At 60.5% G+C, this 47,469-nt stretch carries 44 protein-coding genes and 2 pseudogenes (1 of these 46 only partly in view); 23 read left to right on the top strand and 23 right to left on the bottom strand.

Annotated features, from left to right (window positions below; translation table 11 throughout):
• Nucleotides 1–10: 10 nt before the first annotated feature.
• From trpD to CAER_RS0101395, 4 genes are all read right to left on the bottom strand, one after another.
• Nucleotides 11–994 (bottom strand): anthranilate phosphoribosyltransferase, encoded by a 984-nt coding sequence (gene trpD / locus CAER_RS0101410; protein ID WP_051357635.1) that lies wholly within the window; start codon nt 992–994, stop codon nt 11–13.
• Between the two features lie 193 nt (nt 995–1,187).
• A complete protein-coding gene (locus CAER_RS27175; RefSeq protein WP_036796647.1) occupies nt 1,188–2,153 on the bottom strand; it encodes a glutathione S-transferase family protein in 966 nt (321 codons plus the stop codon).
• Between the two features lie 12 nt (nt 2,154–2,165).
• Nucleotides 2,166–2,987: a 4,5-DOPA-extradiol-dioxygenase gene (gene ygiD, locus CAER_RS0101400; protein WP_027233726.1), complete on the bottom strand. Its 822-nt coding sequence runs from the start codon at nt 2,985–2,987 to the stop codon at nt 2,166–2,168.
• 52 nt (nt 2,988–3,039) lie between these two features.
• On the bottom strand, nt 3,040–3,477 hold the full coding sequence (locus CAER_RS0101395; RefSeq protein WP_027233725.1) for a DoxX family protein: 438 nt from the start codon (nt 3,475–3,477) through the stop codon (nt 3,040–3,042).
• Between the two features lie 665 nt (nt 3,478–4,142).
• Between CAER_RS0101395 and CAER_RS0101390 the strand changes: the two genes are divergently transcribed.
• The gene (locus CAER_RS0101390) at nt 4,143–5,039 is read left to right on the top strand and encodes a LysR family transcriptional regulator (RefSeq protein WP_027233724.1); all 897 of its coding nucleotides are present in this window, start codon (nt 4,143–4,145) and stop codon (nt 5,037–5,039) included.
• Nucleotides 5,040–5,144: 105 nt separating this feature from the next.
• Here the strand turns inward: CAER_RS0101390 and CAER_RS0101385 are convergent, their stop codons facing one another.
• The 7 genes and pseudogenes from CAER_RS0101385 to CAER_RS0101355 all read right to left on the bottom strand — a co-directional run bounded on the left by CAER_RS0101385 (nt 5,145) and on the right by CAER_RS0101355 (nt 11,636).
• Nucleotides 5,145–5,900: an HpcH/HpaI aldolase family protein gene (locus tag CAER_RS0101385; protein WP_027233723.1), complete on the bottom strand. Its 756-nt coding sequence runs from the start codon at nt 5,898–5,900 to the stop codon at nt 5,145–5,147.
• Between the two features lie 45 nt (nt 5,901–5,945).
• The gene (locus CAER_RS0101380; RefSeq protein WP_027233722.1) at nt 5,946–6,866 is read right to left on the bottom strand and encodes a DUF6282 family protein; all 921 of its coding nucleotides are present in this window, start codon (nt 6,864–6,866) and stop codon (nt 5,946–5,948) included.
• A 58-nt stretch (nt 6,867–6,924) separates the two neighbouring features.
• Nucleotides 6,925–7,652 (bottom strand): annotated as a pseudogene (locus CAER_RS30435) (NAD(P)H-dependent oxidoreductase).
• A gap of 110 nt (nt 7,653–7,762) precedes the next feature.
• Nucleotides 7,763–9,034: a TRAP transporter large permease gene (locus CAER_RS0101370; RefSeq protein WP_051357631.1), complete on the bottom strand. Its 1,272-nt coding sequence runs from the start codon at nt 9,032–9,034 to the stop codon at nt 7,763–7,765.
• The gene (locus tag CAER_RS28680) at nt 9,034–9,615 is read right to left on the bottom strand and encodes a TRAP transporter small permease (RefSeq protein WP_051357630.1); all 582 of its coding nucleotides are present in this window, start codon (nt 9,613–9,615) and stop codon (nt 9,034–9,036) included. Before CAER_RS28680 ends, CAER_RS0101370 begins: the two co-directional genes overlap by 1 nt.
• Nucleotides 9,616–9,671: 56 nt before the next feature.
• A complete protein-coding gene (locus CAER_RS0101360) occupies nt 9,672–10,766 on the bottom strand; it encodes a TRAP transporter substrate-binding protein (RefSeq protein WP_084299317.1) in 1,095 nt (364 codons plus the stop codon).
• Nucleotides 10,767–11,636, bottom strand: coding sequence for a cupin domain-containing protein (locus CAER_RS0101355; RefSeq protein WP_245597313.1), 870 nt, complete (start codon nt 11,634–11,636; stop codon nt 10,767–10,769).
• Between the two features lie 276 nt (nt 11,637–11,912).
• Here CAER_RS0101355 and CAER_RS0101350 point away from each other — a divergent pair, with 276 nt between their 5' ends.
• On the top strand, nt 11,913–12,719 hold the full coding sequence (locus CAER_RS0101350) for an IclR family transcriptional regulator (protein ID WP_027233718.1): 807 nt from the start codon (nt 11,913–11,915) through the stop codon (nt 12,717–12,719).
• A gap of 72 nt (nt 12,720–12,791) precedes the next feature.
• Complete coding sequence (locus CAER_RS30585; protein WP_260033388.1) at nt 12,792–12,920, top strand: hypothetical protein; 129 nt, start codon at nt 12,792–12,794, stop codon at nt 12,918–12,920.
• Here CAER_RS30585 and CAER_RS0101340 read toward each other — a convergent pair.
• Together CAER_RS0101340 and CAER_RS29985 are read right to left on the bottom strand one after the other, a co-directional pair.
• Nucleotides 12,917–14,734 (bottom strand): CHASE2 domain-containing protein, encoded by a 1,818-nt coding sequence (locus CAER_RS0101340; RefSeq protein WP_027233717.1) that lies wholly within the window; start codon nt 14,732–14,734, stop codon nt 12,917–12,919. The genes CAER_RS30585 and CAER_RS0101340 overlap by 4 nt on opposite strands.
• Nucleotides 14,731–15,201: a FecR domain-containing protein gene (locus CAER_RS29985; RefSeq protein ID WP_161631048.1), complete on the bottom strand. Its 471-nt coding sequence runs from the start codon at nt 15,199–15,201 to the stop codon at nt 14,731–14,733. Before CAER_RS29985 ends, CAER_RS0101340 begins: the two co-directional genes overlap by 4 nt.
• 186 nt (nt 15,202–15,387) lie before the next feature.
• Between CAER_RS29985 and CAER_RS0101330 the strand changes: the two genes are divergently transcribed.
• Together CAER_RS0101330 and CAER_RS0101325 are read left to right on the top strand one after the other, a co-directional pair.
• Complete coding sequence (locus tag CAER_RS0101330) at nt 15,388–16,080, top strand: Crp/Fnr family transcriptional regulator (RefSeq protein ID WP_027233715.1); 693 nt, start codon at nt 15,388–15,390, stop codon at nt 16,078–16,080.
• A gap of 128 nt (nt 16,081–16,208) precedes the next feature.
• Entirely contained in the window at nt 16,209–17,543 is a 1,335-nt protein-coding gene (locus CAER_RS0101325; RefSeq protein WP_027233714.1) for a LysM peptidoglycan-binding domain-containing protein, read from the top strand.
• Nucleotides 17,544–17,637: 94 nt separating this feature from the next.
• On the opposite strand, the gene CAER_RS0101320 is transcribed toward CAER_RS0101325, so the two are convergent.
• The 3 genes from CAER_RS0101320 to CAER_RS0101310 all read right to left on the bottom strand — a co-directional run bounded on the left by CAER_RS0101320 (nt 17,638) and on the right by CAER_RS0101310 (nt 22,179).
• Nucleotides 17,638–18,210, bottom strand: a complete 573-nt coding sequence (locus CAER_RS0101320; RefSeq protein ID WP_027233713.1) for a hypothetical protein — start codon at nt 18,208–18,210, stop codon at nt 17,638–17,640.
• A gap of 231 nt (nt 18,211–18,441) precedes the next feature.
• Nucleotides 18,442–20,961, bottom strand: a complete 2,520-nt coding sequence (locus CAER_RS0101315) for a cation:proton antiporter (protein ID WP_027233712.1) — start codon at nt 20,959–20,961, stop codon at nt 18,442–18,444.
• 150 nt (nt 20,962–21,111) lie between these two features.
• Nucleotides 21,112–22,179, bottom strand: coding sequence for a hypothetical protein (locus CAER_RS0101310; RefSeq protein WP_027233711.1), 1,068 nt, complete (start codon nt 22,177–22,179; stop codon nt 21,112–21,114).
• A gap of 272 nt (nt 22,180–22,451) precedes the next feature.
• Between CAER_RS0101310 and CAER_RS0101305 the strand changes: the two genes are divergently transcribed.
• Nucleotides 22,452–23,354, top strand: coding sequence for a recombinase family protein (locus CAER_RS0101305; protein ID WP_027233710.1), 903 nt, complete (start codon nt 22,452–22,454; stop codon nt 23,352–23,354).
• A 137-nt stretch (nt 23,355–23,491) separates the two neighbouring features.
• On the opposite strand, the pseudogene CAER_RS29100 reads toward CAER_RS0101305, so the two are convergent.
• Nucleotides 23,492–24,447, bottom strand: a pseudogene (locus tag CAER_RS29100) (IS481 family transposase).
• A 345-nt stretch (nt 24,448–24,792) separates the two neighbouring features.
• Here CAER_RS29100 and tnpA point away from each other — a divergent pair.
• Nucleotides 24,793–25,209 carry an IS200/IS605 family transposase gene (gene tnpA, locus CAER_RS0101290; RefSeq protein ID WP_027233708.1) on the top strand — a complete coding sequence of 139 codons (417 nt, stop codon included), beginning with the start codon at nt 24,793–24,795 and terminating at the stop codon, nt 25,207–25,209.
• A gap of 40 nt (nt 25,210–25,249) precedes the next feature.
• Here tnpA and repC read toward each other — a convergent pair whose 3' ends face one another.
• The 4 genes from repC to CAER_RS0101270 form a co-directional block, all read right to left on the bottom strand.
• Nucleotides 25,250–26,413, bottom strand: coding sequence for a plasmid replication protein RepC (repC, locus tag CAER_RS0101285; RefSeq protein WP_027233707.1), 1,164 nt, complete (start codon nt 26,411–26,413; stop codon nt 25,250–25,252).
• A gap of 248 nt (nt 26,414–26,661) precedes the next feature.
• Nucleotides 26,662–27,669, bottom strand: coding sequence for a plasmid partitioning protein RepB (gene repB / locus CAER_RS0101280; protein WP_027233706.1), 1,008 nt, complete (start codon nt 27,667–27,669; stop codon nt 26,662–26,664).
• Nucleotides 27,669–28,877 carry a plasmid partitioning protein RepA gene (repA, locus tag CAER_RS0101275; RefSeq protein ID WP_245597312.1) on the bottom strand — a complete coding sequence of 403 codons (1,209 nt, stop codon included), beginning with the start codon at nt 28,875–28,877 and terminating at the stop codon, nt 27,669–27,671. Before repA ends, repB begins: the two co-directional genes overlap by 1 nt.
• A 691-nt stretch (nt 28,878–29,568) precedes the next feature.
• On the bottom strand, nt 29,569–30,681 hold the full coding sequence (locus tag CAER_RS0101270) for a Fic family protein (protein ID WP_027233704.1): 1,113 nt from the start codon (nt 30,679–30,681) through the stop codon (nt 29,569–29,571).
• 137 nt (nt 30,682–30,818) lie between these two features.
• On the opposite strand from CAER_RS0101270, the gene CAER_RS0101265 reads away from it, so the two are divergent.
• From CAER_RS0101265 to CAER_RS0101250, 4 genes are all read left to right on the top strand, one after another.
• Entirely contained in the window at nt 30,819–31,529 is a 711-nt protein-coding gene (locus tag CAER_RS0101265) for an IS6 family transposase (RefSeq protein ID WP_027233703.1), read from the top strand.
• A 124-nt stretch (nt 31,530–31,653) separates the two neighbouring features.
• Complete coding sequence (locus CAER_RS0101260) at nt 31,654–31,962, top strand: type II toxin-antitoxin system TacA family antitoxin (protein WP_027233702.1); 309 nt, start codon at nt 31,654–31,656, stop codon at nt 31,960–31,962.
• Nucleotides 31,962–32,507: a hypothetical protein gene (locus CAER_RS0101255; protein ID WP_027233701.1), complete on the top strand. Its 546-nt coding sequence runs from the start codon at nt 31,962–31,964 to the stop codon at nt 32,505–32,507. Before CAER_RS0101260 ends, CAER_RS0101255 begins: the two co-directional genes overlap by 1 nt.
• A gap of 613 nt (nt 32,508–33,120) precedes the next feature.
• Nucleotides 33,121–33,570, top strand: a complete 450-nt coding sequence (locus tag CAER_RS0101250; RefSeq protein ID WP_084299315.1) for a DUF3768 domain-containing protein — start codon at nt 33,121–33,123, stop codon at nt 33,568–33,570.
• Nucleotides 33,571–33,610: 40 nt separating this feature from the next.
• Here CAER_RS0101250 and CAER_RS30580 read toward each other — a convergent pair whose 3' ends face one another.
• Nucleotides 33,611–33,736 carry a hypothetical protein gene (locus CAER_RS30580; protein ID WP_281172255.1) on the bottom strand — a complete coding sequence of 42 codons (126 nt, stop codon included), beginning with the start codon at nt 33,734–33,736 and terminating at the stop codon, nt 33,611–33,613.
• 250 nt (nt 33,737–33,986) lie between these two features.
• Here CAER_RS30580 and CAER_RS0101245 point away from each other — a divergent pair, with 250 nt between their 5' ends.
• The 5 genes from CAER_RS0101245 to CAER_RS27150 all read left to right on the top strand — a co-directional run bounded on the left by CAER_RS0101245 (nt 33,987) and on the right by CAER_RS27150 (nt 39,323).
• Nucleotides 33,987–34,649 (top strand): hypothetical protein, encoded by a 663-nt coding sequence (locus tag CAER_RS0101245; RefSeq protein WP_161631047.1) that lies wholly within the window; start codon nt 33,987–33,989, stop codon nt 34,647–34,649.
• Between the two features lie 498 nt (nt 34,650–35,147).
• Nucleotides 35,148–35,888, top strand: coding sequence for a ParA family protein (locus CAER_RS0101240; RefSeq protein ID WP_027233698.1), 741 nt, complete (start codon nt 35,148–35,150; stop codon nt 35,886–35,888).
• Complete coding sequence (locus tag CAER_RS27155) at nt 35,885–36,946, top strand: ParB/RepB/Spo0J family partition protein (protein ID WP_051357629.1); 1,062 nt, start codon at nt 35,885–35,887, stop codon at nt 36,944–36,946. The genes CAER_RS0101240 and CAER_RS27155 overlap by 4 nt, the downstream gene beginning before the upstream one ends.
• Nucleotides 36,947–37,551: 605 nt before the next feature.
• Nucleotides 37,552–38,115, top strand: coding sequence for a plasmid mobilization relaxosome protein MobC (gene mobC, locus CAER_RS0101230; RefSeq protein ID WP_245597311.1), 564 nt, complete (start codon nt 37,552–37,554; stop codon nt 38,113–38,115).
• A gap of 56 nt (nt 38,116–38,171) precedes the next feature.
• Nucleotides 38,172–39,323, top strand: a complete 1,152-nt coding sequence (locus tag CAER_RS27150) for a relaxase/mobilization nuclease domain-containing protein (protein ID WP_245597310.1) — start codon at nt 38,172–38,174, stop codon at nt 39,321–39,323.
• Nucleotides 39,324–39,494: 171 nt separating this feature from the next.
• Here CAER_RS27150 and CAER_RS29485 read toward each other — a convergent pair whose 3' ends face one another.
• Nucleotides 39,495–39,782 (bottom strand): hypothetical protein, encoded by a 288-nt coding sequence (locus tag CAER_RS29485; protein ID WP_154667613.1) that lies wholly within the window; start codon nt 39,780–39,782, stop codon nt 39,495–39,497.
• A gap of 341 nt (nt 39,783–40,123) precedes the next feature.
• On the opposite strand from CAER_RS29485, the gene CAER_RS0101220 reads away from it, so the two are divergent.
• The 7 genes from CAER_RS0101220 to CAER_RS0101190 all read left to right on the top strand — a co-directional run.
• The gene (locus CAER_RS0101220; protein WP_027233696.1) at nt 40,124–41,173 is read left to right on the top strand and encodes a C4-dicarboxylate TRAP transporter substrate-binding protein; all 1,050 of its coding nucleotides are present in this window, start codon (nt 40,124–40,126) and stop codon (nt 41,171–41,173) included.
• A gap of 78 nt (nt 41,174–41,251) precedes the next feature.
• The gene (locus tag CAER_RS0101215; protein WP_027233695.1) at nt 41,252–41,767 is read left to right on the top strand and encodes a TRAP transporter small permease; all 516 of its coding nucleotides are present in this window, start codon (nt 41,252–41,254) and stop codon (nt 41,765–41,767) included.
• On the top strand, nt 41,767–43,104 hold the full coding sequence (locus tag CAER_RS0101210; RefSeq protein ID WP_027233694.1) for a TRAP transporter large permease: 1,338 nt from the start codon (nt 41,767–41,769) through the stop codon (nt 43,102–43,104). Before CAER_RS0101215 ends, CAER_RS0101210 begins: the two co-directional genes overlap by 1 nt.
• 29 nt (nt 43,105–43,133) lie before the next feature.
• Nucleotides 43,134–43,943 (top strand): IclR family transcriptional regulator, encoded by an 810-nt coding sequence (locus CAER_RS0101205; RefSeq protein WP_027233693.1) that lies wholly within the window; start codon nt 43,134–43,136, stop codon nt 43,941–43,943.
• Between the two features lie 95 nt (nt 43,944–44,038).
• Nucleotides 44,039–46,132 carry a 3-hydroxyacyl-CoA dehydrogenase NAD-binding domain-containing protein gene (locus CAER_RS0101200; protein ID WP_027233692.1) on the top strand — a complete coding sequence of 698 codons (2,094 nt, stop codon included), beginning with the start codon at nt 44,039–44,041 and terminating at the stop codon, nt 46,130–46,132.
• Nucleotides 46,133–46,144: 12 nt separating this feature from the next.
• The gene (locus CAER_RS0101195; protein WP_027233691.1) at nt 46,145–47,320 is read left to right on the top strand and encodes an acetyl-CoA C-acyltransferase; all 1,176 of its coding nucleotides are present in this window, start codon (nt 46,145–46,147) and stop codon (nt 47,318–47,320) included.
• A gap of 13 nt (nt 47,321–47,333) precedes the next feature.
• Nucleotides 47,334–47,469, top strand: the start of a protein-coding gene (locus CAER_RS0101190; RefSeq protein ID WP_027233690.1) for an acyl-CoA dehydrogenase family protein. Its footprint extends 1,061 nt past the window's final position; 136 of the gene's 1,197 nt are visible here — the first part of the coding sequence; the start codon lies at nt 47,334–47,336; its stop codon lies off the right edge, out of view.

Here is a 47,469-nt window from a genome sequence, read left to right as displayed (position 1 = left end):
ATCTGCAGGATCACCGCTTCACATACTCACAGGCACTCTTGAGTACCTCCAGTTTGTTCTTGGCATGCCCAGCGTCAATGCTTTCAGCTGCCAGCGCCACACCGCCCTCCAGATCCTCGACTTTGCCAGAAATTTTCAGAGCAGCGGCGGCGTTCAAAAGCACTGCATCTCGGTAGCCCCCGCGCTCTCCACCAAGCAAGTCGGAAAGTTTTCTCGCATTGTGGATCGGGTTTCCGCCCTGGACCTCAGTAAAATCATGCACCGGAAGCCCGGCATCTTCCGGGTGTACCTCGAACTCAGATATTTCGCCGCCGTCAAAAGCGACGACGTGGCTCAGTCCGGCAATGGAAAGCTCATCCGTCCCGTCGCCTCCATGGACGAGCCAAGCGGCGTCCGAACCCAAATCGCGCAGCACCTCTGCCATTGGCCTAAGCCACTCGCTTGAAAAAGCACCCGTTAATTGCCGCTTGACCCCTGCAGGATTAGTCAGTGGCCCGACGATGTTAAAAATCGTTCGAGCACCGAGTTCCACGCGAACTGGTGACACATGATGCATCGCTGCGTGATGGAGTGGCGCCATCAAGAACGATATCCCGTGTTCTTCAAGCAGACGCTCTGAGACTTCTGCGCTCTGCATGAGGTCAATCCCCAAAGACGAGAGCGCGTCCGCCGCTCCGGATTTCGAGGAGAGCTTGCGATTTCCGTGCTTGGCGACGGGGACACCTGCCCCAGCCACTACGAAGGCCGTCGCTGTGGAAATGTTGAGGGTCCCTTTTCCATCTCCGCCAGTCCCGACAATGTCAATTGCACCGTCTGGTGCCCGAACGCGTTGCATTTTCGCACGCATAACGGATGCAGCGGCGGCAATCTCGGTGACTGTCTCGCCACGCGTTCGCAGGGCGATGAGAAAGCCGGCGATCTGCGCCGGTGAGGCCGCTCCTTCAAACAATGTAAGGAAAGCTTGTTCCGCCTCTCCTTTCGTCAACCCTCGCATAATTGCAGCGTCGATAAGTCCTTTGATTTCCGCCAATACTTGTTCCTTTTCGACAGATGTTTTTCCAGTCAGGAGCCCTGCTCGAGCGCGCGGGCTTCCAAAGCTTGCAGGCGCAGAGACCCGAGGTGAAAAACCACACCAACGTGCTGGCACGTGTTCTATGCTGCGCCGTCAACTCCTTGCCTGTCAGCGTTCATGTCGCCCTTTCGAGTAGCGCACTCATGTGCGCAGGGGCCTTGGGGACTACTCCGAGGGGATTGAGCGCCTTGATCGAGTAATAGCCCTGCAAGATGTGGTCCATATCCACCGTTTGGCGAACGCCTGGGATCTGCAGAATACGCTCTAAATACTCAAATAGACGCGAATAATCCCGAATCTCTCGGCGATTGGTCTTAAAGAGGCCATGATATGCCGCGTCGAAACGGATCAAGGTCACGAAAGCCCGAATGTCCGTCTCCGTCAGTGTGTCTCCGAACAGGAAATCGCCAGTCAGCCGGTCCTCGAGCTCGTCGAGCGTTGCGAAGATCCCGTCCATCGCTTCGTCATAGGCCGCCTGCGACGTCGCAAAACCCGCTTTGTAGACCCCGTTGTTCAACTGGTCGTAGATGCGCGGGTTGAGTTCGTCGATCTCCGCCGCGTGCGCCTCGGGATACAGACGGATATCCGATGGCACGAGATGCTCGAAGGCGGTGTCCAGCATACGCAGGATGTCGGCGCTTTCGTTGTTCACCATCACGCCGCGCTTCATGTCCCAGAGCACCGGTACGGTCGCGCGCCCGGTGAACTGCGGATCGGCACGGGTGTAGAGCTCATGCATGTAGCGCGCGCCGTAGAGCGGGTCCTCGTCCGCTCCGGGGTAGCCGCCGAAACTCCAGCCCTGATCGGTCAGGGTCGGGTTCACCACTGTCACCTCGATCATGTCCTCAAGGCCCTTAAGCTTGCGGGCGATCAGCGTGCGCGACGCCCAGGGACAGATCAGCGCGACATAGAGCCTATAGCGGTCGGGCTCGGCCTCGAAACCGCCCTCGCCCGTCAAGCCTGGCTGGCCGTCGGCCGTGATCCAGTTGCGGAAGCTAGACACTTGGCGCACGAAGCGGCCTCTCTCGTCGGCCTTCTGCACCGGCTGCCAGTTCTCCATCCATTTTCCGTCGATAAGCATGGTGCTTTCTCCTCAGTTCGCGTGAAAGATGAAGGACCGCATCGACACCGACCCGAGATCGATGGCATCGGTCATGAAGGTCAGATCGTCGCCATTGTCTGAGGCCCCGGCGATGGTGAGCGCGGGAAGGTAGTGATCCACCGTCGGATGCGCCATAGGCAGAAGCGCCCCCAGCCCCTTGGCATCGGCCAGCGCGGCGAAGTCGCGCTCCACGAGACGGTCAGCGAAGAGCGCGTCGAATTCCAACGCGAAGTCCTGCGGTCGACCGCCCCACTGCATGGTGCGCAGGTTGTGCACGACGTTGCCCGATCCGAGGATCAGGACACCGCGGTCACGCAGCTCCGACAGGGCCCGGCCGATCTCAAGCTGATGCTCGAGTCCGCGGCTCATGTCGATAGAGACCTGGAACACCGGCACGTCGGCCTCGGGGTAGAGGAATCTCAGCACCGCCCAGGCGCCGTGGTCGAGCCCCCAGCGGTCGTCTTCCTGCGCCCGGTGGCTTTTGAGCAGGGTCACCACCTCGCGGGCAAGCTCCGGCTGTCCGGCGGCAGGGTATTGCTGCTTAAACAGCGCTTTGGGGAAGCCGTAGAAATCATGGATCGTCTTCGGCATCTCCGAGACGTCGACCAAAGTGGTGCCCCGCGTCATCCAATGGGCTGAAACCACGAGAATGGCCCGGGGCCGCGGCAGGCTCTGGCCCAGGCGGGTCCAGGCGCGGCTGAAGGCGGTATCCTCGATCGCGTTCATCGGACTGCCATGGCCAAGAAAGACCACTGGCATCCGGTCGGAGGGGGCGAAGCGGTCGCGAAGGTCCTGAAGGCTGTGCGTTTGCATGAGACGTCTCCCGAGTTGGGCCGAACCGCCTTCTGGCGATCCGGCGTTTAAGTTACGCTCCGGCGAATTTGCCGAGGGTGCGGTCGAGAACCGGCAGGTGCAGCGCGTAGGCTCCGGCGCCGAGCAGCAGGATCACACCCTGTGCGATGGCCCAGAACAGCGGGAATTCCCAGCCGCCGCCTTCGTTCGAAAAAGCCCAGCCGAAGCCCGAGTGGGCCCAGACCGAGCCGAGCAGGATCGCCAGGAGCGGGATCGAGACAGTGCGGACGCCCACGCCCAGAATTAGCGCCATGCCGCCGCCCAGTTCGCCAAGGATGGTCAGGTAGGCGAAGACCTCCGGCAGGCCGAGGCTTTCGAAGAAGGCCACAGTGCCGGGGATGGTGAAGAGGCTCACCTTCATCCAGCCGTGGGCGAGGAAGGCCACGCCACTGGTGACACGAAGGATGAAGGCCGCATAGTCGGCGTTGTTGTTTGCAGAATTGATGGACATGTCAGTCACTCCTTGGACTTTGGTCGCGCCACTTGCCTCCATAAGTGGTGGCTTGTTTCCGATGCCCGCAACCTAAGCCTTGCAGCTAGTCAACAAAATGGAGATGTTAGAGAATGACTATCTTCGTTTTGTTCCGAATTTAGGAACGGGCCTATTCAACCAAATCATGCCGTTCGGTAACGTGGGTGCTCTGGCGTTCAGTTGCATAACACCAAGACACCAGAACCAGAGCGCTGGCCTATAAGTTCCACGGTGAAAATGCTCCCGCCCTCCCTGAAACCAGATAGGGCCGAAACTGGCCGATTTTTACGCCGCCCGCAGGAGGTTCATCCCGCCGCTGCCGTGGCTGACTTTCGCACCGCCGCTTACACTCGAGGCGGCCACTCAAACCTTTGTCAATCATTACAATAACCATCGCGGCTACGAGCACCCCGGCAGCGTCACGCCCGACGACGCCTGTTTTGGCCTGGCGCTCGCCATCCTGAAGCAAAAAAGTAGGATCAAGGTAAATGACCATCCGTCAGCACTGCTTGCTCAACCTGGGCCAGTCAGATGAGGTTGCTCACTTCCGCGTTTGATATAGGAGGCCATTACCGCTTGCAAACATTCCACAAAATAGAGATATCTTGAAGTAACTATCCACAAATTATTCCACACAGTTATCCATGGATATTGTTGACCAACTCAAGGCCTTCGTGGCCACCGCTCAGACCGGCTCGTTCACTGCGGCCGCAGGTCAACTGGGTGTCTCGAACCGGTTGACCTCAAAATACGTTGCCGAGCTGGAGCGCCGCCTCGGCACTCGGCTCCTTCAGAGAACCACCCGCAAGGTGGGTCTTACTCCTGCCGGTGACGAGCTTCTCGCACGGGCGCCTGCCCTGCTCGATGATCTCGATGACCTACTCGGCGAAGTTTCGGAAGGCTCACGCGGCCTCACCGGCGTCATCCGAATTTCGGCACCAGTGACTTTCGGAGAAGTCTATGCAGCAGGAATGCTCGCGCGATTTGCCAAACAAAACTTGGCCCTGACGATCGATCTGAGATTGAACGACCGCCATGTCGACCTGGCGAGCGAGGGCATCGATCTGGCCTTCCGCATGGGGCATTCTGAGATGTTATCTCTCAAGACGCGCAAGCTGGGCACGTTCGGCAGTCTCCTGGTTGCCAGCCCATCCTACATTGAACGGTGCGGATCACCTAAGTCTCCCGAGGATCTTGTAAACCACACCTGTATTGTCGACACCAACCGCCGTACGCCAAACAGGTGGCTGTTCAATCGGGACGGCACCGAAACGGTTGCGCATGTACGCGGACGTTTCCATGTCAATTCAGCGCGCGCCGCGGCCGCCCTTGCAGCTGATGGCGTAGGGATCGCCTATGCCCCGCGCTTTGTGCTGCACGACACGCTCCAAACAGGATCATTGATGCCATTACTTGATGACTACACTGGAGAAACCGGGCCCGTCAGCGCAGTCTACCTTGAAGGACGCTCCCTGCCCAGAAAGGTCCGTGCACTCATAGAGTTCGCAATCGAGGACATCAAATTGACATCAATCCTTTGAGCCGCCGCGTTCCGGACCAGCGACCGCAGCACCATGCCCGCCAAGGAGGCGGGTCACCTTCGGTGCCGAAATAACCGCCGGAATGCAACCGTCCGGCGGCTCAGTTCACGATGATAATCCCGCCGGCATCAACGCGGTGGCGGATTTGCGCAGCATGGATTGGTCCGATCCGCAAACAAACAGAGTAACACCCTTGGCATGCCAGGACGGGATTTGATTTGCGTCACCTACGAACAGGCCAATGGCTTTCCTAGCCCTTTTCCCGGCCTCGACGATGCGCATGATGGCGGCATCCAGCTCAGCCGAGGGCATCCCGGCCCCCATGGACTGGGACAAATCTGCCGGACCTATGAACAGCATGTCGACATCGTCAATCGCGGCAATCGCGTCCAAGTGATCCAACGCGCTTGCGTCCTCGATCTGTACCATGACGACACTGGCGGCATCGCTGGCGGATTGATACTCAGGGATGCTCAGGCCGCCGTAGTTACCTGCACGCGGAGAGGGGGACAAGCCGCGTTTCCTGCGCGAAAACTTCACTGCGTCGCAAACGGCTTCTGCAGCCTCTTGGTCCATGACATGCGGCACCATGACCCCGGACAAGCCCAGATCCAGAAGCGGCGCAATCCAGTCAGTATCCGCACCCCAGCGCCGGGACAAAAGCGGCAGGCCGGCGGCGCGAGAGGCCAGCGCCATCATGTCCATCTGACTGATGTCTATCGGTGCGTGCTCCTGATCAAGCACCGCAAAATCCAGCCCCGCATGCCCAAGGATTTCGACATTGTGCGGTGCAGGGGTTTTGATGAAGGTCCCGATCAATAGTTCGCCGGCCTTAATGCGCGATCTCAGATCCTGTGCCATTCAAGAGTTCCTATTTTGGTCTGTACGTATCGCATTTCGGATCCATTAAGCGGCCAACCCGATAACATCGGCAGCATTGGTGGACACCATGGCGCGGATCTGGGCGTCGGAATAGCCAAGCTCAATGCAGGTGGCGACACCGCGCTGGAACCCTTCCAAGGGGCTGAGTGTGCCGGTCTGTCCAAGATCTGAGCACAGGATCGTGCGTTCCGCACCAACCAGGTCGATGAAGGCTTTCAGATCCTCGTTCTTGCGGGTTCGGAATTTCGACCCTTCCAGGAAGAATGCCAGCGAATGCTCCACATAAGCGCCCATATCCGCGATTTCCCTGGTATCGTCCATAGAGGCGCCGACGATATCTTCAGGGTGGGTAAAGATCAGCCGCTCTACCCCGCGCTTGCGGGCCTCGGCAAAGACAATCTTGGTTTCCGAGACATGGATATGCCCGCTGGCCAGTGCCATGCCGGTGGCCGCCATCACGTCCAGTAGATCCACAACCTCGGGGCGCAGCTTGCCGCCATCGAACAGCGGCACGGCCTTGGCGGCACGGATTTTTTGTGTCGAAGCGGGGTGCGCCCAGCCGGAGCTTTTCTCCCATTTCAGATGGTTTTCCGCCGCCAGCGTAGGCAGCCACACGATCCGCCCGTCCATCGCGGCGGTGTGCTCCACTGCATAGGGGTTGATACCGCCAACCACGTTGTTCAACACGATGCCCGAAAGGACCTGTGTAGATAGGTCCGCATAGTGATCGCGGATCATGCGGGCGCACATCACACCGGAGTAATCGTGGTCCTTGGTCACCATAGCCGCGAAGCCGGCCTTGGAATAGATCTGGGCCAGTTCCAGATGGTCTACCGCCCGGGGTGCAATGGACGGACCACTGTGAACATGCGGGTCAACCGCGCCTTGCAGGATCCCGGCAATCCGTTCTTTTTGTTCGGTTTCGATCGTCTTGACTTCGCTCATGGCTGACCTCCTGGTCGTGGTTAGTTCAATATCTCCGATGCCTTGACTGCTGCGACAGTCACTTCTTGAGGCTCCAGGCACCGTCCGGCACTTCATCCAGCGCGTTGCGCCAGGCGCTGGTCCGCTGGATAGGATGTGCTGCCATTTCCAGAGCCGCCTTAGCGGCCGCGGCCATATATGCCTGGCGCTCGGCGTCGCTGGCGCGCGGAACTCCATAGCTGACGACAGGGCTTTGCACTTCGAAGCCCATGTATTCCAGGGCCAGCCTACGGATCGGCATCAAGAGCGGGCCAATCGGGCCATAGGCGCCGTCGCTGGAAAACCGTTCCGGCATGCCGCCGGTGGTGACACTGAGCATCGCGCGGCGTCCCCTGAATAGCCCGGTGCCGAAGCGCCGCCCATCCACATAGGCAAAGCCATAGCTCATCACCCGGTCGATCCAGCCTTTCATGAGTGCCGGGGCCCACCCCACCACAGGGGGAATTGCAGAATCAGGTTGTCGGCCTCTGCCACCCGCGCCTGTTCCCGCGCGATTTCCCCGGCATAGTTGTGATGGCGTGCGGCATGCGCCTGCTCGGCCTGCAGGTGAAACCGGTCGGGATTTACCGCGCCTTGCATGTCGTGCCGCCCGGCATCCGCCCGGAACCCATCTGCCGCCAGATCCGAGACGGTCACGCAGTGACCTGCCTCTGCCAGCGCGCGTCCCATGGCAGCCGCAAGGGCATGGTTGAAAGACGACGGTTCGGGATGGGCGACGACGATCAGAATGTTGCGCTGTTCAGCCATCGGCCGGAACTCCGCCTTGCTGCCGCTCTTGCAGGAGCAGCAAAGAGGGGGTGATACCCGCAGTCATGGCACAGGTGGTGAGGAATTTGCGATTGGCCATGGAGCGTCCCTCAGAACAATGCGCGCGGTATGAAGAGTGTGAGCTGCGGGATCAGCGCGATCAGCGCCAGGACACCCAGGCAGATCCCGACCAGCGGCAGCGCCTCGCGGATCACCCGCGTGAGCGGCTCGCCAGAAATAGCCGAGGCAATGAAGAGAAGGATGCCCACCGGTGGCGTGGCCATACCAATCACCACGTTCAGAACCACGACAGTTCCGAACTGAACCGGATCCATCCCGATGATCGCCTGGATCTTGAGCAGAATGGGCATGGTCAGGATCAGGATGGAAATCGGTTCGAGGAACATGCCCAAAATCAGCAGGAAAAGATTCAACAGCAGCAGGATCACCCAGGGGTTCTCGGTAATCTCAAGCATCGCATTTGCGATAAGTGTCGGAACCTGCTCCAGAGTGAATACAAAGGACACAATGCTGGCCATCGAAGTGATGAACAGGATCGAGGCGGATACCAATGCGGTGGCGATTAGCGCATTCCATACCCGTTCTGCGGTTAAGTCCCTGTAGATGAACCCGATGACCAGCGCATAGGCAACCGCCACGGCCGCAGCTTCTGTCGGTGTAAAGATCCCGGCCTTGATGCCGACCAGAATGATCAACGGCAGGATCAGCGCCGGAAGCGTGCGTCTGGTGGCAGTCATCCGTTCCCTGAACATCATTTTTTCGGTCACGGGGAACCCCTCGTGACGGGCCCGCCAAGTGGCGTAGGCCAGCAGCCCGGCGGCGATACCGATCCCTGGTGCCACACCGGCCAGGAACAGCTGACCAATCGACGCTCCTGACAAAACACCATAGATGATCATGGTGATCGACGGAGGGATGATCGGCCCCATGACCGAACTCACGGCAATCAGCGCTGCGGCGTAGGCAGCAGGCATTCCCTGCCGTGACATTGTCGGGATCAGGATGGTGCCGAGCGCCGATGCCTCGGCCGTTGCGCTTCCTGAGATGCCGGCAAAAAAACCTGACGACAGAATAGAAACGGAGGACATGCCGCCGCGCCGGTGGCCAACCATGGCACGGGCAAAGCTGACGATCCGGTCTGTTACCCCCCCCACGTTCATCAGAGATCCAGCCAGCAGGAACAGCGGAATGGTCAGCAGCACGAACTGATCGATCCCGGCAATCATCCGCTGCGGCAGCATCAGCGCCATCATCCCGTTTCCGGACAGGTAGAGGTAGATCGTTCCGCCGATTCCCAATGCCAGTGCGATGGGAATGCCGCTGGCCAGAAGCCCTGCGAAGACAAGGAAAAAACTGCCCATCAGACCGAATCTCCTGTTTTTGCCGAATGCATGTCCGGCGTTTCTGTATTGCCGAGGAACTCACACCGGAAACGGGCTGCCAGATCCGCCAGCACATGCAGTGACATAAGAGACAGTCCGACGGTTACCGAGACATAGACCCAGCGAATTGACAGCCCCAAGGGCGCACCAGTTAGGGTTTCCCAAATGAAATCGAGTGCCGGGATAGTCTGACGGTCAAAGCGGGAGGCGAAATCATAGCCATGCCAGGCCATCAGGCCTAGAAAGAACAGGACTGGAATGGCCGTCAGCGCACTAAGTATCCATTTCGCGCGCGGCGGCAGCCTCGCGGGCAAGAAATCCAGCGCGACGAACTCGCCTTGTGTATAGGCAAGACCCAATACCAGGAATGTCTGCCAGATCAACAGGTAGCGGCACAGCTCTTCTGCCCAGATAAGTGAATCACCAACCACATAGCGGGCGATGACCTGCGCAATCATTATGCCAACGATCATCGCCATGAAGACCCCGGCCAAGGTGCGCACCGCCAGAACATATCCTCGCACGATGGCCGGGGGTTTGGTGATGGAAGCGGGTGTCATGAGTTATCTTTCCGGGTTCCCCACCGCGCGGCTTTGATCGCGCGGTGGGGAAAACCTCACTTTGCCTGGCCAGTCTGGACTGCGGCGGCGGCAAGTTCTGCGATCAGCGGGTCTTTGGCGGCCCATTCCGCAGTCACACCCGTCACCTTGGCCCGCATTGCGTCCAGATCCGCCAGTTCCAAAACTTCGACGCCTTTCTGCGTCAAGGTATCGCGGCCCTCGGCATCCTGTGACTTTGCATAGGCCAGCGTCGCTGTAACCGACCGGCGACCGGCCTCTGTGACAGCGGCTTTTTCCTCGTCGCTGAGCGTGTCCCAGTAGCGTTCCGACATGAGAGTCGTCATATGCCAAGGATAGTGGCCGGTCAGCGTGAGATGCTTGCCGACTTCCCAAAGATTTTCGCCCAGCATAGAGGAGATATTGATTTCCACTGCGTCAATCACGCCGGTTTCCAGTCCCCCGTACACTTCGCCATAAGGCATACCCACCGGCGACGTTCCCAGCGTTTCCCAAATCTGTTTGTGCAGCGGCACGGGAACGATCCGCGTCTTCAGCCCTGCCAAATGGTCAAGAGATGTAACCGGGTCTTTGACCGATAGAAAATGCCGCTGGCCGGTATCGGCCGTGGCCAGCCCGATCAGCCCGGCCTCGCGCAGGTCGTTCTGAATCTTTTGTCCCACATCACCTAGCGCCAGTTCGCCAAAGTGATCATAGTCGCGCACAAGGAACGGCAACTGCCAGCCGTTCATCGCCAGCCGGCCAGTGACCAGCGGGATCAGCACGCCAGACACGGCGGTGACATCCATCGTCCCAGCTACCGCGCCTTCCAGAAGCTGCTTGTCGTCGCCCAACTGGCGGTTCGGAAAGATTAGCACGTTGAAGGCGCCCGGCATAAGTTCTTCCAGAGCCTCTGCGAAACTGGTGGCCAGCTTGTGGCCAGGGTGCAGCTCGTTGGCGGCATGGGCAATCTTCATGGGCTTGCCTGAAGCACGTGCAACGTGTGGCATGGCCAGAGTTGCAGTCAAGGCTGCGCCTGTCTGCAAAAGGGTTCGTCTGGTGATCATCGGTTTCTCCTCCCGAAATCCTAGTGGGTATGTGCTGCGCGCCAGCGCGGATACCGCGGTGACTGGCTGTTGCTTTTGTTCTGGCATCTAGACCGGGCCTTCCGCAGGATCTTCCGGCATCGGATAGTCCTCGGCGTTCAGCACCCATCGCGCCTTTTGTGAGAAGTCCTTGCGCGGTGGGCTGAAAACATCGACCAACTGATTTCTTCCTGCCCCGCTCGCCCGTGTTGTGTGGATAACGGGCGGCGGAATGACCAGCATGGAGGGCGAGGCCATCTCTATTGCCTCGTCGTCTCGCCAATCTGCCATGTCAGTGGTCCAGGGCCAGCGCAGGTAGTGGGTGAACTCCCCGCTCAAGGCCAAAGAGCCCTGTTCGAAGTCATCGTGATGATGCGGCGACATTTTCGCGGCATCGCGCGGACCGTCGAAGGGGTCCAGCACATTTATCATCAACGTGGTGCAGCGGAAGATCCGGCCGAATCGCCCGTCTTCCTTCGGCACGTTCAGCGAATAGGACCGGATTTTCCAACCGTCCTTGGGTTCAGGCCAGGGCTGAAAAGCAGGGATGTGAGTGCGTGGTGTATCATAGCTGCGTGCATTGCTGCAGGCTTCGGCCAGATCGGTGCTTTGGGTGGAAAACAGGCGCACCAGTTCGCCGCCGCCGGGCATTTCAACGCGGCTGTCGCCTGGCGGGACAAAGGCGATGGAGTACCCCGGAACCGTCTCGCGGGTTCCCTCCCATTCGATGACCGCTCCGGCTTTTGGCAGCAGCACCGCATATTCATCCACTTGACCGCTGCGTTCGAAGACGGCGCCAGACACGGTCTGGGAAAAACTGATCAGGAAATTTTGCCCCCTCATGAGCCAGGTCTTGCCAGTACCATCTTCAAGCTGGGGAACTGCGGTGTAAAACCGCCCCTCCTGCTGTTCGGTTACCAGTCCGGTTTGCCCCGTCATGTCGTTTGCCCCAGCCGGGGCAAGCGACGCCCGCGGATCCGATTTGTCATACATCCTTGAACCCTTTCCCGCCTGTGTATCCGCCCGCCAAGCATCGGGACGGTTGTGAGATGATAGCTGTCATTTCCGCTCCCTTTCCCTTGATATGTTTCGCCTGACGATACATGATGTTCTTGCAAGCGAAACATAAATACAGACATCCGGCGCTGTCAAGCATTGCGAAACCAGAGCGGTTTGAGCAGGTTTACGCGGCCGAAACAAAAAGGAGCCTGATCCATGGTGGCGGAAAGCGCGGAAAATAAAGACGTGATTCAGAGCGTCGCACTTGCATTGCAAGTCCTTGAAACTCTTGCGAATGCGGATGCGGATATGGGTGTCACCGCCTTGGCCTCGGCGCTTGGCACAACCAAGAGCCGGATCCACCGCCATCTGCGCACTCTGGTTTCGCTTGGATACATTTCCCAATCCGGAACAACCGAAAGGTACCGAATCGGATCCCGGCTGATTGCCCTGGGTCAAGCGGCTTCCGGTACGGTGGATCTGCCCTCAGTGGCAATGCCCCATATGCGAACGCTTCGTGACCGTACCGGGCACGCCGTCAGCTTGGGAAAGATTGAAGAGGATGGCATCCGGATCCTAAACACACTGCATGGCAACATGCAGATCGACGTTGGTGTCCGCCCTGGATCGCTGCTTGGGTTTGCAAATTCGGCCCAAGGCAAAGTTGCCCTAGCGTCGATGCCGGAACATGCGCGCCAAGATGTGATTCCGGAAACGCTTGCCGCAGGCACCAAATTCACTATCACGGACAGAGCAGAGCTTCTTGCCCACATTGACAACATCGCCGGCCAGGGTTGGGCAACCGCGCCAAATGAAACCATGCTGGGCCTGAATGCACTTGCGTGTCCGATCTTCAACTCAGAGCGGGCGCCCATCGCTACGATTGCCATCGTCAGCCTGACCGAATTTATTAAAACCCCGCCAGAGCAGAGCCAGATTGAAGCCGTATCCGTGGCGGCGGCTCGTATTTCAGCCGAGATTGGTTTCGATAAGCAGCAATTGAGTCGGGTACAAGACCAATAATCCCACCGCATTTGTACGGTCACACTTCCCCCACTCATCCGAACGGTTATCAGAAGGATTTACTACATCGGCGTGCTGTTTATCGCCGTTATGATCGGCAGCATCGTGGGCACCTACCCCGGGAAACGGGTGGAGGTCAGCCGTGAGACTTTCCGGCGGCGGGTGATCGCGCTGGAACGCGCCCGCCACGAAAAGGGCTAGGCCGGCATCCACATTACAACTTCGATGTCTCCGCGGCGCCCCCGGATCTTGACCGGCTTCGTCACATCCGGCCGGGGCAGGTCTGCCGCCGTCCGGCCTGCACGCGACAGCAGGCGGGACGACGCGGTGATCGCCGCCCCATGCGCTTTTCCAACCTCCATGAGGCGGCTGGCCACATTCACGCAATCGCCGGAGGCCGAAATCTGCTGCTGCCGTTCATGACCCAGCCGCGACAGGATGATCGGGCCGCAATGCACCCCCACCCGCATTCCCTTCAGGCTTTGGCATTCCGGCGAGCCCGCAATCCAGGACCGGATACGACTTGCCAGGCCGAAGCTTGCCCGCAGCGCCTGCTCCGCATCCTCCGCCCCCGGGTCCGGAATGCCAAAGCCGATCATGGCGCCGTCGCCCATGAAATCAAGCACAACGCCGCCCAGCTGTTCGGCTTCCTCCACGACAAGCTGGTGAAACACCTTCAGCAGGTCGCGGGTCGCGGCCGGCCCGAGGTGCTCGGAGGTGCCGGTAAACCCGCCCAGATCGACGAACAGGATCGCGGCGTCTTGCGCGCGCGGCGATTTGAGAAAAGCCGGATCATCCGCAATCCGGCGGGACAGAGCCGGAGCGTGAAACAGGCCCAAGGCCTGCCGGGCCATAACCTGCAGCTTGGCCTGCCTGCGGTCGAACATCTGGCGCACCAGCATCAGGCACAAAACCGGCGGCACCGCACCTGCCAGCGGTAGCGCCAGGCTGAACCAGTAACCATTGCCGAAGAGGAGCGCGGCCGCAGCAGCCCACCCCGCCAGCAGGCCCAGGAAAACCGTGCTCCCCGCCGCCAGCGGCAGCAGCGATACCGCCAGAACGCCGCAGGCCGCAAGGGCCAGCGTCACCGCCGCATCCAGCCGCCGCACCCGGCCGCCGCGCACCAGCTGAGAGCCGTGCAGCAAATTGGCGATCCCGGTGGCCAGCACCTCGACTCCCGGCATGACCTGGTCAAAGGGAACGCTAAAACGGTCTCCGACCGCCGTTGCCGTCGCCCCCAGCAGCACCAGCTGCCCGTCCAGGCCGGCCTCCGCCCCGTCCAAAAGCGACTGCGCGCTGATTGTCCTGAGGGTGCCGTGCGCCCCGTAGTAGCGCAGCGGCAGGTGCCAGGCGATGTCCATCGGCCGCACCTCGCCCGCCACCCGTGCGCCTCCCGGCACCAGAGGCACGGCATCACCGAGGAACAGCGACACCGCCTGCAGGACAAAGGACGGGGCAAGGCCTTCGGTTGTCTCGAACACCAATGGCAGGTGCCGCGGCGTGCCGCCTGCATCTGCCGCGATATTGGCAAGTCCGACCGAGGCGGCGGCGGCAAACTCCGGCCGCGGGCCGATTTCGCCGGAAGTCTTCGGGACCGCTGGCCGACCGGTTTCGTCCGGGCCGAACAGCCCGGCTGACGCGATCACCACCGGCAGCGACTCCAATGCCCGCGCCAGCTCGCGGTCCGCTTCGGTGCTGTCGACCAGCAGCAGGTCCAGCGCCACCACCCTGGCACCGCCCGCTGCAATCGCGCGGATCAGCTCCGCCAGCGACCTGCGGCTGACCGGATACCCGCCGGCCGCCGCCACGGTGGCATCATCCAGCGCAACAATTGTCACGTCCGGGGGCGCGGGGCGCGGCCCGGCGATCAGCAGCCGCCAGTCGGCGAACACCGCCTCGGCCCGGTCCAGGGCGCTGGCGCGCCCCGCGATATGGTAAACCCCCAGTAGGCCGGCCCAGGCCCAGGCCGCGATCACCGCCGCCGCTGCAGCCCAAAGCGGCAGCCGCGACTTCATCGCCCAAAGCGCATCAGGAGTGCCGAAACCTTCTCAGCGGGCCATTGCTTCACCTCCATCGGCGTTCCCGCCGACACCGTGACCCCGTCGCCCCCGCCCAGCTCCACCGGATCGCTGCCATCCAGGCGGCGCACTTCGACCAGCCCTTCAACGACGAAAACCGCCGTGCCGACTGCAGTGACGTCTACAACGAACAGAGTGCCGCGCACCGAAACGATGGCGTGCGGGGTCATGATCTGAAATGGCCCCTTGCCGGGCGGCAGCGTGACCAGCACGCCCTGGCTGGTCACATCGACCGACACGGGCGGCGCCTGCAAGGCCGGCAGCCGGAACCCCGATGCGCTTACGTCCGGGGCTTCCGCCTCAATGACCAGCCCGTTCGCGCAGCTCAGAATGACCCGCGGCGGATCGCTCGCTTCGGTTGTTTGGCAGGACCCGCCCTGCTGGCCCACAGCTGCGCTGCTCACCGCAACGGCAGCAGCCAGAACACTGGTAAAAATCAGAAACGCTTTCCTCAACAAGCACCCCCCGCGTTTTCGCCAAGACCGCTTCAGCATGATGATCAGATGCCCATAATGGCCTAGTTTTAGGGGATGACCAAATGAAATGCGGAATCGCCGGATTTCCGGCGCCAAACGCGGATTGTGACGACCATGACGGAGGAAAGCCTCGCCGCCAAAGCTGCGCTGCTGGCACAAAGCGCCCTGTTTGCCGGGCTCGACAGGACGGTGCTGCACGGCCTGGCCGCCCGCGCGCATCTGCGCCGGCATGAGGCCGGCGCGCAGATCTTCCGCTGCGGCTCGCCAGGCGACAGCATGATGGCGATCGCCCGCGGCACCGTGCGGATCAGCGCGATGGCGCCCACCGCACGCGATGTCGTCCTGACCGATCTCAACCAGGGCGACGTCTTCGGCGAAATCGCCCTGCTGGACGGCGGCGGGCGCAGCGCAGACGCGCATGCCCTGACCAATTGCACGCTGCTCATTCTCGAACGGCACGCCTTTCTGCAAGTCCTGCAGACCGCTCCGGACCTGGCCGTCAGGCTGATCGAACTGCTGTGCGCGCGGATGCGCCGCTCGGACGAACGGATGATGGAAATCGCCTTTCTTCAGCTGCCGCCCCGGCTGGCCCGGACCCTGCTGCGCCTGGCGTCCGGCGGCGGCGCCAGGCCGGCAAAACGGCTGGCCCAGTCGCAATCCGAGATCGCAGACATGATCGGCGGATCGCGGGAGAACGTGAACCGCTGCCTGCGCAAATGGCAGAAGGCGGGATTGATCGGCCTGGCTGACGGCTGGATCATCCTTCTGGACCCGGCCGGGCTGGCAAGAATTGCCGCGGCGGGCTGACGCCCTTCTCCGCATATGCCCGCGCTGTGACGCGCGTCACAGGCCCGCGGCCGCCAAGGGGCTAGACTGCGGACCCGGCGGCCTCCTGTACCGCAGAGCGGTCAGCCGCCGGCGGAAGGAGCCCGGTTATGTGGATTCAGCACAAAGTCAAGGAAGGCGAAACGTTCGAGGATATTGCAAAGAAGTACAAGGTCAAGGACCTGAAAGTCCTCCTCCAGCACCCCAAGAACAAACCCGCGGCGGCGGCGTACCGGAAAAAGCAGCCGCTCAAGAAAGGCATGGTCGTGCATACGCCGGACCCAAAGGCGAAATGCTATGTCATGAAGGTCGGCAACAAGCAGTACCCGCTGTCCGAAAAGGAATGGAAGCAGTCCATGGCGGCGCTGAACAGGGCCATGGACCTGAGCCTGAAGCGGATGAAGCGGGAGCTGGACAGCGCCAAATACCGGCACAAAATGCAAAACGACCTGGACGACGAGCATTTCATCATCTCGTTCCTGATCCGGTCCGGCGACGGCCCGGTGGCCTTGCAGGCGATGGCCAACGGCGCTGTCGCCAACCTAGAAAAAACCGTCAAAAGGCGGGATTACAAGCACTTCGAATTCAGCATGAAGCTTGCTGAAAAGCAGATCAACATGTACCGCACCGGTCTCGGCAACTGGCTCAGTGATGTGGTTGGCACCGCCGAAGGCTGGAAAACCGGCCTTTCCCTCGTGCGAGACATCAATTTCGTCATATTCGGCGCCGCGGCGATGACCCTTGCCGCTCCGGCCACCGCTGTGGCGACAGTTGCCTGGGGCACCGGAATCGGCGCCGGCACGGCGGTCATTGCCGAGAGTGCAAACCAGATCGGCAAGGTAATCGCTGGCGACCCGGTGACCAACAAGAGCTCAGCAAAGGCTATCGGCAAAGCCATGCTCCGGGGCGGAATCGCCGGCGGTGCGGGCGCAACTATTGCGAGGTTCGTCAGCGGATATGTCGCTCCCAAACTGGCTGAATACATCCTCCGCAACAGAGTCGCAGCAAGATTGGCGACGAGGCTGATCTCGAAATCGCCCCTGATACCTAAATTGACCGACCGCCTCTTGGAGCAGGAGATTAAAGCGCTTGGCGAGAACGTGGTGAAGCGGTTTTCCTCGCAAGCTTACAAGGAACTCGCCAGCAAAGTCCTGGTCAAGCTGTTCGTGCGGTCTGGCGTCAGCGGAACCAGCAAAATTCTCCAAAAGATCCTGCTGTCTGACAGCAGTCGCAGACCTGTTCACATGTATCTCGAACAGAATGCCACCACGCTCAAAGGGAAAATGGACCAGAAAAAACTTGGGGAACGCATTGCCAAGTTACTGCAGCGCGATCCGGTAACTGATATGGCCTTCGAGACCTTCTGCAGAAGCAACGTGAAGAAAATCGAGGGCGAACTGCGCGCCGAGGTCAGGAAGGGGCTGAAGGCCAAGACCTGGGAATGACCGTTCCCAGGCTTTGCAGGCCGGTCACGGCGTTCCGCCGGAATGGCCGGTCATCATCAGGCTCCCTCAGCCGCGGGCGCGGTCCTCTGCACCCTCACCCGAATTGCGAGCAGTGGGGCGAGATCTTGGCGTAATTCGATGCGGTGTCGATCGACAGGCTCTTGACGGCGACCTTGTAGAACGGCCCGTCATCGATTTCCTTGTAGGCATCGATCGCCACCTTCCGGGCGGCTTTCGCCTCGGCCTGGGCAAAGGCGTCATAATCGCCCTTGTACTTGCGCAGCATCGCATCGGTGTGTTTCTGCAGGATCTTCTGGCAGGCGGAATTCATCGCCTTGACGCCCTTGACGCAGATCTTCTGGTGCTCCTCCTCATGCGCCTTGACCAGGGAAAAGCACTTGGATTTCTTATCTATGGCTTTGCTTAGGTAGATCTGGCCGGTGTAGCGGATCGACAGGGTGACCGAAGACAGGCCGACGGCTTTCTTGGTCTTCCCGTCCATATCCCATTCGAAACTGGCGTTCATCAGCTTCAAATCCGGCGAGTGCTTTCCGAACAGGACGCCTTTCTCCCCCTTCCTCATCTTTTGCAGCTTGGCATGATCAATGATCGTGACCTTCGCCTTGGCCTGAATATCGGTATCGATAATGTATTTGGTCTTAGCCATCGGGGCGCTCCGCAATAAAGGCCCAGCCGGGGCCGGTATGAATTGCTGCCATGCGACCCCCGGCGGCGGGCCATGCGAACCCGTAACCGCCGCCAAGGCCCGCTGATCAAATCTTAGCCCGGATGATTGGGCTGGCAAAGCGGACAGGCGCACGTCCGGGGGCACAGGTGGCCGTTCTGGCGGAACCGCCGCGACAGGCCCCGGTCCCAGGCTTTGAAGCGTCCGTGCCGGTCAGTCCGCCGGGTTCTGAACGGCGCCAGGCAGGAAAACCGGGCCGGGCCTCTGACCGCTCAGGCTCGCCTGCACGGCCTCCCGCAAGGCCTCGCTGCGGTCCAGCAGCTTGCGGAACTCCGTCTCGCGCAGTTCCAGCAGCACAGACGGAGCGATGGCGCGGGCCTGCGCCTGGGCTAAGCGGGCACCGGGGGTCAGCAACGCGGCATGGCCGAACATGTCGCCCCGCCCCAGCCGGGTCACCCGGCCTGCCCGCCTGAGCTCCAGCGCGCCGGAGGCGATGAAATAGACGCTCCCGCCGCCGCCCTGGTCCGGCAGCTGGCCACCCGCATTGACATGGACGGTCTTCAGGCTGCGCTGCAGCTGCCGGCGACTGCGCCGGTCCAGCGCTTCGAAAAAGGGAAGCCTGCGGATTAGCTCGGCGCGCTGAACCGCCACATCCAGCCGCGGACGGCTGTCCAGCTGCGCCCGGCGGGCAAGCAGGTCCTGCAGCAGGGCCGTCAGCACTTCGGTGCCGATCAGCCCGTCTTCATGCAGGGTCCGGTACTCGCGCTCCTCAAACCGCAGCGCCGCGCGCCGGATGAACAGACGCTCCAGCTCTTCGGCATAACCGGGATACTGCAGCCGCAGCCCCTCCAGGGCCGCCTCCAGCGCTTCCGACCGCCGGGCCAGCATCCCGTGCAGCAGCTGGGCCACGCGTTTGCCGTGGATCCGGCGGATGCGGCTGTCGACAAAGGCATCGAGGTCGCCAAGAATGACCCGCTGCGCCAGCATGTATTCAAACCGGTCCGCCGTCAGCCTGCCCAGCAGCACCGGCACCCGCAGGCGATTGTGCAGCGCCAGCGCCAGGCGGAAGCCGCGGCCATAGGCCAGCATGCCCCGCGCCCGCCTGCGGTAGCCGGAGCGGCCCTGGGTCCGGACTGCTTCGATCAGCCGGTCGGCGCCGGTGATCAGCTGCTCCGTCACGCGGGCGGAAATCAGCCGCTCCCGCAGCTGGCGCAGCGCCGCTTCGCGCTCCGCCGCCGCCAGCGAAATCAGCCCCAGCTTGACCCGGTCCTTATCCAGAATGCCGGTGGTTTCCTCCGCCGCCCGCACCGCCTCGTCCAGCCAGATACCGAACTGCTTGGCCTCGTCGCGCACGGTTTCATGGTTCAGCCGGTAGCTTTGGGTGACGCCGGCCACCTCTTCGCGCACGGTTTGCAGTGCGACTGCAACCGCCTGCTGCGACAGCGCCGCATCAAAGGCAGAGAGCCGGTCCAACCCGAGCCTGCTTACCACCCAGCGCAGGGTCGTGCCCTGAACCAGCAGGGTGAACAGGACAAAGCCGGTGGCGAGAATGCCAACAAGGCGCTTGGTCTCATGCGGGATCAGCGCGTTCTCGGTCACCGCCAGCGCCAGCGCCAGCGTCAGCGCCCCCCGCAGGCCGCCCCACAGGATGGCAGCGCGGTAGCTGCGGTCTATGGCGGGCGACAGCCGTAACCCGCTCAACGCCGGCATCATGACAAACAGGATCAGCGCGCGGGCCGCGATGGCGGCGGCGATCACCACCAGGATCAGGACGAAATCCGTCAGCCGGATTTCCTGCAGCAGGCGCGGGATGAACAGCGCCGCCAGCACAAAGATCATCGCTCCCGCCCAATGTGCCAACAGGTCCCAGCTCTCGCACAGCTTGGTCCAGGCCTGCGGCGTCAGCCGCCCCGGCGCCGCCAGGTGCAGCGACAGCCCCGCCGCGACCACCGCAATGACCCCGGAGGCGCCCAGCACCTGCTCGGCAATGACATAGGCCAGATAGGGCAAGGCAACCGAAACCGACAGCTGCGCCAGGATAAAATCCGCAAACAGGCTCATGACCCAGACCGCCGCCCTTGTTGCCAGCCAGCCGGTCAGCGCGCCGCCCAGGATCAGCATTGGAAAGCCCGCCAGCGCCTCCTGCATCGAGGGATCGGGAACGCCGACCATCACGAAGCCGAGGAACAGGCCAAACAGCGCAATTGCCGCCGCATCGTTCAGCAGGCTTTCGCCTTCGACGATCCGGGTCAGGCGCTGTGGCGCGGCAATCGAGCGGAAAATGCTGACCACCGCCGACGGGTCGGTGGTCGAGACGATGGAGCCGACCAGCAGGCAGGCGGTCAGCGGCAGGCTGCTCGCCCAGTGCAGCGAATAGCCCACCAGCCCGGTCGCCGCCACAACGGCGATCACCGCCAGAACGATGATGGGCACGCCGTCCCCGACCATCTCGCGCAGGTCCATTCCGATGGTGGCCTGGAACAGCAGGGTCGGCAGGAAAACATAGATAAAGATCTCGGCCTGGATCGGCAGCCCCAGGATTGCCTCCGCCACGGGGTTGAGCGCATCGGTCAGTTCGGTACGCAAAAAGAAGCTGGCGCCAAGGCCCAGCACGATGCCGATCATGGCAATGATGGCGCTGTATGGCAGCCGCAGCCGCGCGGCCAAAGGCTCCGCCGTGCCGATCAGGAAGAACAGCACGGCAATGAAGGAGATGACAACCCAGGTATCCATATCTGCCGATAGCGGTTTTCAGAAGGCGAAGGAACGCAATAGTGCAGCCCCACTGCCCGGCCGCATAAACCCGCCATTGCGGCGGCTTGGGAATTCGCAGCCAAATCCGGTGCTGTTGGGCAGCTGCGGCGCTCCGGCCCGTAAACCCGCTCAGGCCGCGCCGCTCAGGGACGCCCGCCAGACGCGGAAACGCCCCTGCCCCGTCACCTCCTGCACCAGGTTCTTCGCCTCGAACCAGGCAATGTTCCTTTGCACCGCGGCGCGGCTGGCGCAGCTCAGTTCTTCGGCCAGCGGGGCTGTTACCAGCGGCCAGCTGCGGAACACCTCGATCAATCGCGGCGGTGTGCGGCCCGACAGGGATTTGGCGCGGCTGCGAGCGTCGCTCTCCCACTGGTCCAGCTGATCCAGATGCCGCATTGCCCGGAGAACCCCCTGGTCCACCGCCTGCAGCCAGCGGTGCAGCCGCTCCTGCGGCTCGCCGCCGCCGCGCAGCCCCCCTGCCCCGCTCATCAGCACCGGCGCAAACAGGGCGCCGCCCTGCCCTTCGCCGGCCGACATGCGCGCAGCGATCACCGCGCCCTCCAGAACGTCGCCCTCTGGCCCGATCCCCGCCATCCGCCAGAGGTGAAAGGCAAAGCACGCGCGGACGATCGGATGCAGGGCGGATGCGGTTTTCATGATGGCATTCCACCCGGCGATCCTGCCGGACAAGGGATCTTCGCCCGGGGCGTCATGGCGGCCCAGAAACCCGGCGATATCCGCCCCCGGGCCGGGGCCGCCCGACAGGCGGCGGAACGCCCAGGCGGTGCGCTGCAGCGCCGCGGTATCATCGCCGGACGCGCTGACCCGCATCGCCTGCCACAGCCCCAGCCTGTCGGGGGAGATCCGGTCGCCGGACAGCCAGCTGAGCCCGGACGCCTCTGCAAGCGCCAGCCTGTGGCGCCAGCCTTCGGGCCCGCGCCGCAACCGCTCATCCAGCGCCCCGAACCGCGCCGCCGTCTGCGCCAGATGCAGCGCCTCCGCCGCCTGCGCCTGTTGCCACTTGGCGACCTGCGCCCGCTCATCCGGCTCGGCGCGCGGCAGCGGCGGCAGAAAGTCCGGCTCCTCCTCCGGCGGTCCGGGCAGGAACCACAGGTCCTCCTCCCCGGTTTCACCATCATAGGGGCCTTTTCCGGCATCTGTGCCGCTGCCTTTGGTTTCAGATAGGGTCCGGATCATATGTGCAAATTGTAGTCATTTTGCACATTACTCAAGCGATTTCGTCTTTCCCGGCTGGCTCTGCGCAGGGACAGCGCTCAGCGCCGGTGCACCCGCCCCTGCCGCACCGGCCGGAACAAGGAAACAAGGGGGACAGCTGGCAGCCCGGGCGAATGGTTGAAAATCGCACGCGTCTTCAAACCTCCGTTTAATAGAGATATATTCAATTGAAAATTGTTCCGGATCAGGCAAACTTGTGAACGATCGCGAATAGACAGCTTCAAGAATCCACCATGCCCTTCATCGGCTATGCCCGTGTCTCTACCGATGACCAATCCACCACTGCCCAGGCTGAAGATCTCCGGGCTGCGGGTTGCGCACGGGTGCATCAGGAACAGGCGTCCGGCGGCGATCGGACGCGACCGGTCCTGAACCGACTTTTTGAAACGCTCCGCCCAGGTGATACGTTGGTAGTCGTTCGACTGGACCGGCTTGCCCGTTCGCTCTCCCACTTGTTGGAGGTGATTGAGGGGCTGGAGGCCAAAGGCGTCCACTTTAAGTCCCTACGCGACCCGGTCGATACCTCCAGCCCACAGGGAAAATTCACCCTCCAGGTGCTGGGCGCCGCGGCAGAACTGGAACGCGCGCTGATCCGGGAGCGCACCTTGGTCGGTCTGAAATCGGCGCGGGCGAAGGGCCGGATCGGTGGCAATCCCGGACTACGCAGCAAGGACCCCACCGCCCTCCGAAAAGTACAGGCTGCCCGTGATGAGGCCCTGTTCCGGCGGCTGGAGGAAAGCGCGCAGGACTGGGTTCCTGAGGTGCGCCGCCTGCGGCCCGACCTGCCGTGGGACGACGTGGTTCGGATCATCAATGCCCGGCTTCCATCCGGCGCGCGGAAATGGTCTCGGGAAAGACTGATCCGCGCGGCGAAACGCTATGTCCGCGAAGGTTTCCTGGAAAGCCATGTCCTTGAGCGCGCCCGGCGCAGGGAGCCCGATGACCGGCTGATGACGATTGTTGCCGCCATTGCAGGCTCGGCTCCGGACATCACGCTGCAGCAGATTGCAGACCGGCTGGAGGCCATGCGCGAGCGGACACCGCGTGGGCGGGCAAAATGGTCTGTGTCTTCCGTCAAGATGCTGCTGGACCGCGCCAAGACCCAGGGCCTGATTCCGGCCGAGCGGCCCGAATAGGACGAGCCGCAAACACAGGATGCCCCCTGCCCTAGACCTTTGGAACCTGTCCTATCGAATTTGTTCCAAAAGAGATCTTACCGAAGGTTTTGGCTTCATAACTGTAGTTATATGCGGCAATTCGGTTGTGTTGGTAGCTAGGTGTTCAGTCCGGATATCTGGTGGATCGGATCGGCAATGAAACTGCCTGGTTCTAAAGTCCAGACTTTGCAGTTGTATTCGTAGGGCTTGAGCCCGCTAAGGCTCTTGAGCCTTTGGGCGAAGTTAAAAGCGGCCATGAAATCGGCGAAGAGGGTGAAAAGTTGATCGTGGCTGTCGCAGTGGGAGCGTTTGACGGTGGCGTCCTTGACTGTTCGGTTCATCCGCTCGACTTGACCATTTGTCTACGGATGGTGGGTTTGGTCTGCCGGTGCTCGCTCCCGTTCGCTTCGCACAACATGTCAAAGCGCATATGCTGGGAATTGATCGTGTTGTGGCTACGGTCTGGTCGGAGAACTAAACCCCGTTGTCGGTCAGGATCGCGTGGATTCGGTAAGGGATTACCTCGAACAGGTGTTCCAGGATTTCACATTCCGTCCGCTTGACGGCTTTCTCGACCAGTTGGGCGGCCGTTAAGTTGTTGGTCTTGCCGATAGCAATGAAGAGATGGAGCTTATCCTGGCGGTCTGTAATATCTGCGATGTCCATGTGAAAGAAGCCGATGGCGTAAAGATTAATGCACTGACGCTTGGGTTTGTCCCCCTACATCCGGTAGCCGTGAGATGCCATTCTGCTGAACGCAGTGGTGCAGCGCTGTCCGGGTCAGGTGCGGGATCGAGGGCTGGAAGGCATAAGACAATCATCCATAGGAAGGAGCGTGCGCCGCCGGAAAGCTACCACCATAGCCTCCTAAGCCTCGTTGAGAAAGGTCGAGCGAGGTTCAGTCGGATCGGTCTTGCGATCCTCGACCGTCTCGCACTTGTGCCAATTCGCGACCGTCTTCGGGTTGATATCGAGTACTCGGCTCAATGCCGCCGTCGAAGTTTGCGATCGTTTTATTGCAGCTCGGATAGGCGTGCTTAGTCGTGGCGCCGCTGTGACGAACTTGTCCCATAGTGCTTCCTTCTCTTCCACAGAATGGATCGCACCATCAAGCTGTGGGATTAAACACCTAGCTCAACAAAGTCGCTTTCAAGCGACCTGAACGCTTTCACGTGAGAGTGTACATATCGACTGAACTTACGTCACACCGCCTTTCCGGTTTACCCGGGTAAACCCTTTTGTGGACTTACCGTACCTGAGACAGAGTGGTTTAGCGGTTTTTAGTATCCACTCTCTGGAGCAAACCCTCCGGCTTCCAGCCGGAAGCGCTTTAGCGTGAAAGAATCCTGTTATGCACTTACCCTCCGGAAAATGAGCCGCAGCCGGGTCGAAGGCTCATTTTCCGGAGGGTAAGTGCATGCAATATGACACCGGCAAACACTGCGTTTTCTACCACCGCTACCATATCGTCTGGTCGACCAAATACCGCTACAAAGTGCTGCGCGGGGCATTGCGCCTGCGTGTGCACGACATCTGCCGCCAGGTTTGCGCTGAGAACGGGGTCGCCATCTTGCGCGGGGTGCTGTCGAGCGACCATGTGCATATGTTCGTGTCGGTACCGCCGAAACTCGCCATCTCCGATCTGGTGCGCAAGATGAAGGGCCGTTCGTCTTACCGGGTGCAACGGGAATTCCCCGCGATCCGCAGGCGCTACTGGGGCTGCCGGTTCTGGGGCCGCGGGTATTTTTCAACCACCAACGGCGCCATCACCGAAGACATCGTACTTCAGTACCTGGAAAATCACATTGCCGATCCTACCGGCGCCAGCCGGTAGTCGTTCAGTAGGCAAGGCAAACCGGAATATTATTGATGGTTTACCCGGGTAAACCATCAAGGGATGAACAGTTGCCCACTTTCTTGGTAAGGTTCTGGATCAACCGAACTGGATCGAAGCGGCCAGTTGCAGAACCGTTAGTAAGGCTTCGCAGATAGGCACCAGGAGATCGAATGTTCTTGTGCATTTGTGTCATAGCCAAAAGAGTCAAAGTCAAGCCTCCCTGCCCCAATTCCCGCTCGGCGCTGTCCAATACGTTTCGGCTCAACCCGAGCATTGGCGCGAGAAATCGCGACAACTGATGTAAATCTACCCAATTCCGTACTGGTGACTGTGCGAAACTTAAAGCCTCGGGACAAGCTGCTAAGACGTCAGCCATCGTGAGCGAAGGTACATCCTTGTGGCCTGTCTTAGTTTTTTTTGCTTTGCCAAGTGTTTCAGCTTCGACCTTGGACTCTTCAGATTCAATTTTTTTCTGTATTGATCTCTGATGGTGGCGGACATTTTGACTGTCATCGGGGGACAAAACTTCAGCCTCAAGCAGGTCTTCGCTACCAGACACGGACTCGGAGCAGGGCGGGGGAGGGGTATCATCCGAGGGTGTGAACCGCCCAATGAGGGCCTCCAGTTCAACACGGTTTAGGCGGCGGCGAAGAGCGAGGCGGATGATGTTGTCTTCTTCCGAACCAATGGGCCACTGTCGCCGCAGCGTGGAAAGGCGGTCGCGCAGCAGGCGGACGCGCACGGCCTCTTCTTCGGCCTCTGCCGCAAGCGCTGCGATCTCCCTAGCGCGTTCTAGAAGCGGACCCAGATCAAAGCCATAGGCCTGCAAAATGCTGCCGTCGCGGGCGCGGTGCACGTAGCGTTTGCCGTTGGGGGATTGAGTTCGGCGCAGAAGGCCGATCTCGAGCAACCGGGCAATCTGGCGTCGCATTGTGCGCTCTCCCATGCAATTGGCTCGCTCGCAAAGCTTTTCGTTCGAGGCAAACACCACCCAGGTGCCGGTTGCCCCGCGCTCGCGGACGAAAGAGACCAGTGCTTGCAGCAGGCTGAAATGCCGGTCCTTGAGGTTGAAGGTGTCCTTGGCTGCTTTGAGATTAGTGATCACGTCCCAAAACATTTGCCGTGGATCGCTGCCGTCCAGGCATGGGAGATCGGCCGGGGAAGGGACCCCGGTTGCCGGAATAAGCTTTTTAAATGCCATCTGCTCTTCACGAGGGACCTGGAAGCCACACCTTATCCTTCCTGTACCCTGCCTAACGGCAATTTTTGGCACAAGTTACCTGTCAACCGGATGGGTTGTTGTTGACAGTTCAGAAGAGAGCGGGGTACATCTTAGGTGCAAACATAGATGGGGCTCTCTGGGATTACGGTCTTGGGGAGCTTCTCTTTTTTGGTCTCCTGTATTGTGCCTCCTTGCTGGTGTTGCCTGTTATGCCTCGGGCGCCCTTTTCAGGACGCCTGTTCCTCTTGCCACTGCGCATGCAGGCGCAGCAGGGCTTCTTCTCCGTGCCGGTCAAGCCATTCAGAGAATTCCTGTTGTTTCGGGTGTGTCCGCAGAATGGTGCGTCCTCCGGTCGTAAGAACCTCTCCAATCTTGGCGCCGCCTTCCGGTGCGCGCACGGCCCGTGCCGGTTTCGGGGCAGGGGCTTCGGGCTTCTTAGGCGCCAGTTGCGCCTCCACTCTCCGGGCAAAAGCGTCGAACCGCTTGGCCGACTCCAGCTTGGCATCTGCCTCGGTCACCGGCACAGTGGCCGGGTCGATTTCATGCTCCAGTACTTTCTCCGCCAGCGCGTGCCAACGTTTCCAGCCAACACCCGGTGCTTCGCCAATCCACTCGATCACATTGCGCGGGATCGCCTGGCGCACCTTGCGCATGTGCGACAGGTGGCTCTTGCTTACCGCTAGCGCTTCGCGGATCACCGCCGGGGCGTATCCGGCTTCTTCTAGGTCACCCGCAAACACGGCCTTTTCGATGAAGGAAGGATCCTTACGGTGGTTGTTCTCCTGGCCCTGGGCAAGGATCGCTTCCTCATCCGACAGGGTGCGCACCAGTGCTTTGACCGGGATACCCAGCTGCTTGATCGCGGCGAGGCGGCGGCGGCCGTAGACGACCTGGTAGCGCCCGCTCAGCCGCGGATGCGGCCGGAGCAGGATCGGCACTTGCTGGCCGTGCTGGCCGATGCTTTGCTTCAGCTCCTCTAGATCGTTACCGTCCAGCTGGAACCGGTCGCGCATGCCGGTATCCTCGATCTGCTCCGGATCGATCTCCTGCACGCTGCGCTGCGCTGTTGATCGGATGTCATTTTCCAGGGCTGCTACGGGACCGCGGCGGAAGGCTTGGGGAATGGGCGCCTCGCGGGCGGCTTCGACAGGATCGCGTTCAGCCGGGGCGGCCGCTTCCTCAGCCTCGGCGCCGAATTCGGCCATCAGCCCTTCAAAGACGTTTTTGCGCGCCATCAGCTTCTCCCCCAGGCCGCTTGCACAGCGGTTTCGAATTCATCCGCCACGTGGTTTACTGATTCCATCGCTCGCTCCAGCGTGGCGCGGTTCATTTCGGCTCTATTGGCCTCGTAGAGTGTTTTTTGTGACAGGCCCGCATCGGAAACTGCAGTGGACTTCAGGAACGGTTCCGTCATCAGCCGCTGCCCGAAATGCATCCGGAGGAATGATGCCATCTGCGATTGCGGCATGTCCGAAGGTTCGTAGCGGCACAGGAGATAACGCTGGAAATCATAGTCCAGCCGCTGATCGTTGCGCTGCACCACTTTTAGAAGTGAGGTGGCCATTGTGAGATACTGGCTGAGGCTGGCCACGTCGATCATATTCGGGATCACGGTAATCAAAAGGCCGGTGGCAGCCACTAGCGCCGACATGGTGAGAAAGCCCAGCTGCGGCGGACAGTCGATGAACACGACGTCATAGCGGTCCTCGACCTGGTCGATCGCCGCCTTCAGCCGAAGGTAGAAGGGCGGCTGTATGCCCTTACGAATCGCATGTGGGGTCTCTGTCTCGTATTCCGACAGGATCAGTCCGCCAGGCGCCAGGTCGAGGTTCTGGAAGTAGGTTTTTCGGACCACATCTTCCATCGGGGCCGGATCCTGGTACCGCACGGCGTCATAGATTGTGCCGGAATCTGTCAGATCGAGTTCGGGGTGGAGACCCAGCATGGTGGTAAGCGACGCCTGCGGGTCCATGTCAACTGCCAGGACCCTATACCCCTTTAGCGCGAAACGCTGCGCAAGGTGAACGGCACTGGTTGTCTTGGCCGAGCCGCCTTTGAAGGTCGAAACCGCAATCACCTGCAAATGGTCGCTGCCTACCCGGCCGGGCAGGAACTGCAGCGGGTCCTTTGCTGTCCGCGCCATCGCTAGGCGGATGTCCTGAATGTTTTTACCGGTGTAGAGCCTGTGCCCGCGCCCGTCTGTATTCACATCGGGAATCTTGCCGTCGAAATGCAGCTTGCGCAGATGTGACTGGCTTAGACCGAGCAGCGTGGCCACTTCACCCGAAGTGAACGGTCTAAGCTCTTTCTTCGCTTCCGGAGCGAAGACGTTGCGCATATGCTTGTCCAAGGACTGGCGCAGCCGAGCTTCATCCTTAAGCAGATCGTCAAAGACATCTGCCCCTGGCGGCATCCCGATAGCGGGTTCGATTTGTGCCGTCATTCACTGCTCCTTGTCCGGCCGTCTTTACCGCGGCTCTTCCGTAACGCCGAACGGCCGCTAAGCAGCTTTGTGCGTTACAGTTTCCGTGATGCCACCAAATACCCGCTCCTTGCAAGAGATTTCCATGTAGTGATAATTGTAGTCATGTAAGCGCCTACCGCTATATCTAGTATTGTCGCGCAGCCGAGTATTATTAACGTGTTGAAAGATATTAACTTTTTTACATCTTCAGGCGGGGTGGAGGCTGCCTCCACTTGAAAACTGACGAGTACGGTATAGCGGGGCACAGCGTTGGCGCGGGCCGCTTGCCTAGAAAACACTCCTTAAGCGATTCTCCTGGAGACTGCAGCAAGGACCAAAAGCTACGGCTACTAAACGCATACTGGATGAACGCTTCCATAACGCGTTCAAACCACGTGGCCGCACCTAAGAGCTTCCACCGCTCTCCGACTACATCACCATTTTATTGGTCTAAGCGCCTTTGGCTGGACGCTACTAGCCGCTTCAGGATGCCCGTACATGAGTTCATCTCAATCAACCACTGGCAGGGCAAACAGAGCGGAACTTGACGAAAACAAGATAGCGGTCTGACCAGTAGAATACTGAACTATCTGAAACGAAAGCCGGACTGGACGCTTCTTTCACTGGCCACCTGAGTAATACAGCCGACTAACAGAAGCGGCCAGCGTTCTTAGGCCTCTTCGTCCAGATTCAACCAGTATCGCGTAAAACGGCGTTCACCGGTCCGGTTGAGCGCACCCTTTTCAACGAGATCCTGCAGATCCCGGGTTGCTGTTGCCCTCGATGTGCCGGTGATCTTGAGATAATTCTCAGCGCTCAGCCCGCCTTTGAATCCTTCGGGGCCTTCTCTGAACATCCGCGTAATTGCCTTGGCTTGCCGGTCGTTCAAATGGTCCCGGAGCCTGTCGTAGAAGCGCGCCTTACCGATGAAGAACCCGACCCGGTCGAGTGTGACCTGCTGAGCCTTCAGCACAATCTCAGCGAACCAGACAAGCCAGGCTGTCACATCAAGCGTTTTTTGGTGCACTTCGAGCTGGTCGTAATAGGTTCTCCTTTCCCTTTCTATGGTGAAGGCAAGGGCAATGAGGCTTGGTTGACCAAGGTTCTGCGCCAAAGATTTTTCGGCCAGGGCGCGGCCCAAGCGGCCGTTCCCGTCTTCGAAAGGGTGAATGCTCTCGAAGTAAAGATGGCTCAGCCCGGCCCGGGTCAGGGCAGGGAGCGGCTCAGGAGCGCCCGGCCCGGTGGTATTGAACCAGCCAACATAGCGTTCCATCTCGCGCAGGACCTGACCCGAAGGCGGGGCTTCGAAGTGTACTGTAGGCCGGTCAAGGCGGCCGGAGACGATTTGCATTGCTTCCGCGTGCCGCCTGTAGCCGCCGATGGCTTCAAGACGGCGGTCGTGGGACAGGAGCATATGGTGCCAGCGAAACAGTGTTTCGTGAGAAAGCGGGCCTGCAAAGCTGGAATAGACGTCCACCATCATCTCGGCGACACCTTGCTCCCGCGGCTTTGCCGGGTAGCTGTCAGGCGCCAGCCCCAGATGGCGGCGCAGCGAAGACTGAACGCTGAGCCGATCCAGGATCTCACCTTCGATGGCACTGGTTTGCATTGCCTCATCGCTGAGTAGCTCGATACGGAGTTGCTCGCGTTCAGAGTGGCTGACATGATGCACGGCTCCGAGAATCTCGCCGGAAGACAGCAGAAATTGCCGTTCCAGTGGCTCGAGAGCCGAGGCATCATATCGAAAGCCTGGCCACCCGGGCATTTTCCAATTCCATGGCATGAGGTATAGAGATCCTTTCTATAGCTCAATTATTGTCACATTTTGATCTATAGAGGTCAACGCTATCGATCAACGGGTCCGTTGCATTAACCATCGGGATGTCGGAGACATCGTTGCCCCAGGCTGAGGAGTGAGCGATGTCCCGGCGCAATCCGTTCAAGCGGCACAGGTTTCCGCGCGAGGTCATCCTGTTGGCGGTGCGCTGGTACTGCCGCTACCCGCTTTCGTGCCGGGACGTGCGGGATATGCTTGCCGAGCGGGGTGTTGCTGTTGATGCCTCGACGGTTCACCGATGGGTGCGAGAGTTTGGCCCCGAAATCCGGAAACGGGCCCAAGCCCGACACCGCTCCTGGCGCGGGCTGCAATGGCATGTCGATGAGACCTACCTTCGTGTGGGCGGGCGCTGGCGTTACCTTTGGAGGGCCGTGGATCAGTTCGGCCAGCTGATCGATTTCCGCCTGACGGCGCGGCGGGATGCCAAGGCAGCAAGGGCATTTCTGCGTCAGGCGCAAGACACCGTTCGGTGTTATCAGCCGCTTACAATCGTCACCGACAAGGCGCACAGCTATGCAAAGGTGATCGGCGAGATCAACGGCCGGCTCGGGCCTGATAATGCTATCCGCCACGTTAACCGCAAGTATTTAAACAATAGAATCGAGAGTGATCATGCCGCACTGAAGCAGCGATTGCGCACCATGCGCGGGTTCCAGACACTGGCCGGAGCGAAGGCCGCGCTCGCTGGCATCGAAACTTTCCGCACCATTCGAAAAGGCCAATTCGAGAATTGTGAAACCGGGGTGATCAACGAGATCGCCTTCATCGCCAAACTGTTCCAGGAGGCTGCGTGATAGGCGAGAAAAGCCGACGACAAACACAGCCCTCTGCTGTTAATGCAACGGACCCCTTAATAGTGGCCTCTTGAAATGTACGTCAATCTGACGTACATGTGGATCCATGTAACAGGAGGCGGCTATGCTTGGTTTCCACGACACCACCCGCGCCATAGATGAGCGCAACGAAGCCCGGATGAACTTCCGGACCAAGCCGCGTATTAAAAACGCGATCCAGCAGGCTGCGGCCCTGTCCGGTGTGGACGACTCTGTCTTCACGATGAATGCAGCTTACCAGGCTGCCCTGGCAACGATTTCGGCTCATGAGCGCACTGTGTTGCAGCCGGTCGATCATGAAGCATTTTTCACGGCTCTGGACGCGCCTGCAGCGCCCACTGAAGCATTGGCTGCGGCTTTCCGCAGGCACAGACAAACCGTTACCTCAAAATAATGGCTGCAACAGAGTCCGCTGGCAGCGTCATCGAGCCGTTCGATCCTTCCAAGCACGATCGAACGGCCTTTTCTTGCGGCGTGGAGCAGGTTGACAATTACTTCCAGAAGACCGCGAACAAACTCGCTAAGGTGGACAATGTCCGGCTTTTTGTCATGTCCGCGAGTGACGGCAGCGTGATTGGCTTTTACGCCCTCAATGCGCATGCAGTGCACTACGGAGATCTGCCTTCGAAATTTGCCCGTTCCCGGCCCGCACACGGCAACATTCCGGCGGCCTATATATCGATGATTGGCCGTGATCAGAATTTCCGGGGCGGGGGCTATGGGGGGGATCTGCTCGTCGATGCGTTACGCCGGATTGCCGCTGCAGCTGATGCTATCGGTGTGGCAATCGTCATGCTCGACGTTCTTGACTGCGGGAATCCTGACCGGGTTGCGCGGCGCAAGGCGCTTTATGAAAGCTATGGGTTTCAGTCGCTGTCCTCGAACCCGTTGCGGATGTTCTTGCCTGTAAGTGTCGTTCGTAAACTGATCGCGGAATAATCGGCCCAAGTTCGCCAGTGCCCTCACTGCGCGGTCGGCTTCGAGGAAAACCTCACCACGACGGCCTCCTGTTCCTGACGGTCTGCTTGGCTACGAAGTCCTTATAGTGGAGGTACTCGCCGGGCAGCGCACAGAGATTTTTGGGGGCGAGCTATTCGGGTCGTGCGAGATGTTTCGAAGGTGGGCGGTTGACGGCCACCACCTCGTCTGGGCGTCGGACTTCACTTTGAAACAGAAGAAATCCGCGCGGGGCGCGCGGATTGCATGGTCCAGGCGTCAGGGCAGGGGATCGGCGGGCTGCGCCCGCTCAACCCAGCCCCGGCATGTTTCATTGAACTTTGTCCGCCCGCATCCTGGGCCAGGCCGGTCAAGGGGCAAGCGCCGCGCATTGCGCGGCGGCTCCTGGAGGCCCGTGTCCTCGGCTTTGCCTGCGGGCCGCGCCAGCCTCCATCCGCCCCCGTGACAGTCCCGGCCCAGGCCGCTGGCAGGGCTTCGCCCTCCCCGCTCTGCCAGCCGAAAGACACGGGGTCTTTCAGCAGTCAGTGCAGAGAGGCCGCGCCCATTGGCGGAAGGAGGGCACCAAGCCCCAACGCCCCATCAAAAGGAGGCCGAAATGGCACAATATCAATGCAATACCTGCGGCGCAGAGGCAGAACAGGAGCAAGGTGCAGCGGAATGCTGTCCGCATTGCGCAGCGGGGAACGTCGTTAACCCGAAACTGCAGGCGGCTGAAACCGCCAAGGCAAACGACGCTTTCCGGGCCCAGGCACCTCTTGGCGGGCATCCGGTTTATCAGGGCCGTGTTGTGGCCACCCGGGGTGTTTCCGCCGAGGGGCCGGAGTTTGTCACCCGCGCGCTTCTTGAAACCGCTGCTTTTGATAATTTCACCGAGGACAACGATCCCTACGGAGATCACTCCATGGGTGCAGTTCAGGTCTTCGGCAAGATCGTGTGGTGGAAACTTGACCTGTATGACGCGGATTACCGTTACGGGGCAGATGAACCGCTGGACCACAAGAACACCCGCCGCGTTCTGACGCTGCTTTTGCCAAGCGAATATTGACACCGGCGCGGCCCTTCGGGGCCGCGATCCGGCTGGTTTGTCACGCGCCGGGAAGGAGGTGAGAACTATCAGAAAGTTTTTGAAACACGCCCGGATCGATGAGGCTTGGGCGTTTCTCGGGAAGGGCGGTATTTTTGGCATCGGCCGCCGCTTCTTGATCCAGCACAGAACAGTATGAGCTCTCACGCTTCCGGCGCATCAATTGCAGGAAGGTTCAGGAATGCCCAAAAAGCCAAGCAGCGAAAGCACGGAGGCAAGAGTGCTACCCGCACCCGCTTGCGAATTCTGCGGCCATCTCAGCGATGCAGCGCCAGCCACCGGTTTCATCCATTGCCTGAACTCGTGAAGGGTGACATCAGAAAGGAGAGTTTGTTTGGCGGTTCACAAGTAAACAGTGCGCTGCCGTGCAGCGGGCAATGGTAAACGAAAGATCACTTGCTAGGGAAAGCCAAAGGCTGCGGCGGTTTCAGCCAAAGAATATCGGCCAGTTATGGGCCGCTCTGCGCCGGTGGGGCAGGGGACAAATAAGATCGGGACAGGAATTTATTATGAAAAAGAACATCCACCGCGTTTGGCGGGCGGCACAGCTCTATATAGGGTTTCACCGCGACCCGTCCGGACAGAAGCGCGATACTGCGAAGGTGTGGCCGCCGAAGAATGCAAACGCGACCCTGCATTCCGACCCGGAGGAGCAGGAAGCTTTTGTGGTCCTCAAAGCTGCGGACCCCAAAGATCCGAGAGACGTTCAGATCAAGCTTCGCCCGGACCATATCGTGCTGCGCCGCGATCCCGGCGCGGGTTGGGAAGGCATCGTGGTTGAGGAAACCGGTCTGTCCGTTCAGGTCAATGAGACGTGGATCCGCATCCGAGCGGATGGATCTGTTTCCCGCGAAGCCGAGGGGGATACAACCTACCTGGAAGCAGATGGCGCAGTTCTGAAGAAAACGAAGTTTGCCGAGGCGATGGTGTCGGGTGACGGGGTGGAACTGACCCGCAGAACAGATACAACGATTGCCGCAATCCGGCACGATGGGGTGATAGCAAAAAGCCGCGATTCCGGGCAGATTTCAAAGGACTAGTCTCCCCTGGTTTCCTTGCGGTGGAAGGAAGCACCTGGCCCAGCAGATGCAGGGCCTTTTTTTGGCCGGTTCAGCAGATGGCCGCACCGCCGCTTGAAGCGGAGGTGGCAAAGGAGCGATTTGAACCGCGCTGCTCTGCGTTTTTTTGAAACTGCAGGCGGTATCTTGCTTTCGGGATTGATGTCCTAAGCGGCGGAAGGTACCACAACCTCCGGTGGTGGTGGCGCGCAAGGGCAGGGGCCTTCATGAGAGAATATCTTTTCGTGAACCTTTCTGATCCATCCCGTAACCCTTTTTTACGCCTTGTTTTTTCCAACCACCGCTGCCCCGGAGCTTGTGTCCGGTTCTCCCTGATGAGGGTTCGGCGAACGGAACAAGACGTATTCAAATATCACAGCCGCGCCCGATGTGATTGCTAACCCGCAGCAGAACCCGCCGAGTGCCATTTGACGGCCAGGATCCCTCAAGGGGGCGAGCGCGGCGAGGAAGGACTGAATATTGAAAACCATAGTCATAACAAACAACAAGGGCGGCACCGGCAAGACGACCGTAGCCACACAGCTTGCCTATTCTTTGATGCTGACGGGATATTCCACGGTGGCGGTTGATTTGGACAGCCAGTGTAATCTCACGACGGCGTTGCCACGTCAGCGCGTGGCCGGCAATGCGCTCGATTTGGTGGAGGCGGGGGAGCCGCCTGAGTTCACGGCCACCCCCCGTGAACTGGTGCTGATCGAGGGGCATGCCGACATGCCGGTCGTCCGGGACGATACCATATTGCGCAACACGGCCGGAGCGCTGCAAGCGCTGAAAGGGGCGGACTTCTGTATCATCGACACACCGCCGACCTACAGCGCAACCGTCTATGGGGCGATGCTGGCAGCCGATTACATTCTTGCGCCCATTGAACTGAAGCGGTTTTCCGTGGACGGGATCAAGACCGTGCTGAAAGCTCTGGTCGAAGTCCGGGAGATCAACCCGGATGTGAAGTTCCTGGGGCTGCTGCCGTCCCGTTTTGACGCGGTGAAGGAGATGGAGCGCGAGTCCCTGCGGGTCATGGCGGCGGAGTTTCCGCAGCTCATCATTCCGCACGCGATCCGGAACCGGACAGCCTATGAAAAGGCCGAGGCGGAAGGCATACCGGTCAGTGAAGTTTCAACCAGAAGCGGCCGGGAGGCCGCGGCCGAGTTTCAGGCTTTTTTTGAATGGTTCCTTGAAAATGTGGAGGCTGGCACATGAGCGGCGGCGGTTCCAACTCCCGGGTCAACAGGTCCATGTTGTCTTCGCTGAAGGAGGCAGGTGCCCTCAATGACCTGATGCGAACGCCCCGGAAAGCAGGTAAAGCGGGCCCGCGTGATATCCCTCTCGATTTAATCGAACCGGATCCGGAGCAGCCGCGCAAACATTTTGACGAGGAAAAACTGGCGTCCCTGGCGGACAGCATCAGCGTGCAAGGCGTCCTGCAGCCAATCACCGTCCAGCCGCTCAACGGCGATGGCAGGCATTTGATCATCATGGGGGAGCGGCGCTACCGCGCCGCGAAACGGGCAGGTCTGCAATCGATCCCGGCAATTGAACGGGAAATGACCGCAGAACTGCGCATGGCGCAGCTCACCGAGAATGTGCAGCGCGATGGCCTCACCACTTTTGAAATCGCCAGTGCCGTGTCAGCCATGCGCGAAGCGGGCAAGTCCCGGGGCGACATCGCCAGCGCGCTAGGGTGGGGAGAAAGCGAAGTCTCGCGGTTTGCGGCTGTCCTTGGCATGCCTGAGCCGCTGCAGCAGCTGGCGGAACGGGATGTCCCGGTCCGGGCTTTGTCCGACCTTTATGCGCTTTGGAAGAAGAACCCTGACGAGGTGGGGGAATTTGTGCAAACTTCCGACGCGGGGAATGTTTCTCGGGTGACTGTCGCGAGACTGCGTTCCAGATTGACGCAAGACGCTACAGATGCTGCCAGGGGTCCCCGCACCGCGGAAGACGCAGCAGGCGGGTGCAGCGATCAAACGCAGTCCGTTGAAATGCAAACCGGTGGCGACACGGCTGCCGGGCAGGCTGCATCCTTGGACCAAGGCGGAACTGTCAAAGCGCCGGAGGTGCAAAGCGTGGCTGGCACCCAGAATGTTCAGGCGGGCAGGGGGGCTGCCATCGTCTGCAGGCACGGCAGAGCTACTGGCCGACTTCTGACGGACCAGCTTGCCTCCAACTCGAAATCCATCCTGGTGAGTTTTGAAAACGGGAGCCGGGTGGAGGAGGTCCTGTTGTCGGAGCTGGAACTGATCGAGGTCGTCGCGCTGTAGAAGCTCAGGCATGTCTTTCCCGGAAGCGGGCCGCTTGTGTGTATGCCAGGCGGTTTGACCGGGCACGAAGGCCGCTGCAGTTCCAGGCATTGAGTAACGCGCTGCCCGGAGGGTGGCGCGTTTTCGTTTTGAGAAATGTGGTCCGGGACCACATTGTCAGGACCTGCGGTGCAATCAGCTTTGACCATTCGCCATTTCTGCCAGTTGCGGCGGCGGCAGCCAGGGTCTCCCTCTTCGTGCTACTGGCTGCACTGCGGGGGGCGGCGGACCGCATTTGAGTATCCCGCCGGGGTCCGGGGGCCCAAACTTTTCCAACGCCGCAGCTGAATTCTTTGGAATGCCCTGGATGGCAGGAGTGAAGTGGCCTGGCCATCCCACCTCGGTTCCGGTGCCAAACACGTGATCCGGGACTACATTTCCTTGGCGGGAGCACCCAGCGGATAGCCCGCCGCCGGAAGCACCTCACCGCCCTGCGGGCGGTGAGGTTAAGCCTGTCGCTGACCGGGGGTGCCACGCAAAGTGTGGTCCGGGACCACAAATCCGCTTTCCTATAGCGCGAATGCAGGATAGGCGTATCGCCAGCAAATACTTTACCTTAGATTGAAATGCCGACACAAAAGAAAGCCGCGATGGCCTATTTACCCCCAACCCGCCATGCCCAGCTTGCAGCCGTTGCAGAGGCCAAGGGGCAAACAGTTTCGGCCTTTCTGGGTCAGCTCATCGATATCGTTCTGGGAGAAGAGGAGGGCCCGGCAGAGCCTCCACAGCTGTCCTCGCGGTCCCGCCGCGAGGGCAAGGTCACCGTCCGCCTGGCCTCTGATGCCCGTGAAGCGCTGTCCGAGGAAGCAGTGCGGGCCGGAGTCACACCGTCCACCTGGGCGGGCAATCTACTGACCGCGCGGCTTTGTGCAGCCCCTCAGCCGACGGCCCGCGACCGCCGCCGTTTCATGTCAGGGCTGCGGCAGATACACGGCTTGGCCACAAACGTGAACCAGATCGCATATGCGATGAACCGCGGGGTCTTTACCGGGGACGGGTACGCCCCAACCCGGAATGAAGTGGCGCAGCTGCGCGGTGAGGTGGCGGAGCTGCGGCAGCAGGTGCGAGACTTCGCCCGGGGGCGGCTGGCGTTTCAGCTCGGTCTTGAGGAAGAGGAGCTGGCGGATTGAGCGACTTCAAGGACACCTACGGGTTTCAGGACTGCTGGCCGCCCCGGAAGGGCCGCATGGTGCGGAATGCGGCATCCGGCTTTTTTGTTGCGGAGACTGAGAGGGACAGTAGCTCTCAGCAGTCCAAGGCGAGCGTGAAAACAGACCGGGCGACGTTATCTGCCCGTGGCGGGCCGACGATTTCTGCGGCTGACAAGGCGCGGCTGGCGCGGGTGGTCCAAGGCACGACGGAGGTCATGGTGAAGGTGACCAAGCCAGCCAAGACTGACAAGCACGGGAACCCGATCAAGGTCACGCGGGGAACCGAGGCGAGGCGCGTTGCGGAGCACATCAACTACATCAGCCGGAACGGCAAGCTGGAGGTAGAGACGTCCGCTGGCGAGGTGCTGAAGGGCAAGCAGACCACTTCAGAGCTATACCGGGACTGGATCGAGAAGCATGATGATGCGCGGGCCGCAGGCATGGCGTCGGACCGCACAAGGATCACCACCAGCATTCTTTTTTCAATGCCGGGCAATACAAATGCCACCGGTGTGAACGATGCGGTGCGGGCGCTGGCGGAACAGGAATTCGGCGGCCGCCACGACTACGCCATGGCGCTCCATACGGACACCCCGCATCCGCATGTGCACCTGACGGTGCGTACGGTTGGGCATGATGGCGTGAAACTCAACTTGCGGAAAGCTGATTTGCAGCATCTGCGCGATACCTTTGCGGAGAAACTGCGCCAGCGCGGCATCGAGGCGGAATCCACCCCGCGGCATGCCCGCGGCAAGACTCGTCGGGGCGAAAGCTCACCGGTCTACAAGATCCGCCAGCGCGGCGGGAAGCCCTTTATCGATGCGAAAAAGCGCAATGAGGTGCGCCGGGATCTGGAGCGCAACAACGGTGTGCTTCCAACCCATGCCTGGGACGCGGCAATTGCTGATCGCCGCAACAGGGTCATGCGGACCTATACGGGAGCCGCCCGGATACTGGCGCAATCCGATGATCCCGCGGACCGGGTCTTGGCACAGGAGACCGGGCGATTTACCGCCCGGCTAACGGAGGTCGCCACGCAGCGGGCAGAGATCGCAAGATCATTGGAGGCGGTGCCGTCGCCTAGCCGAACTGGCGGTACAACCGTCAATCGTGATGCGGACCAATCCACGGAGCCAGGGCGCGGATATCCAGGCCGCTCGCGGCCGGGCAGGGGGCGTGAACGGTAACGCCCCGCAGGAAAGAGGTTGAAGATGTATGCACGGGCTAGTTCAGGCCAGTCACTCTAATGAAAACTGCTTTCAGCCGCTGTGATGACTAAGGACAGCCAGTCCCGACGATGGCAGCTGTCAGACCTTTTCAAATCTAACACCAAGCACTTCATGGCACACACCGGACTTTCAATGCCGGAAGTTTGATGGGCGAGATGCCGGACTTTGCTGCCATTGCCCTTCCAGATGTTTGCTGACGCAGCATTCTATTGCAGATGCGGCACGCTCATCGCCGCGATGCAGCCGATGTCGCCAGACCGGTCCTTCATTGTCAGCCTGAGCCGCGAAATTCGAACCGCCCTTCCGCCGCTGCCACATTGATGCATTGCGGTGTTTACGTTTAACAAAACCCAACAGCAGAATAGAGTTCTTCACGACCACACCGGGAAGCGCCGCGAACACCAGTATGCTGGGCATCGGCAAATCCGTCCGACCTGCGCGAGATCTTGGAACTTAGAAGGCAACGTTGCCGCTGACATCGCGGCGGTTTTTTGCAGCGGGTGTTCTTAACCGAATGTACGACTGCTGAGCGCCGCGGGGATGTCTGCGGGCCCATAGCTGAGTGTGGCAAACTAACGTTCGCATAATTTAGGGCTATTTTGAACATTCAGCTGCTGTTCATTGGCGCCCTTGAGACGGGTGTCCTGACCACGGTTCAGGGCAGAAAATCACTCAGCTTGACTCATTCGAGCAATTTATACTAGTGTTCGAATAATTAGAATTCAAAACCGCATAGTAGAATTTAGGGAGGAGACCTAATGAAACCCCTGCTAGCATCCACCGCGGCGGCACTCTGCTTGGCAGCCGCGACAAGCGCGAGCGCCGACACAACGCTGATACTGGGAGAAGCCGGCCCGAATCGGGGTGCCCGGGCCGCAGCATTGCAGTCCTTTGCCGACGACGTAACAGCCCGTACCAACGGCGAAGTAAATATCGACATTCAATGGGGGGGAGCGCTGTTTAAGGCCAATGCGGCCGCACAATCCATTGCGGACGGAGTGGCTGACCTCGGCACGGTCATCGCAGTGTATTTCCCGCAGGAAATGCTGAGCTACAGCTTCGCCGACCTGCCGATGCGCAATGAGGATGCCTGGGTCGGAATGCGCGCGACGGACGAGTTGATGAGGACCTCCGACGCGATCACGAAAAGCCTGGCGGACCAGAACCTCGTATACATCGGCACTTTCACAACCTCGGCAGTGAACATCGCGTGCAAGGACGTGGCAATTCGCACGGTCGAGGATATTGCCGGTCTGAAAGTCCGTGGCGTCGGCGCATATGGCGACACCTTCCGCGATTTTGGTGCAAACATGGTCGCGATGCCGATCTACGATGCCTATCAGGGTCTCGACACCGGGTTGCTGGATTGTTCGCAAGGCTACTCCTACGCCGTTGCCGCGCTGAAACAACAGGAAGTCATGACCAGCTATACCCTGCTCAATTGGGGTCAGGTCGGTGCCTTGGGGATCTTCATGAACAAGGATGTGTACGATTCCCTCGACACCGAGACCCAGTCCGCGATGGCTGATGCTGGTATCGCGATGGCTGACAAGCTGGGTGAACTGATTACCGCGGCCAATGACGCGGCCCTTGAGACAATGAAGGACGGCGGTGTCGAGGTCGTCGACTTGCCAGCGGAAGAGCGCGACAAGCTGGTTCAGCAAGGTAAGCAATACGTTGATGAGTGGGTCGAACGTGCGAATGCGGCGGGGCTCGACGGCACGTCGCTGTTGGAACAATACCGCACGCTTCTGGAAAAATATGCCGAAGAGCGTGACAGCCAAGGCTATCCCTGGGCGCGCGGCTGAGACCAGCTGCACATATCTCCGCGGCGCAAGACCGGCGCCGCGGCACTTCCCTTCATACTATTTCGACGGAGTTGACCGATGTTGCGTCGCGTTGAAAAGCTATTGCTTGACCTGGCGGTTGTCGCCGTTGTCGGCCTTGGCGTGTTGATCACAGGCAGCGTATTTCTGCGGGCCGCATTCAATTCCGGTATTCCGGACACTATTGTGATCGTGCGCGAACTGATGGTCGCCGCGATCGTTTTGCCCCTGGCAGTGGCGACACTGGACCGGGCGCATATCGTGGTGGAGTTCCTCAGCAAAATGATGCCCCTCCGCGTGCAGGACTGGCTGCTCGTCGGTGGAAGCGCCTTTGGTCTCTTTGCCCTCTCCCCCCTGATCTACGCGGGTTGGCGCGAGGTTGCCCATACCGTCGAAAGCGGCGCCTTCTTCTTTGGTCAACTCAACCTGCCGAAATGGCCGGGCCGGGTGGTTTTCCTTGTCGGGATTTCCTTCTGCTGGCTTCGGCTGCTGCTAATGGTGATCGGCGACATTCGCACGATCCGCGCCGGTGGCAGTGTGGTTTCCCCGGCTCATGAACATGAGGAGAGTGTCTGATGGACGGCACCGTCATCGGCATCGTCGCCTTCGCCTGTGTCATCGGTTTGCTTGCGGTCAGGGTGCCCATCGCCTTTGCACTTGCCGGAGTCGCCACGGTTGGCACCTTTGTCATCTTTGCGTTTCGCACCGGCGCCTTTGCACCTGAACGGGCGTTAAAACCCACGACGTCATTGGTTTTTTCCAATTCTTTCGACCTGATCCATTCCTACGACCTGTCCATGATCCCGCTGTTCATCGCGCTTGGCCATATCGCCTATCGCGCCGAGATCACGACGAAGATCTATCAAGCTGCCCGCGTGTGGCTGGCGAGTGTGCCCGGTGGTGTCGCGATGGCCTCGGTTGTAGGCTGCGGCGGGTTCTCCGCGATCACCGGATCGTCCATCGCCTGTGCCTCCACCATGGGGCGGATCTGTTCGCCAGAGATGCTGCGCATGGGCTATGACAAGCGACTTGCCACGGCCAGCGTCGCTGCGGGCGGGACCCTCGGGTCGCTCATCCCGCCTTCTGTCCTGTTCATCATCTACGGGATTTTCACCGAAACCTCGATCAGCGCCTTGTTCCTCGCAGGCATTCTGCCTGGCCTCATCTCATTGCTGGGTTTCGTTCTGGTCATCTTCGTCTGGGTGCGCCGGACACCAGAAGCGGCGCCGAGGTTCGAAGGGCAGATCACGATGCGGGACCGGGGCCGGGCCGCGTTGGACTCCTGGCCCGCGATTGGCCTCTTCGTTATCATTGTTGGCGGTATCTATGGCGGCATCTTCACGGCGACCGAGGCGGCTGCGGTCTGCGTTTCCGCAGCAGTCGCTATCGGTTTCGCGCAAGGCAAGCTGGATCTCCGAGGGGTGATCGAATCCTTGCGCGAAACCTGCATTCAAACCGCCAGCATTTTCCTGATTGCCGCCGCGGCCAAGATCTTTGTCGCCTTCATCGCCTTGACCGGGGTCGCCCCGAGCATCGTCAGCGCCGTGACAGACGCGCAGCTTTCGCCAGTCATGCTGCTGGCAGCCATCGCGGTGATCTACCTGGTGCTTGGCATGTTCCTGGATCCCATCGGCATCATGGTGCTGACCCTGCCGCTGATGATCCCGCTGGTGGAAAATTACGGCTTCGACCTGATCTGGTTCGGAGTCGTTATCATCAAGCTGCTGGAGATTGGCCTGATCACGCCGCCGGTTGGGTTGAATGTGTTCGTCATCGCAAACGTTGTGGGCAAGGACGTGGCGATCGACAGAATATTCTCGGGAATCCTGAGATTTTTGACAGTTGACGTGATCGTTCTGATCCTGATCATGGCGTTCCCGGTCATTTCGCTGCTGATCCCGAACTCGATGTAGACCGGGATAACAAGGTGATGAGGAACACTATGCCCGACGAGATTGAAACCGACAGAAGGTTCGCGACCACTCTGGCGCGCGGCTTGAGCGTCTTGCGGGCGTTCCGGCCATCCGACGATGGCCTGGGCAATGCCGATATCTCGGAGCGTACCGGTATTCCCAAATCCACGGTGTCGCGGCTGACCTTCACCTTGCAAAAGCTCGGCTATCTCACCCATGCGCGGCGCCATGACCGCTATCGCCCTGGTCCCGCGTTGCTAGCGCTCGGCAACATGGCAAGCGCATCGATCTCCTTTGTGGATCTGTCATCGCCGCTGATGCAACGGCTGGCGGATGAGACAGGCACCCTTGCCCTGTTGCTGGTGCGAGACGACGGCAAGCTGCTGATCGTCAAGACATGGCGGCCACGCGGGGTTGCCTCGCTCTGGCTTGAAGTCGGGCATCGGCTGCCATTCAACGGAACATCGTCCGGCCACGCACTGCTGGCCTCGACCTCCGAAGAGGGCTTTGATCAGATCGTGACCGCGGCGGATGGCGACCGCGGCCTGACTCGCGAGCGCGCAACGGAAATTCGCCGCACGGCGCATAATCAGCTTGTGACCACAGGTTTCGTCGTCACCGATCCCGATGAATACTTTGCCTCCAACATCCACGCAGTGGCCTCCCCGTTCTATTCCCGCGACCTGAGCGAACCGGTGATCTTTACCTGCGGCGCCCTGCCTGAAATGCTGTCCGTGCCCCGGATACGGACCGAGGTCGGCCCAAAACTGCGTGAAACGGTACAAGAGCTTGAACGGATCATGGGCCAGGGGTTTTCAAAGACGAATCGAGATCTGTGAGGGTCTAAAATACCGCATAGTAGAATTCAGTATCGCATGTTGAAATTAAGCGATGAATCGGTTATCAAGTGAATGAACCAAGGAAAGGCAAATTGATGGGATCGGTATCCTACGAAAATGTTGGCCCGGTGGCGGTGGTCACCGTCGACAATGCTCCGGTCAACGCGCTGTCACAGGCCATCCGCCGCGGCCTTTCTGAAGCTTTCGCGCGCTTTAAGTCTGACGACACGGCCGATATTGTGGTGATTGTCGGGGCTGGGCGGATGTTCATCGGAGGGGCCGATATTTCCGAATTCGGCAAGCCGCCGCAAAGCCCCAGCCTGCCCGACGTGATCAGCCAGATCGAAGCCTGCGACAAACCCGTTGTCGCCGCAATTCACGGCATGGCACTGGGCGGCGGGCTTGAAGTGGCCCTCGGCGCGCATTACCGCATCGCATTGCCCGGCACGCGGTTGGGCTTGCCTGAAGTAAAGATTGGCCTCATTCCGGGTGCAGGCGGCACGCAGCGCCTGCCGCGTATCGTCGGGATCGACGCTGCGCTCAGAATGATCACCAGCGGGACGCCGATAACCGAAGGCGATGCGCTTGAGACCGGGTTGATCGACCATATCGGCGATGGCTTCGACATTCGCGAGGCGGCCCTTGCCTACGCGCAATTACTGCTGGAGCATCGAGCCCCGCCACGTCCGATCAGCGGCATGCCCCGTGCCACGGATGAGGAAGGAGCCCTTCAAAACTGGCGCACGAAGCTTGAACACTCCCTGCGCGGCGAGGTGGCTCCGCTGGTCGCTGTTGAGGCGGTCGAAGCCGCGGTCGGGAAATCCTTTGCCGAAGGGCTGAAGGAAGAACGTCGCCTGTTCCAGCACTTGATGGACACGCCCCAACGCAGTGGGCTGGTCCATGCGTTCTTCGCCGAACGCGCCGTGTCGAAATTACGGGAAATCGCTGACGTTGCGCCTCGTGACATTGCAGGTGTCGGCATTATCGGCGGCGGCACCATGGGAGCGGGCATCGCCACCTCGGCGGTGCTGAACGGCCTCGCAGTGACACTGGTCGAACGCGACACCGAGGCCGCGGAAAAGGCCCGCGCGACCATCGCCAGAAACCTCGACGCCGCCGTGAGGCGCGGCAAGATTGGCCGCGATCGACGTGACGAGATTCTCGCGGATTCCCTCAAGACCGTCACCGACTACGGTGCCCTGTCCGACGTCGGCCTGGTTATCGAAGCCGTCTTCGAAAGCATGGATGTTAAGAAAAGCGTGTTCGCCACGCTGGACGAAATTCTGCCGCGCGGCGCGATCCTTGCGACGAATACCTCCTACCTCGATGTCAACGAAATCGCCGCCTCGACCTCGCGGCCCGAAGACGTCATCGGCCTGCATTTTTTCTCGCCCGCACATGTCATGAAGCTGCTTGAGGTCGTTGTTGCCGACAGGACCGCACCGGACGTGGTGGCCACTGCCTTTGCGCTTGCGAAAAGGCTCGGCAAAACCGCCGTGCGTGCAGGTGTCTGCGACGGCTTCATCGGCAACCGCATTCTGTCGCATTACCGCACGGCGGCCGATCACATGGTGCTGGACGGGGCTAGCCCCTATCAGATTGACAAGGCGCTGACCGATTTTGGCTTCGCCATGGGCCCTTATCAGGTTTCGGACCTCGCCGGGCTCGATATCGGCTATGCGACCCGCCAACGCAAGGCGGCGGACGCCCATCCGCGCGACCGCTACCCGGTCTTCGCCGATACGCTCTATCACAAAGGGTGGCTGGGGCAGAAAACCGGCCACGGCTACTACATCTACGAAAAAGGCACTCGCACAGGGCGGCCCGACCCACAGGTCGAGCAAATCATCGCGCAGGCCCGCAAAGAGGCTGGCACCAGACCCCGCACCTTCACCGATGATGAGATTGTCCGTCGTTATATGGCCGCAATGGTCAACGAAGGTGCGCGCGTGGTGGAGGAGGGCATCGCGAAGCGCCCGCTCGATGTGGATGTCGTGTTTCTGTATGGTTACGGCTTTCCACGCTGGCGCGGCGGGCCGATGAAATACGCCGACATGCGTGGCCTCGACAGCATTCTCTCCGACATCCGCACATTCGCCGAAACCGACGATCACTTCTGGTCACCCGCGCCGCTGCTGGAACAGCTCGTGGCCGAGGGCCGCAATTTCGACAGCCTGAACCAGTGCTGAAAGGAACCCAACATGTCCAATGCCGTTATCGTTTCCATCGCCCGTACGCCCATCGGCAAAGCCGGACGCGGCACGTTCAACATCACGCATGGCGCAACCCTGGGCGGGCACGTCGCGGCGGAGGCCGTGAAACGCGCAGGGATAGACCCGGCGCTGATTGAGGACAGCGTCTGGGGGTGTGGCTATCCGGAATATGTCACCGGCGGCAACATCGCACGCCAGATCGTGATCCGCGCAGGCCTGCCCGTCAGCATCGCGGGGACCACCGTAAACCGCTTCTGCGCCAGCGGCCTGCAAGCCGTGGCAATGGGCGCCCATCTGATCAACAACGAGGGGGCCAAGGCCGTTCTGGTGGGCGGTGTTGAAAGCATTTCGATGGTGCAACCACCGGTCCGACATTCACGCGAGGCTTGGATCGAAGCGAACAAGCCAGATCTTTACATGACGATGATCGAGACCGCCGACATCGTTGCCCGACGATACGGGATCAGCCGCGATGCGCAGGATGAGCTTGGCCTGCAGAGCCAGCAACGCACCGCAGCAGCGCAAGAGGCGGGCCGCTTCGATCAGGAGATCGCCCCGATCACCGTCACCATGGCGCGGAAGGACAAGGAAACCGGCGAAGTTTCAGAGGTTGAAACAACCATTGCCCGCGATGGATGCAACCGCCCCACGACAACGCTGGAAGCACTGCAGAAGCTGGAGCCCGTGCGCGGACCCGATGAGTTCATCACCGCCGGCAATGCTTCGCAGCTCAGCGACGGTGCCGCCGCGCTGGTGATGATGGACGCCAAAGAGGCCGAACGTCTTGGGCTGCCCCCTCTGGGTGCGTTCCGCGGCTTTGCAGTTGCGGGCTGCGAGCCCGACGAAATGGGCATCGGCCCGGTCTTTGCGGTGCCCCGTCTGCTGGAACGTCAGGGCGTCAAGATCGACGACATCGACCTTTGGGAGCTGAACGAAGCCTTTGCCAGCCAGGCGCTCTATTGCCGCGATAGGCTCGGCATCGACAATGACATCTGCAACGTCAATGGCGGCTCGATCGCTGTGGGTCACCCGTTCGGCATGACCGGTGCGCGGATGACCGGACATCTGATGGTCGAAGGGCATCGTCGCGGGGCGAAATTTGGCGTCGTGACGATGTGTATCGGCGGTGGCCAGGGTGCCGCCGGCTTGTTTGAAATCTACTGAGAAGGATCGCCCGATGGACCTGAATTATACCCACGAACAGAAGGCGTTCCGGGATGAAGTGCGCAGCTATCTGGCCGAAGAGCTCCCTGCCCGGCTCGTGAACAAGGTCAGGCTCGGAAAAACCCTGACCAAGCAGGATCACGAGGAAT

This window comes from Leisingera caerulea DSM 24564, from assembly GCF_000473325.1.
GTDB lineage: Bacteria > Pseudomonadota > Alphaproteobacteria > Rhodobacterales > Rhodobacteraceae > Leisingera > Leisingera caerulea.
The sequence above is the reverse complement of the archived record's forward strand: the minus strand, read 5'-3'. Positions and strand labels throughout refer to the sequence as shown.

Coding starts and splice junctions, on each gene's coding strand:
- CAER_RS29485 (WP_154667613.1), bottom strand. CDS start 39,782: ATGCCCAGCATACTGGTGTTCGCGGCGCTTCCCGGTGTGGTCGTGAAG.
- CAER_RS0101250 (WP_084299315.1), top strand. CDS start 33,121: ATGGCACAATATCAATGCAATACCTGCGGCGCAGAGGCAGAACAGGAG.
- CAER_RS0101270 (WP_027233704.1), bottom strand. CDS start 30,681: ATGCCATGGAATTGGAAAATGCCCGGGTGGCCAGGCTTTCGATATGAT.
- tnpA (WP_027233708.1), top strand. CDS start 24,793: ATGCAATATGACACCGGCAAACACTGCGTTTTCTACCACCGCTACCAT.
- CAER_RS27175 (WP_036796647.1), bottom strand. CDS start 2,153: ATGCTTATCGACGGAAAATGGATGGAGAACTGGCAGCCGGTGCAGAAG.
- mobC (WP_245597311.1), top strand. CDS start 37,552: ATGCCGACACAAAAGAAAGCCGCGATGGCCTATTTACCCCCAACCCGC.
- CAER_RS0101220 (WP_027233696.1), top strand. CDS start 40,124: ATGAAACCCCTGCTAGCATCCACCGCGGCGGCACTCTGCTTGGCAGCC.
- CAER_RS0101205 (WP_027233693.1), top strand. CDS start 43,134: ATGCCCGACGAGATTGAAACCGACAGAAGGTTCGCGACCACTCTGGCG.
- CAER_RS27155 (WP_051357629.1), top strand. CDS start 35,885: ATGAGCGGCGGCGGTTCCAACTCCCGGGTCAACAGGTCCATGTTGTCT.
- CAER_RS0101195 (WP_027233691.1), top strand. CDS start 46,145: ATGTCCAATGCCGTTATCGTTTCCATCGCCCGTACGCCCATCGGCAAA.
- CAER_RS0101360 (WP_084299317.1), bottom strand. CDS start 10,766: ATGCCAGAACAAAAGCAACAGCCAGTCACCGCGGTATCCGCGCTGGCG.
- CAER_RS0101390 (WP_027233724.1), top strand. CDS start 4,143: ATGGATATTGTTGACCAACTCAAGGCCTTCGTGGCCACCGCTCAGACC.
- CAER_RS0101370 (WP_051357631.1), bottom strand. CDS start 9,034: ATGGGCAGTTTTTTCCTTGTCTTCGCAGGGCTTCTGGCCAGCGGCATT.
- CAER_RS0101260 (WP_027233702.1), top strand. CDS start 31,654: ATGCTTGGTTTCCACGACACCACCCGCGCCATAGATGAGCGCAACGAA.
- CAER_RS0101355 (WP_245597313.1), bottom strand. CDS start 11,636: ATGACGGGGCAAACCGGACTGGTAACCGAACAGCAGGAGGGGCGGTTT.
- repC (WP_027233707.1), bottom strand. CDS start 26,413: ATGGCATTTAAAAAGCTTATTCCGGCAACCGGGGTCCCTTCCCCGGCC.
- CAER_RS27150 (WP_245597310.1), top strand. CDS start 38,172: ATGGTGCGGAATGCGGCATCCGGCTTTTTTGTTGCGGAGACTGAGAGG.
- CAER_RS0101265 (WP_027233703.1), top strand. CDS start 30,819: ATGTCCCGGCGCAATCCGTTCAAGCGGCACAGGTTTCCGCGCGAGGTC.
- CAER_RS0101315 (WP_027233712.1), bottom strand. CDS start 20,961: ATGGATACCTGGGTTGTCATCTCCTTCATTGCCGTGCTGTTCTTCCTG.
- CAER_RS0101210 (WP_027233694.1), top strand. CDS start 41,767: ATGGACGGCACCGTCATCGGCATCGTCGCCTTCGCCTGTGTCATCGGT.
- CAER_RS0101380 (WP_027233722.1), bottom strand. CDS start 6,866: ATGAGCGAAGTCAAGACGATCGAAACCGAACAAAAAGAACGGATTGCC.
- CAER_RS0101395 (WP_027233725.1), bottom strand. CDS start 3,477: ATGTCCATCAATTCTGCAAACAACAACGCCGACTATGCGGCCTTCATC.
- CAER_RS0101330 (WP_027233715.1), top strand. CDS start 15,388: ATGACGGAGGAAAGCCTCGCCGCCAAAGCTGCGCTGCTGGCACAAAGC.
- CAER_RS0101305 (WP_027233710.1), top strand. CDS start 22,452: ATGCCCTTCATCGGCTATGCCCGTGTCTCTACCGATGACCAATCCACC.
- CAER_RS28680 (WP_051357630.1), bottom strand. CDS start 9,615: ATGACACCCGCTTCCATCACCAAACCCCCGGCCATCGTGCGAGGATAT.
- CAER_RS0101325 (WP_027233714.1), top strand. CDS start 16,209: ATGTGGATTCAGCACAAAGTCAAGGAAGGCGAAACGTTCGAGGATATT.
- CAER_RS0101255 (WP_027233701.1), top strand. CDS start 31,962: ATGGCTGCAACAGAGTCCGCTGGCAGCGTCATCGAGCCGTTCGATCCT.
- CAER_RS0101385 (WP_027233723.1), bottom strand. CDS start 5,900: ATGGCACAGGATCTGAGATCGCGCATTAAGGCCGGCGAACTATTGATC.
- CAER_RS0101245 (WP_161631047.1), top strand. CDS start 33,987: ATGGTAAACGAAAGATCACTTGCTAGGGAAAGCCAAAGGCTGCGGCGG.
- CAER_RS0101320 (WP_027233713.1), bottom strand. CDS start 18,210: ATGGCTAAGACCAAATACATTATCGATACCGATATTCAGGCCAAGGCG.
- repA (WP_245597312.1), bottom strand. CDS start 28,877: ATGACGGCACAAATCGAACCCGCTATCGGGATGCCGCCAGGGGCAGAT.
- CAER_RS0101215 (WP_027233695.1), top strand. CDS start 41,252: ATGTTGCGTCGCGTTGAAAAGCTATTGCTTGACCTGGCGGTTGTCGCC.
- CAER_RS0101310 (WP_027233711.1), bottom strand. CDS start 22,179: ATGATCCGGACCCTATCTGAAACCAAAGGCAGCGGCACAGATGCCGGA.
- trpD (WP_051357635.1), bottom strand. CDS start 994: ATGCGAGGGTTGACGAAAGGAGAGGCGGAACAAGCTTTCCTTACATTG.
- CAER_RS0101340 (WP_027233717.1), bottom strand. CDS start 14,734: ATGAAGTCGCGGCTGCCGCTTTGGGCTGCAGCGGCGGCGGTGATCGCG.
- CAER_RS0101350 (WP_027233718.1), top strand. CDS start 11,913: ATGGTGGCGGAAAGCGCGGAAAATAAAGACGTGATTCAGAGCGTCGCA.
- ygiD (WP_027233726.1), bottom strand. CDS start 2,987: ATGCAAACGCACAGCCTTCAGGACCTTCGCGACCGCTTCGCCCCCTCC.
- repB (WP_027233706.1), bottom strand. CDS start 27,669: ATGGCGCGCAAAAACGTCTTTGAAGGGCTGATGGCCGAATTCGGCGCC.
- CAER_RS0101200 (WP_027233692.1), top strand. CDS start 44,039: ATGGGATCGGTATCCTACGAAAATGTTGGCCCGGTGGCGGTGGTCACC.